Source organism: Paenibacillus sp. EKM206P (assembly GCF_011066155.1).
GTDB classification, from domain to species: domain Bacteria; phylum Bacillota; class Bacilli; order Paenibacillales; family Paenibacillaceae; genus Paenibacillus; species Paenibacillus polymyxa_D.
Genome location: NZ_JAAMNQ010000015.1, coordinates 54352 through 111391 on the forward strand (window position 1 = coordinate 54352; position 57040 = coordinate 111391).

Genomic DNA, 57040 nt, shown 5'->3' on the forward strand with positions numbered 1-57040 from the left:
TATGATGACGGCAAACCGATACCAGATAGACGTAAGTGATATACTTCAGCGTTTTGAAACGGATGTTAATTCACTTTTGCAATTTCCGCAATCTAATGACATATATACGAAACAAGTTATACCAGAACAGTATGCACGTTTGAGTTATGAATTAGCTTATTATCATTTATATCGAGGTACATACGACGATGGCTTCAAATACTTGATGTATTCAATGGTAAGTTATCATACACTAAATAATGAGACATATTTTATAAAATGTATGGTGTTGTTTGAGCGTTATCGAGCTTATGCAGTATCCGAAACCAAGGCAGCATATTTAGAATTTATTGAAAGGGTGTGGATAGCTGATGTTAAGAAAAATGGCGCTATTGATCGTCGTAGCTAGTTTTTTGTTTATCGTGACTGTACCTGTTCAGACTCATAGCCAACACCAAAGTATCGGACTTAACGATCAACAAGGAGGAGCTTAAACGTAAGTAAAGCAAATCCCCGCTAACCTTAACTGGTCGGCGGGGATTTTTTGTGTTTATCTATTAGTGGTTTATGGTACCTTTCTTCTAATTGCTTTCTTTTCTCTATCGCAGCCTCCAGTGTTACAGCGGAAGCATACATTCTCTTGCCTTTTACCGTTATATTTATTTCGTAATATTCGCGGCCTTTCCTAAACCGTTTATAGATCCCTTTATGTCCTGTCTGACTATCAGACCGAACTTTTTTAGTTAATAGGGGAAGGGGAACTCCATCGACCGTTTTTTCCGTTCGTAAAATCTCCCGTGCATTACGGGCTTGGTCGATCCGTTGGCAACCACAGGAAACCGCTTGGCCCCGGCGGAGGGTTGTGCCGTTTACTGGTATCTCTTTGCCGCAGTCGCAGCGGCATAACCACATAGCATTGTCGCGTCCGGTGCGTCCGGCACGTTCGATAACCGTGAGCATTCCGTATCTATTACCAGTGATGTGTACCAAATTAGGCGGGGATTTTTGACGCAAGCACCCGCATGATTTTTTGGTCTTGTAATTAAGTTGGGTAGTGGAAGCAACGGAAGGATTACCACAGTCACAAATACAGTCCCACATGCCTCCATCCCGCTTGCCCCTCACCGTTAACATTTCGAATCTGTCGCCTATTTGTATCATGACTCAATTCCGAATCGACTTTTGAGCCAAAGTGGGCGCCCCTCGACTAACGCATCTGGACGGGGGAAGGAACCTCTGTACCCGTCTTTCAATGCGCTCCTTGCGGATTTGCCGACGCTCTGCTTGGTAGTTTCCCGGTGACGAGATAACCAAGCAGCATTAACATACTCAAGGGGCGGCGTTACTTTTTTTCGACGTAGATTGTGTTTCCGTTGCCATCATCCCAGCCGTTCACATCCTCGCCAGAATCAAGGTCAGTGATAATCTGTGCTTGGTTTTCTAAGTCTGCTGGTGTGATGGTGAACAGTGTTTCTCCGTCTTGCACAACCTCAAATTGGTGGAGATCGTGATCAAAATCAACTTCTACAACTTCGTAACCTTCGCGCGTCCATGTCTTCATTGTATAATCTATCCTTTCAACCGCATCCGGTTTATCCCGGATTATTGGATATGTACGTTCTTCCCTTGATGTGATTTAAGTATAACACGTAAGGTTTACTAAGTAAACCGAACAAAATACGAACAAAAAGTGAGCAAAAATAGTATGGGAGTAGATTAAGAGTATAAAAAAGCCCCGTCGACCATGAAGGTAACGGAGCGCTCTTGCTATACGATAAACTCAGTGAACACCGGACTCCTTAAAAGACCATTCTTAGTCCAGTTACGCATCTTTACGCGAGCTCTTATACGTGGCTCCACATAAACATACTCGCGATCCTCCCCGGTTATCAGCGCTTTAGACACACCATAAAACGCCTTCTTGTGTGTCGGCGTTGCTCCCAGCTCAATGATACCGGATGGACGAATTTTACCACTCGCATTCGGTACGCCTGCAAGCCATCCGAATTCCCCTTTGCGATAACCTGTTATAAATACGTCTGCATAGGACCAGTTAATGACCTTCTGCCATGCGCTATGTCGACGGTTATAGTACTTGCTGTCCTTCCTTTTTCCCACCATACCTTCTAGTTTTAGATCCTGCATTTGTTTAAACAGAGCATCTCCTGCGCCTTCTACAAACGGGATCATACCGAAGCGATCACTCGGCAAGGTGAGACTAGCCAAAATTTCTTTGCGTTGCATTAAGGGCAAATCCTGAAGATCTTGTCCTTTATAGTGGAGCATGTCGAAAATAACAAAAGTAACGGGGAGTGTGTTGGTTAACTGCTGGATTTTTTCTGATTTCTTGGCCTTAAAACGTGTCATGATTGATTCAAAATCAACTAACCCTGTGGCTGGATCGTAACAGGCTACCTCGCCATCCAGGATAATGTCGTCATCAAAGGGAAGTAACAGTTCCGGGTATTGGTGTGTGCAGTCGTTGTTATGGCGCGTGAATAAGCGTACATTGCCGTTCTGTTGCGAATATATTAAGCGGTGGCCGTCTATTTTCGGTTCGAAGATATAGCGTGAATCCGAAAAGGGGGCAGCCGCTGTTTCAAGTAACATTGGAGAAATAAACAAATAGACCACCTCAAATTAATTATAACGCTCATTTGTGTAGTAGTGAGGCGGTAAGTATTGGAGAGTACAAAGGTGTTGCAACACGCGTTGAAGGAAAGACTAGGTGTTAAAGATTACCCTACTGCAAAGTAAGTAAACTCAAAATATTTTGTAACCTAACCGTAAAGCTGCACTCTATGTGAGTGTTTGAATTGAACTTGATTTCCGCATTGTAAATGCGGATTGAGATGTAGTGGCACTCTGTAGGAGTGTTTATTTTAAGCCCGTAAGTGCCAAAGAAAGTACTAGCTCCACTGGCAATTAGACTGCCAGCGGAGCATTTTTTTATGTTGAATGACGAACGCTTGTTTGCATATAATAGTTGCAGAGGAGTGATCGACATGTTACCTGATATCGAGCGCAAGCTGCTACGGATACTCTACAATTATTCAGCAGGTCGCCGCCGACTACCAACCATGAAGGAACTGGAGATAAAGACAGGAAGGCGCACAGAGGACATAAAGGCGGGGCTGCTGGCTCTTGAAAAGGATAATTATATCTTGTGGGAAAACAAATTGGACACACGGCATATCGTCATTATTGAAGGATGGGACAGGGACCCGAAGATTTCCACACCGACAACGCCACCTGGAGCTGTAAACAGATACTATACGGAATACTAAAACCCCGGATTTCTCCGGGGTTCATTCATTTCATGAAATTAATTTTATTTTTATTTTTGTTCAGATAAAACTGGACTGCCCTATTTTCATCAGGGAAACCCTCAGTAACTTTTTCGAGTTGGACAGAAAAAACTTTTCCGTTCTTAATCTCTACCGTTAGCTCAGGATCAGTATAATCAGTACCATAAGAATAATAAATAGATTCGGATGCGTTCATTTTAGTTAATGGATTTCCTAGTTTTTCGATGACTCTTTTTGCTGTATCGCCCACCACAAATTTGTTTTTGATACCTTTTCCCTTTTGATAAACACTTACATATTCAAGAATTCCGTTGTGGAAGTGGAGATATTGATTGTCGTCAAAGAAAGCAACATCCCCACTGTATGCGATTTGATAATACTCTGTCTCAATTTTCATGTTCTTGAGCTGTGGCTGTAAGTCCGAAAAGGCAGAGCCCAGTGTCCAATTACCTACAGTATTAAAATTCTCGTAAGGTTTCTGCGCGGATGCGTGGGGGATTATAATCGAGCAAACGAAGAAGACTGTAAATATTGAAAGGCATATTTTTTTAAACAAAACTGACATCGGTTGGTTCACCTCGTGTTTTTTTTATAGTCTATCAGTATTAGGGATATTTTTCTATATTTCGTTCTATTGTCGGGAACGTTTGTTCTCTTTATAATGAATACATATCTTAAACAGGAGGCGGTTATGTTGGGTAAAAAGTTGGAAGAAAATGGTTTATGGGAAAGTAGTCGGATCATCCTACCTGAGCATAAAGAGGGTTATTTGCGTCTAATGAGAGAACAGCAGCGCCGCAATAAGCCGGAGCTGGACGAGCAGGAAATACGCTTAATTGAGAAGGCGCTAATTGACTCCTACAATCGTCGTACTGAGGTCACCATATCTATTTTCGACCCGTTTGATGATTCAGCTATGACAGGCGCGGTCACTTCCGTAAACACTGCTAGACGCGAGATAAAGCTATCTCGTAGCGAAGACGATTATAGTTGGATTAAGCTGGAGGATATTATTTCGGTAAATGCATAAAATACCTTGATTACCCAATACACCGCTATATAATTAAGGTAACTTAACTATAGGGTGGTGTATGGTGTTAACTAATTTTTTCTATTTAATTATGGGTGTCTTTGATGCACTGGCTATTCTTGTGTTCCCTTTAGCTTTGTACATGCTCCCCATAAAAGACTACAAGTATAAGATTATCCTTTTTGCTGTGGTTATTTCTCTTGTATCCTTTTTGATGAGGATTGTACTGAACATACCTAAATTTGACTTACCTTTGCAGTATGGTCTGTTTGTAATATTTTATAGACTTTCTCTAAAAATAAAATTACATTGGTCTGCTTTTATATTGGGGTCTGCCATAAGTGCCTATGCCACTTTACAAATGTTAATTTTTTATGTATATAGCTTCCTTAATATAATGCAGATAACTGTATTAAAGGAAAACGCCTCTCTGCAAGTGTTTTTGTTGCAAGGAACTTCTATACTCACTACTTACCTTATTGCCGCAATTTTCAAGCTATACAAAACGGGATTTTCTTTCATATCAGCGCCTCCCCATGATTTCATCTGGAGAGAAGACTACAATACAACAGAAAATAAAATGGTCTTAACAAGTACCCTGTTTTCGACAATAACGATAAGTTTGGGAGTAATACTGTTGTATTATTTAAATCCGCTTGCAATATTGCTGGTGTCTATATTCACTTTTGGACTTTCGTACTACTTTTCAAAGAGGAGCGATTACGAGGATGCTCGAAAAGCTATCGAGGCATATCGCATCAGAAATAAAGAAAGCTGATCCTGATGGCCCCGGCAGTGTTGCGGTCTTAGCATACGTAATAGGGATTAAGCTTAATTGGTTTACGGGGTTAATGCTTACAGTGCTATTTGGATGGGTACTGGGTGATATTTTAAATGCCCTTTTGGCTTTTTTCAGTTTTGTAGCACTTAGAAAGTTCTCGGGCGGGTTTCATTTCCGATCATTGACATTCTGTGCTGTATTTTCTGCAACGCTTTTCGCTAGTATACCTCTAATACATCTTGGACACGATGGCACAATCTTGTTTACATCCATAACAGCTTTAGTGGTCTTATGGGTGGCTCCGCGCAAATCTGAGGACCTTAATCCTTCGGGATTAGACCCATATTTAAAATGGATTTCGTTAGCTGTCGTAATCACTAATTTTATATTCCAATCCCCTGTAATTGCTCTATCTTTCACGGCTCAAGCTATTCTACTTCTACCAAGGAAGGGAGGTGAGCAACCATGAAAAAGAGTATCGCGCGTCTTGTATCTAAATTGTTAGTTAACGATGCAGAAAAATCTTCTAGATCAGAAAAAACATTAGTAGGCGCAATGCCTGTACCACAAGAACTAAAAAAGAACTAAAAAAGAAATGAACATACTCATATGGAAAACAGAGAAATTTTTGCACCCGAGATACTTCCAAGTGGGGACTTTGGAAATAGGTATTCATTTTTCGAAAGCGACCTAATAGCTGTTGAAAGATGGATACCTAAATCAAATTATGAAATACCGCTTTTTATCACAAATTGCGGTAATTATACAGCACCTACAACACACGGGGAATTCGCTGTTGGATTCCCCGATTTCCTTAGTCTGGATACAGGGAATTTGGTTAATCTTAAAAATGTCTCCAGAGGGGAAACTGGTGATTATGGCGGTAAGGTTTTTTTTAGGGGAACTGATATGTATACCAGTGTTAATAAACTCAACTCAGTTATATTGACCGAACTAATAGAAGCTGCACAGAAGCGGCCAACTGATCAACGGTTTATCATGGGCGTGTGTAATTCTAAAGCAGGCCTTTTTCCTGCTAGGGACGTTTGCTATATGGACATGTGGGACCCCAAAAAAAATTATCACGTACCGCGTTTCTATCATTCAAGTGGATTTTACGTGGTTGCTCTTACCATACGCCAGTGTCAGGGGGCATTTCCCTACCTATACCCAGCCACGCCGGGTCACCTCATTAATGTATCCAGGGTAGCCGGATTTGAAGAACATAGTTTTGGCATCATAGTGACTTTTAAAGACACGAATTATACGTGTCCTATCTCCAAACCAAAGCACAGAGCTTTGAAAAAAATACTTAAAAAATAAATAAACCCGGCCAATGGTCGGGTTTATTTATCATACTTTATCTCTATTGTCAATATCAATCTACCCTAGGATGGCGCAAATCGATTCGACATGAGACGACACCATTCCCCTTTACGTCATAATGCGATGTTGGTATAAAAAGGATAAGAGATTCAAGAATTTAGAATAACAGGGGCTTTCGTTCTTGGTACGGGGAGTGAATGAAAAAAACGCCTCCCAAAAGAGAGGCGTTTAATGTGGGTTGGCATCCCTGCCAGGATAGCCAAAATTGTCCCACAAGAAATTGATTCAACGTGAGTATACATTTTATTGTACAAGCAGTAAAGATAATTGAAGGGGTTGAAGTCATTGTCAGACAGCCAAGATTACCTAATAAAACTAAGAGCTTGCAAAGGGGTATCCCGAGAGTCAGCGGCCATGGATATAGGCATCTCGCCGCGCGAACTTGAGTTCTATGAAGGGAACCCCGACCTTGTCCCGTTATCCATAGCTGTACTAATCGCTTCCTATTATAATGTAGATTTAAAAATGATGTTATAGAACGGAAAAAGACGCCTTCAAATTCAGGTGTCTTTTTTAATGTCTCCCCACAATGTACCCACAGTAGAAATATTATTCGTACTTACTCTGGCTTTTTATTCTGATACGATTGGGAAAAAGCCCGATGTATGGGTATTTATTTTGATTTGCGTTTTTGATACGATTGAGCTAAGATTGCAATAATATATTTTCAGAGAGCCTTGATTTGTCCATGTCGGACAGACAACAAGACCAATACAGACTAAACAATTTGAAGGAGGATCATCTTGGTGTGGGAAGATAAATTCGGTAAGGAAGGCCTTACCTTTGACGATGTTTTGCTGGTACCTCGCAAGTCGGTGGTTCTGCCCAAAGAAGTAAGCGTGGCGACACGTTTGAGTGATAACGTAAAGCTGAATATTCCTTTAATGAGTGCTGGTATGGATACTGTTACTGAGGCAGTGTTGGCAATCGCGATGGCTCGTGAGGGCGGTATCGGTATTATTCATAAAAATATGTCGATTGAACAGCAAGCGGTAGAGGTGGATCGGGTTAAACGTTCTGAGAGCGGTGTTATCACCAATCCATTCTCATTGACTCCGGATCATTTGGTATCTGATGCTGAAGCAGTTATGGGTAAATACCGTATTTCTGGTGTACCTGTTGTAAACGAAGAAAACAAACTGGTGGGTATTATTACTAACCGTGATCTTCGCTTTATTCACGATTTTAACCTTAAAATCAGTGAAGTCATGACGAAGGAAGAACTGGTAACTGCACCTGTAGGTACGACTTTACAGGAAGCGGAAGTCATTTTGCAAAAGCATAAGATTGAAAAGCTCCCTTTGGTCGATGATGAAAATTATCTCAAAGGTCTTATCACCATTAAAGATATTGAGAAAGCTATTCAATTTCCGAACGCAGCGAAAGATGCACAAGGTCGTCTTCTGGTCGGTGCGGCTGTTGGTATTTCCAAGGATACATTTGATCGGACTGAAGCACTTGTAAAAGCGGGTGTGGATATGATTGTTGTGGACTCTGCTCACGGCCATCATATTAACATCATTGAAGCGGTCCGCAAGCTGCGTGAAGCTTATCCTGATCTGACGATTGTAGCAGGTAATGTAGCTACTGGAGACGGAACGCGCGAATTGATTGAAGCAGGAGCATCGGTCGTAAAAGTCGGTATTGGTCCAGGCTCCATCTGTACAACACGCGTAATCGCAGGGATAGGTGTTCCACAAGTAACAGCAATTTATGATTGTGCAACAGTAGCACGTGAATATAATATTCCGATTATTGCAGACGGCGGTATTAAATACTCCGGTGAAATTACAAAGGCCATTGCGGCAGGCGCTTCTGCGGTAATGCTGGGAAGTCTTTTTGCAGGTACGGAAGAAAGCCCGGGCGAATCTGAAATTTACCAAGGACGCCGCTTCAAAGTATATCGCGGTATGGGCTCTATGGCTGCGATGAAGCAAGGTAGTAAAGATCGTTATTTTCAAGATGACGACAAGAAATTGGTACCGGAAGGCATCGAAGGACGCGTTGCTTATAAAGGACCACTTTCCGACACTGTTCATCAGCTATTGGGCGGTCTCCGTTCCGGTATGGGTTATTGTGGTACAGCTAATATTGAGGAGCTTCGTAACGATACAAGCTTTATCCGTATTACAGGCGCTGGTCTGCGTGAGAGCCATCCGCATGATGTGCAAATTACGAAAGAAGCACCAAACTACTCTCTATAAAGTTCGGCTGTAGTAGACTTGACGACAGGCAGAGCGTATTTCGCTCTGCCTGTCTTTTTTTAGAGATACCCCTGTGATAGAATAGACAAGTGTCCGCCTTTATAACGAAATTATTGATGAATTAGGACACGTAGGTCTTTTGGATGATTCCTACCAGTGAAGAAGATTTGAGCAGAAAATGCTCATGACAGGATACAACTAAGAAAGCAAAATAAAACGAAATGAAACTGGATTTTAACACTAAAACATTAATTACATTGGCCAAGTAGAGGCTGTAACCACCGTCTCGTTGTACATAACGGATCGGGTTGAGGTACGAGAGGAGTTTGTATTCATTTGAAAGCGAACAATTTAAAGCAAAATACAAAACGCAGCATGATTAAAAAGAGCGTGACTGCAGTCATGGTGCTCAATATGATGTATATGTCGGCATTGCCTGTTGTAGGCAATTTCGATCCGAGCGTGGCTACTTTTGCAGCTGGAGCGGCAACACAGGCAACCAATATTACGGGGACAGGTTCTATTAACCCCCCTAGTCTGGCACTACGTTCTGCCATTTTGATCGAGCCTTCCACGGGGCAAGTATTGCTGTCTATGAATCCAGATGAGCCACTTCCACCAGCAAGTATGACTAAAATGATGACAGAATACATCGTGGCTGAACAGGTTAAGCAAGGTAAACTCAAGTGGACGGATAAGGTTACGGTTAACGAGAATGCTTCTAAGAGCATTGGATCACGTATTTTTTTGGCTCAAGGGGATCAACATACGGTAGAAGAGCTTTATATTGCCATGGCGGTAGGTTCTGCTAATGATGCAACAGTAGCCCTTGCTGAACGCGTATCCGGAACTGAGCAGGATTTTGTAAAACTAATGAATGAAACAGCTCAGAAAATGGGCATGAAAAATACGTATTTTATCAACTCGACTGGTTTGGACCGTGGTGATATGCCGAAAGGCTTCCAGCCGGATACAGACCGGGAAACGGTGATGACAGCGAGAGATGCAGCTACTCTGGCTGGTTACATCATTAAAGATCATCCGGATTACACACGATTCACGACAATTCAATCTTACAAATTCCGTCCTACTGACAAGGCGCCGATTATTAACTATAACTGGATGCTGGAAGCAAACAAAAATATTACTAACTTTAGAAAGTTTGCTTACCCAGGTTTAGACGGGATGAAAACAGGCCATACGGCCAATGCTGGCAACTGTTTTACAGGAACCGCTGAACGCAATGGAATGCGTCTCATCAGTGTAGTTATGGGAGCTGATTCAGATGCACACCGTTTTACAGAGACAGCTAAAGTGCTGAACTATGGTTTTGATAATTTTGAAGTGAAGCAGGTTATTGCCCCAAAGACGGTGGTTAAGGGTGTTGAGAATGTGCCAGTGACCAAAGGTACGGAAACAGAAGTGCCGATCGTTACAAAAGATGCAGTAAGTTTTATCGTACCCAAGGGTGCGAGCAATCCCAAGGTAACCTTTACAACGAACATTACACCAGCAAGCTCTCTTGTAGCACCTTTGAAGCAAGGGGCCAAAGTCGGAACCATTACGTACACGTACAAGACAGACGGTGTGGATAAAGGGCAGACGAAAACCGTTGATCTGGTTACTACGACAGCAGTAGAAGAGGGCGGCTGGTTCCGAATGCTTTTCCGGGCAATCGGTGATTTCTTCGGAGATATGTTCCAAGGAATTAAGAATCTCTTCTAAATAAGCAAAGCTAAGCGACCTACCTTGTTTTTCATTACTTATTTTGCAGCTTGAAATGATTGTGTATTTGGCATTGGTGCGGTAAAATATTTAGTTAGAATCTAAACGTAACCCTTACAGGAGGCAACGACATGGAAACGGGAACTTCGCGTGTAAAAAGAGGTATGGCAGAGATGCAAAAAGGTGGCGTAATCATGGATGTCATGAACGCTGAGCAGGCTAAAATTGCAGAGGCAGCAGGAGCTACAGCTGTAATGGCTCTTGAACGGGTACCTTCGGATATCCGTGCAGCTGGTGGGGTTGCTCGTATGGCTGACCCAACGATTGTGGAAGAAGTTATGAAGGTTGTTTCTATTCCTGTTATGGCTAAGGCTCGCATCGGTCACTTTGTAGAGGCAAAGGTACTGGAATCTCTCGGTGTTGACTATCTCGATGAGAGCGAAGTATTGACACCTGCGGATGAAGTTTTCCATATTGATAAGCGGGAGTTCACCGTTCCATTTGTTTGTGGAGCCAAGGATCTGGGAGAAGCGCTGCGTCGCATTGGTGAGGGTGCATCTATGATCCGTACGAAGGGTGAACCGGGAACTGGGAATATTGTTGAGGCCGTTCGTCATATGCGTTTTATCAATGGTCAAATTCGCAAGGTGCAAAACTTGTCGAAGGACGAGCTGTATGCAGAAGCGAAAAACCTCGGTGTTGCATATGAACTGCTGTTAGAAGTGCATGAGCTTGGCAAGCTGCCAGTGGTTAACTTTGCAGCGGGTGGTGTAGCAACACCTGCTGATGCCGCGTTAATGATGCATTTAGGCGCTGATGGCGTCTTTGTAGGTTCTGGTATTTTCAAGTCGGATAGCCCTGAGAAGTTTGCACGGGCAATCGTGGAAGCGACCACTCATTATACGGATTACAAGCTGATCGCAGAAGTTTCCAAGAATTTGGGAACTCCTATGAAAGGCATTGAAATTTCCAAACTGGCACCGCATGAGCGCATGCAGGATCGTGGTTGGTAAGAAAGAAGGGACCGGCATGAAAATAGGTGTATTGTCGCTGCAAGGCGCTGTAGCTGAACATATACGAAGCGTTGAACGTGCGGGTGCGGAAGGTATAGCGGTGAAGAAGATCGAACAGCTCGATGAGCTGTCCGGTCTTATCATTCCCGGTGGTGAAAGCACCACTATTGGTAAGCTAATGCGCAAGTATGATTTTATAGAGGCTATACGTCAGTTTTCCAATCAAGGCAAACCTGTATTTGGCACTTGCGCGGGATTGATTGTACTGGCTAAAACGATTCAAGGACAGGAAGAAGCACATTTGGGACTCATGGATATTACAGTATCGCGTAATGCATTTGGTCGCCAAAGAGAAAGCTTTGAAACAGACTTGAACATTAAAGGGATTGAGGAACCGGTTCGTGCTGTATTTATACGTGCACCATTAATACAGTCTGTTGGAACGGGAGTAGATGTGCTGTCTGAGTATAACGGCGAGATCGTGGCAGCCCGTCAGGGTCATTTGCTGGCTTCATCCTTCCATCCGGAGTTAACAGACGATTACCGGTTACATCAATATTTTGTGGATATGGTCCGCGAATAGTGAAAGTCAGGTTTGTAGTGTAGGAGGGATTACCTGTGTTAGATATAAAGATTTTACGTAATGAGCTTGGTAGGGTTGAGAAAGCTTTGCAGAACAGGGGAAAATCTCTGGATCTGATTAATGGTTTTACAGATCTGGATGTAAGCCGTCGTGAGTTACTTCAGGAAAGTGAAGGGCTCAAAAATCGTCGGAACGTGGTATCCGGTGAAGTAGCCAAGTTGAAGAAGAACAAGGAAAATGCGGATGATCTTATTGCAGAAATGCGTCAAGTCTCCGATCGTATCAAAGAATTAGATGAGCAAGTACGCGAACTGGAAGTTCAGATCGACGAATTGGTGATGTCTATTCCGAATATTCCTAATGAAACAGTACCTGTAGGTGCATCGGAAGAGGATAATGTAGAAATCCGTCGCTGGTCGGAGCCGCGCGAGTTTTCTTTTACACCCAAAGCGCATTGGGAATTGGCTCAGGATCTAGACATTCTTGATTTTGAGGCAGCAGCCAAGGTAACAGGTTCTCGTTTTACGTTCTACAAAGGACTGGGAGCAAGATTAGAGCGCGCGCTGATTAACTTTATGATGGATCTGCACAGCAGTGAGCATGGTTATGAAGAAATGCTTCCTCCATACATTGTAAATCGGGACAGCTTGTATGGAACGGGTCAACTTCCGAAGTTTGAAGAAGATTTGTTCAAGCTGCGTGATACGGAGTATTATCTTATTCCTACGGCCGAAGTTCCGGTAACGAACTACCACCGTGAAGAGATTATGAATGCGGAACAGCTTCCGAAATATTATGTGGCATACAGCTCTTGCTTTCGCTCGGAGGCAGGATCAGCAGGACGTGATACACGTGGCCTGATCCGCCAGCATCAGTTCAATAAGGTAGAGATGCTTAAGCTGGTTCACCCGGATACCTCTTATGAAGAATTGGAGAAAATGACGAATAACGCTGAGCGTGTTCTACAACTGCTCGGACTTCCATATCGCGTGCTGGCACTTTGCACTGGAGATATGGGCTTTACGTCTGCCAAAACGTACGATCTGGAAGTATGGTTGCCTGAGAGTGGCATGTACCGCGAGATTTCTTCTTGTTCAAATACGGAAGACTTCCAAGCGCGTCGTGCGAACATCCGGTTTCGTCCAGATTCGAAGGCAAAGCCTGAATTTGTACATACGCTGAACGGTTCAGGTTTGGCTGTAGGGCGGACGGTGGCTGCTATTTTGGAGAACTATCAGCAAGAGGACGGAAGCATCGTGATCCCAGAAGTGCTACGTTCATACATGCGAGGCATTGAGGTTATCGCTCCTAAACAGTAAGTGTTGCATTCTTAGAAGTTCTGTGGTAAAATAATTTTGTTGCGCCTGAGTATGTTTAAAGGGGAAGCAGCTTTATCCATTTACCACCTGGAGAGGTACCGAAGCGGTCATAACGGGGCGGTCTTGAAAACCGTTAGGGGGCAACTCCACATGGGTTCGAATCCCATCCTCTCCGCCATATTCTAAATAAACCAAGCCATTCGAATACGATAGCTGGTACATTGGCCTTTATACGCCAATGATCAGGAATCGTGGGGAATGGCTTTTTTGTTGTATAAAAAGCTCGTTTTTTTCACACGTTATCAGATGTGGAGGTGCTGGCATGAATCGAGAAATGACAGTAGATCAGCAAAAGCTGGTAGAGGCCTGGCAGGAACAACTGCCGATTCTTTTGAATTCAGGGGACAAATCACAAGTACAAGCAGATGAAGCCGACAACCGGGCTATACGAATCCATATCGAGGTAGAAGGCCGGCAAATGTACTCCTTTGATTTTGCATGTACTTATGTAGACTCTCGGGAAGTACAGGTTAGCTTAGTCGATGTAGAACGGGACGGACAGTCTGTGGATGAACGAACAGATATCATTCAGCAGTTAGTGTCCGATTATACTCGGCATATTCACCAATGTGCCCAAACATTACAGTCATTGACGCACTCGTAGGTCATGAAGGAATGAGGAGGAAGACTACATGACAAAAGCCAAAAACGGACTGGATAAAAACCTGTCTAACATTGTTGATGATTTGGAGCAACGTCCAGTTAATAGTCATCAGGCACAGCAAGTGCAGCAGGATCGTAATGATCGCCGTCATCAGGATTCACTAAATCACGATAAAACGGAAGATCTACACCATCTATAGTCCTATTTTAAATGGTAATAAACGGATTTGTTGATGTACCACAAATATAGACTGAGAATGGAGGATGCATAAATGGGCAAGCCTAAAGCCATTCCTGTCCCCGAAGCACAGGATTCTGGTGGAAGTAACGAAAAGCGTGAGCGTAGTCATCAGCAGGAGCCGTTATCCGGTTCCAAGAAGGTGAAACAGCGGAATCACGTGGATCATCATAACAGAGAAGGTTCATAAGCAGGAAGACCTTTCTCCTAAAAATATATTGCATCGATAGTACACCCTGGTTAGGAGAACCAGGGTGTCTTTGTGCTTATTGTAAGAAAATTTTCCAATAAGTGTTTCGCTGTTTGAGAATATGAGTTAAAATAGGAGGTGTGTATTTTTTTGTTAGCATAAAAAAAGGGGTTAATTACGAGAGGAGAGAATCTACACAATGAGTAAAAAGTTATCCGTCTTGGTACTCACTATGGTGTTGCTTTTGACGGTAGCCCTGGTAGGTTGTAGCAAGAAGTTAGAACCGAAGGAAGCAGTTACGACCGGTACTGCAAATGCAATGAAGTTGAATTCTTATGAATCCAAAAGTCAATTTACCGTTAAGGATCTGACAATTTCATCTGCTACTTTACCAAGTGAACAAAGTGCAATGATAACCAGTATGCTGAAAAATGCTGATATTACGCTGGATGGTGTATATCAAAAAGAACCTTTCCAATCTGAAATGACGCTCGGCATTCATTTGAAAGGTGATCTTTCCACCAGCTTCACGATTCCAATGGTGATGACTAAAGATAAACTGTACGTTAAAATTCCTAATATTCCATTTTACCCGCTTCCACAGGATGTTGTAGGTAAATTCCTGATCATTGATCCACAAGAACTGGCTAAACAATCGGGACAAGAATTTAACCCTGCAGCTATGGATCAAGAAAAATCGCAGAAATTTGCGAATGAAGTGATCGCTGCTATTATGAACGAGTATGATCAAGCTACGTACTTCTTTGATATTGATCCTAAAGACGCTAAGTTGCCACAAGGCGTTGAAGCTAAACAAGTAGTTCAGTTTAAAATAACGAACGACAACGTGAAGCAAGCAACCAATACATTTATCACTAAGGCGCTTCCTAAAGTCCTTGATATAATGTCTAAGGACGAATATGCTAGCATGCTTCAAGTGAAGAAGGAAGAGCTGGCTGAAGCGAAGAAAGAACTGCAATCTAACACCAGTGAAGTTAGCAAAAAGCTGGATGAGTTGAAAAACTACTTGACAGTGAAGCAGTTTGACATTAACACAGCTTTGAACAAGGATAACATTCCTGTGTATCAAGACCTGAATGCGAATGTAGAGATGAATGATCCGGCTACAAAAGACAATGTAAAATTGTCTGTAACAGGCTACACGCAATACAACAAAATCAATGCTAAAGCAGCATTTAAAGTAGGTATTCCAACAGCTGATCAAGTCCTGACGATGGAACAACTGCAACAAAAAATGCAAACTGTTGCTCCTTAAGTATGGGATAACATGATTGTAAGAAAACCGCCCGGCTTATGCCGAGCGGTTTTTTGTTTACTTTTAATGTTGTCCCTGTACAGTCATTTAGCTCTGCCACACGTCATCCTCGGCTAAAAGTCCAAACATCTGGTGATCCTGCCATGTGCCCTGAATCTGTACAAGCTTGCGAGCAATGCCTTCTGGTCGAAAGCCACATTTTTCTAATACACGTTGTGAGCGATCATTATGCAAAAGAGTACCCGCTTGGAGACGATGTAGAGATAAGGCACGAAAGGCATATTGTATGATTAACTTTAAGGCAGCGGTCATATGCCCTTTACCCTGTTCATGATGATCCATCATGTAGCCGATATCAGCGAATTGTCCAACTCCACGTACTAGATTGGAAATGGAGATATAACCGATGAGCCGTTCTTCCTTTAAGAGAAAGATACCGAATACGTAACCTCGATCTTCTTCGGCTTGCCGCAATTTCTGACGGATGTAGTCCTGTTGTTTCTCTAATGTGAAAAATGAATCCTCGTAAAGCGGCTCATAAGGCGCATGGGAATCCCTATTTCGGTGCCTAAGGGCGAGAAGGGCTTCGCTATCCGCCAAGCTAAATGGCCGTAAAAAGATACCTTGAGGCGTATTATACAAGCTCATAGGCATGGGGTGATCTCCTTCCATGGGGAATTAGCAATGAGATGAGGTATTTTGGACTGTGTCTCCTCAGAATGAAGACGAGGGAGGAGACAATTTGGCTGCCGCTCTTTTTTGCCGGAGATGCCGAAAGAAGCTCGTTAGCAGCGATGCACATTCCTCCTGCAGTACACCACTAGTTACTTCTGTACAATGATTGAACCGAGGCTCCTGTAATAAATTCATCAGCGTGCCTGCGCAGCCTGCCTTGGGATCTGTAGTGCCGTATATCAAATGGGGAACCCGTGATTGCACAATGGCTCCGGCGCACATTGGACACGGCTCCAGAGTGACATACAGCCTACAATCCAGCAGGCGCCAGGCACCTAAGTGCTCACTGGCCTGACGAATGGCGACCATCTCTGCATGTGCAGTTGGGTCAGCATCCGTCTCGCGCAAATTGTAGCCGCGACCGATGATTTCATTATCTTTTACGATGACAGCCCCGATAGGGACTTCACCTAACGTTTCTGCCTTATACGCTTCCTGAATGGCTTCTTTCATCCAATAGGCGTGATCCATGGTGGTCACTAGGAAAATGCTCCTTTCAAAACGCGGAATTATCCAACGAACAAATATTCCGTTGTTAACATGATGTGAATAAAATTGTGGATAACACGGCACTTGTCCACAGGTTTATCCACAGTTTATAATAAAATCTGTGTATTTGTGGACTACCTGTGGATGATTATCTTCTTATATTGTAGGCAAACCCTCGTCTATTGACAATACTGTACACAAGGTGTGTATTTATGTATATCCGGTACATGTAAATGCTGGTATCACAGGCGCTATTACGGTATCATTGAGTTAGCAATTCCCAGTAATCGCCAGCATACGGCAAGAGGTGAGAAATCAGTGTGTCGATAAAAATCAGAATAACGATCATTTTGTCGGGGTCCGTCCTGTTTATCCTTTTATTAAACATCGCACTCAATTATTACACGACCCACGAAAACCTAAGAAGTGACAGTGAAACTAAAATGGTTCTGACGGCTAAAATTATCGGAGGAGCTATCGAACAAACCCAACATAGCTGGGAGGCCGTTGACAAACAGCTCGGATATAATCTGTGGCTTTCTGCCACGTTAGCTGCCAATCAGCTCGATCCTGACATTCGAAATATTCAGCAGGAACAGCTTCAAAAGGTGGCCTCACTCCACAGAGATACTAATATTTCTTTGATGATTCGAGACGGGCAGGGGTATAAGGTTGTTAAATCCTCGGATCCTAAAGAAGTAACGCCATCCGATCCATTGACAGGATATTGGAAAAATGCAGTTGACCAATTATATGAGCACGGACAGGCTGCAATGGTGCAAGGTCAGAAACTGGATCATTTTTGGACCGGGTCATTTGACTACACCGGTTCAGACTCCTCAAATATTAACAAATGGGGATTTTATTATGATCAAAAACGTAACTACTTAATTCGAATTTCCTTTCAGGATACTTCAGTACAAAATTTCATAACCATCCTGAGCCCCGATGAGATCGTAAAGCAAACCCAACAAGTGGATTATCGCATCATGGAGATTACAGGAATTAACCCCGCAACCTTTGGTGGCGCTTCGATGGACAAGAACGGGAACGATTCGAAATACTATTACATGTACAATAAACCGATCCAATTCGGCACGTATCAACTAACAAGAGTGCAGGAAGATCGTTTGGCCGTGTCCAGAGCTATCCTCTCGGGGGAGAGTATTGTACAAGACTGCTATATTAAAGGTGAGCGGGTTCTCGTCAGTTACATACCTTTTTATCCGGCTAACCGTGATGCCTATGTTATCCGTATTGTTATGAATTATGATACGATCACTTCTGTTATTTCCAAACAATTGATAAGCTTAATTGCCATTTCCATTGTCCTTTTGGAGGTTGTGATCATTGGAAGCTATGTGCTGGCAAGTCTGTTTGTCCGCCCAATTCAGTCGATTCTGGGGAAAGTGAACGAGATGGCTGACGGTCATTTTGATACACGGCTAGAAATAAAAGGTGGTCATGAGCTTGCACAGTTGGGTGAGCGCATCAATGCGATGGCCTACAATTTGGGGATGTATACGAGAAGACTCGAACAGATGTATGAAGAGAACCGTTCTGTAAAGGAGCATCTAGAATCGGTTATTAATCAGACAGCAGATGCGATTCATGTAACCGACGAGGAGGATCGTGTCGTTCGGGTCAATCATGCCTTCGAAGCTTTGTACGGCTGGACCAAGAAGGAATTGGTTGGTCGTAAGCTGGAATTTGTACCTCCGCAGCAACAGGAGGAGTATGAATTTCAGAAGAAGAGCTTGCTTCAGGGAGAGAGCATCGTATCAAGTGAGTCCCTTAGAATGCGGAAGGATGGAAGTACAGTAGAGATTAGTATGAGCACATCGCCTATTCTGGATGAAGAAGGCCAGATTTTGGGGTTTATCTGCGTGTCGCGTGATATCACGGGTCGCAACCGGATGGAGGAGTTGTTGCGCAGATCAGAGAAACTGACAACTGTTGGGCAACTGGCGGCAGGCGTAGCGCATGAGATTCGTAATCCGCTAACCACGCTACGTGGCTTTCTCCAACTACAGCAGCAAAATCAAGTGTTGAATATGAAACACAATGATATTATGATGTCTGAGCTGGATCGCATTAATTTGATCGTTAGCGAGTTTTTAATACTGGCGAAGCCACAGGCAGTGCATTTTCAGAAAAAAGATGTTCGCTATATTGTGAGCGACGTGGTTTCTTTACTAGATAGTCAGGCGCATCTGCTGGGCATTGTATTCAATCTTCAGGTCACGGACGAGCCTGCCTTGGTATACGCCGAAGAAAATCAGTTAAAACAGGTATTCATTAATTTACTTAAAAATAGCATGGAGGCTATGAGTAAAGGTGGCATCATCACGATTCATTTGTTCTTGGAGGGAGAAAACGTTAAAATCTTCATACGGGACCAGGGAGCGGGTATTCCCGCAGAAATGCTGTCCAAGTTGGGAGAACCTTTTTTCACAAACAAAGAAACAGGTACAGGACTAGGACTTATGGTCAGCCAGCGTATTATACAGAGTCATAAAGGCACACTGGATATTGAAAGCACAGAGGGAGAGGGAACGACAGCCCTGGTGCAGCTTCCGATTGCCAAGCCGGAGTAACGGGCTGGGGCGCAGGAGGAAGTGTGTTAGTAGAAATGGAGGGTACACAGGTTGCGCATTAACAAGTTTATCAGCGAAACCGGTTTTTGCTCGCGCCGGGAGGCAGACAAGCTGGTAGAGAGCGGTCGCGTGACGATTAACGGCGAAGTGGCTGTGCTGGGTAGTCAAGCGGAAGAAGGCGATGATGTTCGCGTGAACGGCAAGCCACTGCGCGATAAGTCTGATCACGTCTATATTGCATTGAACAAACCGGTGGGCATTACAAGTACAACGGAGAGCCACATTAGGGGCAATGTTGTTGATTTTGTGGGGCACCCGCAGCGGATATTCCCGATTGGACGCCTGGATAAGGATTCGGAAGGTCTCATTTTACTTACCAACGATGGAGACATTGTGAATAAGATTCTACGGGCAGAGGGCAAGCATGAGAAAGAATATATTGTAACAGTGGACCGCCCTGTCGTACCTTCTTTTGTGCAGGGCATGTCTAGCGGGGTGAAAATACTCGGTCAGCGGACGCTACCTTGTGAGGTGACGCGTGTATCTGAGTATGTATTCCGTATTATCCTGACTGAAGGGAAAAATCGTCAGATCCGGCGTATGTGTGCAGCCTTCGGTTATGAAGTTAAAAAACTGCAAAGGCTGCGAATCATGAATATTCGGTTGGGGTCACTTCAGAAAGGTGCCTGGCGTGATCTGACAGAGGCTGAGAAGCTGGAGCTTGGTCAGATGCTCGATTATACGCTTAGCTAATGCCAGAGGGGCTCGTATAGCCTAGAGCGTATGATCGTCGTATCTGAAAGGGCAAAGTACAGGAAGCACTAAACAAAGAGGCACCAGCTGCATAAAAATGCGGCGGTGCCTTTGTTCATATAACATATGCATAATCAACCTTCACTCGAGCTTGAGGTAGGACTGATGACTTGTGTCCCGTTCTGATATTTGCGGAGAACAGATATTTCAACACGACGGTTTTTAGAGCGTCCTTGACCATCTTGATTGCTTGCCAATGGACGATACTGGCCATAACCGATGGATACAAACTTGGTTGGGTCGAGATCTGGATTGAGCAACAAGATACGCAAGAAATTCAGAGAGCGCTTGGCGCTCAAATCAAAATTGGACGGGAACTGGCTGTTGGAGATCGGTACATTATCCGTGTGACCCGATACGATAACATCATAGCCAGGGAACTGCTGGAGCATACTAGAAATGGACTTGGCCAGCTTTCTTGCTTCCGGCTTTACTTCGGCCTGCCCGGATGAAAACAAGGCATTATCACTAATGGTGATCATTAGTTGCGATTGGTTTAGCTTGGTATTCAGCAACGGGGTCAGGCCGTTATTTTGAATGTATTGATCCATCTGTTTTTTAAGCTTTTTTAAATCTTCTTCTTCCCGTTGGGCCAGCTGTTTTTGCAGTTCAGAGGTAGAAGTAGCTTTCGATTTTACGGGTTGTGACACTTGTTCTTTATTTTTGCCCATATCCATGGATTGTGACGACGGATTCGCGGCTGAGTGATCCAGCACGCCAGTGCCGCCATTAAAAGCTGCACTCAGGGATTGAGCCATAGTTTCAAATTTTTTGGCGTCGAGCGAGCTCATACCGAATAAGACAATGAAAAGAGCCAACAGAAGGGTCATTAAGTCGGAATATGGCAACAGCCAGCTTTCGTCAGCATGCTCTTCATGCGGTTCATGTCTCTTTTTACTCACTGGAATCGCCATCCTTCTGGGTCATCGTAGCCCGTTCGGTCGGAGTCAGGAAGATCGTCAGTTTCTGACTGATGGCGATCGTCGATATCCCCGATTGAATGGAAAGCAGACCTTCGACCATCATTAATTTAAGCTCGACTTCTTTTTTGGATAACCGTTTCAGCTTGTTGGACATCGGATGCCACAGGACATAACCTGTAAAAATACCGAGCAACGTCGCAATGAAGGCTGCTGCAATGGCATGAGAGAGCTTTTCCATGTCACTAAGGTCGGCCAGAGCGGCGATCAGACCTACAACCGCACCGAGTACCCCGAGCGTTGGAGCGTACATACCGGCTTGGGAGAAGATCAGCGCGCCAGAGCGATGTCGATCCTCGGTGGCATTGATATCCTCCATTAGAACGTCCCGTACGAATTCCTGATCATTGCCGTCAATAATCATTCGCATGCCGCCACGCATAAAGGGATCGTCGATTTCCTCTACCTTGGATTCCAAGGCGAGCAGACCTTCACGACGGGTAATGGATGCCCACTCGGTAAACGTACCGATGAGCTCTTTGCGGTCTAACAGTTTTTGTTCGGTGAAAATAACCTTGAACAGCTTCGGAATCCGTTTGATTTCTGCCATCGGGAAGGCCATAAATATACTCGCTGCCGTTCCGACGAAAATAATCATGTAAGCAGCGGGATTATTGACCAGATTGACGACCGGAGCGCCTTTTAAGATCATCCCGACGACCAGTGACAAAATCCCGAGCACAAGTCCAATAATGGTTGAAATTTGCATGATACACCTCATCCATGAGAATAGATTTTGAATCCTTTCATGCCGCCGGGGTCGTCCTTGCCCCAAGCGCGTCATTACAAGACGGATTATAGTATTTATCGACAAAACTCTCTTTTTTGTTAAGTGCGAATTTCCGGTATAATAAGGTGATTATGTATTGAATGGCGGAACCATTGGAGGAAATGGCATGGGAGTAAAGCATGGACGTGAGTATGAACAAATTTTGAACGATTTGACAGAGGCTGTGGGGCGCATCCCAGATAGCTATGAATTTTTTGAGATGGAAGCAGAAGATTGGGACAGGCTGGACCCGGCGGGACGTCAGGAAGTCAATGAAGCTTTGGCAGAAGACTTATTTTATGCACTGGGTACAGAGCCCACAATCACTGTAGGGAGTGGCGTTGTGATCTATGAGCCGGAGCAGCATCGTATCTATGTACTGATTGGGGACGAGGAGCTGACGTCAGTCCCTTTGATTTGAGGTCCGTCTTATGGATTTATCAACGGGGCCGTGGTAATATGTACACCAATATATCGTAGTTTTGGCCGTATTTAAGCGGTCGAAAGGCTTCCGTATAAACGGGGAGGAGTTCGTAACATGCCTTTTACACAAGAAGAGATTGAAGCACATCTGGAGAAACTGGAGGGCTGGGAGCTGGAGGAAGGACGTTGGATCGTTCGGAAATATAATTTTTCCAGTTTTATGAAAGGGATTGCATTCGTGGATGAAGTTGCCGCTATATCTGAAGCATTCAATCATCATCCATTTATTACGATTGATTACAAGACCGTGACTCTGCGTTTGACCTCTTGGGACGATGGCGGTATTATGGCCGTGGATATTAAGGAAGCCCAACAATATAATGAAGCTTTTGAAAAAATGCGTAGCAGTCATTGAGCTTGTAATGATCTGTCGTATGATGATAAAAGCGCCTTCGCTATACAACATCGTGGTTGTATGCCGAAGGCGCTTTTATCATAGAACCTGGGTTGGGTGCTCGGGACGATATACCATACAATAAAATGGTTTCTTCCCGTCGGGGGTCTGGCGTTCATAGGTATCTGTAAGCTCAAATCCAGCCGCCTTGTAGGCCCGGATAGCGCGCCCATTCCAAGTAAGCACCTCTAGATCAATTTCATTCTTCGGGTTGCGTCGTTGGGCTTCCTCTGCAATGGCACGGACAAAATCAGAGCCTTTGCCATGTCCGCATCTTTCAGGATGCATGCCAAGACCTAGCCGGGTCACACCGATCATAGGAAAATATTGAGCAAATCCCATCAGCTTGTTCTCTTCATCCAGTACGGCAACATATTGCTCTTGGCGAAGCGTGGGACTTCCAAATTCGACCTCAAGCGCCTTCATTTGTTCCCAGGGGAGCCAACCGTATATGTTATAAGGTGGATCATAGCGCCACTCACAGATTGCAGCCGCTTGATGCTCGTCCATCGGTACGATCCGATAGTTGGATATTGAGGCCGGCATGTGTTCCATCCTCCTTTTACAGGTGCTTCAATCATTAACAACAGATTGTAGACAAGTTGCAGGGGAATAGCAAGCGTGTTTATTTTATACCCAAGACGGGTATACATTCAATAAGAAGGAATTACTGCTCATATGCTCCCCCAGCGGTGACGGTAAAACCGACGATGTTCGCTAAAATTGAAACCTTTTGAGGTGTCAGTTCGTCAGTAAAGATAATCATTGCTGATGTTGTGGACATAAAAAGCCGCAATTCGATTCCGGCAGAATCAAATTGCGGCTAGAGTTAGCTTGCTGTGCGTTAGTTATTCTACGTTGTCGTCATCAGGAATATCTGAAGCTACAGAATGGTAAGCGTCTGTGCTCATAATTCTTTTTGCACCGACATAGCGGTTAGCGTAATAATTTTCGTTCAGTGAGCTAACTACTACACCACGTGAAGTCGAGGAGTGGGCAAATTTCCCTTCACCTACGAAGATACCTACATGGGAAATGCCTCTTCCTGTGGTGTTGAAGAACACCAGGTCCCCAGGCCTCATTTCATCGCGGGATACAGAAGATCCCATTTTGAATTGTGATCCAGATTGATGCGGAAGTTTAATTCCCAGTTTGTTGAATACATACATTGTGAAGCCGGAGCAATCGAATCCCTCGAGTGTAGTGCCTCCGCTTCTGTAGTTCGTTCCTTTGGCATCTTGGATGACCTGGTCCATCTTGGAGTCTGCAAATGCACTGCCGCCACCGAATGTAAAAGATGTAAAGGCAATGGCAAGACTCATAGCTGCGATCGTTAGCTTCTTCTTCAAAAAAAATATACCCCTTCCAATGCCTGCGAGGTTAGCTTAAGGATTCGGTAGAAGGTTCCCCTATGACCACTCTGTTGCGAGATCAATTCACCCAAACTGGTTCCCCCGCTTCCTAGGTGCCAGGAATTAGGCTTTACTTAAGATGTGCACCTTGGAGAGCAGTATTCACAATAACGATATTTTTGAGATAAAGGTTACAATAAAGATTACAAAGTTGTTACTATCAGTTCACTGCGATTATTGTAACAAAGTCGGCTGGCTTTGGCAAATGTTTCATTGCAAAAAGTTACAAAAAAAATCTGCTCCTAATGTCCCAGGAACAGATCTTGTTAACAGTATTCAGTTATGTGCCGTTTGCGCGGTTATGCATAAAGTTTTTTCGACAGACGGAAATGAAGTGATTAACATAAAGGAAGGGCTTAGCTTCTACTGGAGATATCGGTATGCCATAGTCTGTACTGCGAACTGATATGCCACAGCCTGACCAGACTAGTAACAAAATGATACGATTGTTGGAGAATGAGCGCGAGCATGCCAGTCCAAATCATTGCCACGGTGCCAAATAGACCGAAGACCAGCAGCACACAAGCACCGAGCAAAAGGGATATACCGACAGCTGGGAGAAGCTGGCGAAAGAAGGCGAGCAGGGACGATAGTATGGCGTGACCACCGACAGTGCCTAGTTGCATATACAGGATGCACTGCCGAATGAACCATCCGTATGCCATCCATCCCATGGCATAGGGCAACAAGTGCAGCAGGTAAGAGGGAGATTGAAGCGTACCTGCTACAATAGGGTAGAGTCTCGGTACTACCCAAAAGGCGGGAATCAGCAGCAGTCCCAACTCGATGATGTAATACAACAGCGACGACATGCCATGGCGTTTCATACCTTTGAAAAAGGACAGGCTTTGCGGCTCAGTCGCATCGGTATGCAGGCTTTGATATATTCCGGCTCTAATGAAGGGAGTGATTAGTATGCGTAGTACAGTCGCCCCTAGTAGTATCCACAAATACACATGTACTTCCCGGCTGTCCATCAGAGCAATCTGGCTCTCCATCCAAAACAAGGTCTGTCCCAGCTCGTTTTGACCCTGATCAGGATAACGGAGCAATAGCGGGATAACGGCAGACTGCACCAGTCGATAGAGAAACACCCCCCACAGTAGTCGATACAGAAATAAAATGATAACGATATAGAATCGTATGCGCACCAGCGCCCAGCCCTCTTTTATAACAGTCCGCATCTATAGACACCTCACCATGACAGACTTCCAAGCAGTGTCTCCAACAGCTTGGTTACACTTATACTCCAACGGGTTTGTTGCTTTTCGTCCAATTCGGCTTTTAGGGTATTGTTAATATGCTTGTTCTCCAGTGCAATGGTATATAGGGGATCAAGGGTTACATAGGAAACGGGAGAAGTACTTTTGATCCGAAAAGTTGTGCTTTTGCCCGCACCGTCCCAAGCCTTGAATTTCGTGGTTCCATCCTTGAAGGTAAATTGGACAGGGATCTTGGGATAATCCGCCCCTTTTTTGCTGACCGTCACGACTGCTTCATATCCATTCTCCAGCTTGTGGTTTGTGATGTGATCCACTGAAAAGTCCGCCATCTGGCCGTCATATACATACTGTTCAAAATAGTGGCTCCATGAGCGTCCGGTGACTCTCTCCACGATACGTTGAAAATCCTGTGAGGACGGATGCTTAAATCGGTACGTCTGGACGTAGGTCCGCATAATGCGATCCATTTTTTTTATACCCACCTGACGTTCAATGCCCCGTAGTACCAGCTTGCCTCGAGAGTAGGCATTTTGCGCGTACTCAGCAGCCGAGCCGTACTTCCATGACTCACGGTTTAGCGGCTGTGGGGAGGATACCTGTCCCGATTGTAATGGCAAGTTGGGGGTAAGCCCATATTCTTGCTCCATAAGTCGCTCCTCTGCATAGGAGGTGAAGCCTTCATCCAGCCACGGCTCCTCAAATTCATTATTGGCTACCATTCCATAGAAATATTGATGTCCAATCTCATGAACTAATGTCCGTTCCAGACTATAGCCAGGATTGAGATTACCCGCAGCAGCGGCCGTGATGAGTGTCGGATACTCCATGCCGCCAGCTCCATTGCCTGATTTAGGTGGAACCACGATGGACAGGGTGGAATATGGATAAGGCCCGTACCATTTGCTGTAGTACAAAAGAGCGGCCTTCGCTGCGCTCATATAGCGTCCTTTGAGCTCCTTGTGCGATGGGTCAAGGTAGAGCTTGATTTTGACACCAGGGACTTCAGCAGAAGAAAAGGGTTCTTCTACGGCTACAAAGTTGGGTGAAGCGGACCAGGCAAAATCGTGTACATCATCGGCATAAAATTGATATATTTTTTGTCCGTTCTGTCGGACGGCACCACGGGTGGGAAATCCGGTCGCTGCTACGATATGAGTTTCAGGCACCCGAATCCGTACGCTGTAAATTCCAAAATCGGCATAAAACTCGGAGTTACCATGATACTGGTGGAGGTTCCAGCCCTCCTCGGCGCGTCCACGCTGTCCTGCAGTCTCGTAGACACTGAGCTTCGGGAACCACTGTCCTGCCATTACAAAATCATCTGTCCCACCCATACGAGCAAAGATGGCAGGCAGTTTTACCTCAAACTTCATATATAATGTGATTTCTTCGCCACCTCGTACTGGCTTGGGTAGACGCACCTTCATGAGCGAACGGTCGCCTGCGTTACCGTCATCTGGCTGCACATATTGGATGCGATGCATGAGGGATAAACCGTCTTCTGTTTTTAGTTCAGTCAGCGTCATAGAGCCAAAGCCGTCTTTGGGCATGGTGTCTCCGCGCAGCTTTCCACCGGATTCCTTCATAAAGGTGGTTTCCATGGAAGAGAAGGCGTTCGGGTATAGATGAAGATACAGATCATTCACGGTTTTCTTGCCCGGATGTTTCCAGGTCAGTGTCTCAGTGCCTCGCAAAACCTGTCCCTTTTCCAGAGATACATCAATGTGGTACTCTACCACCCGTTTGCTGAGGATTTCTGTAGCGGGTTGTGGAGGGTTCTTGGGCAGGTCAGGCAGGATGTTTGCCCCTAGAGGCTTGCCCACATTTGGGGCAAGCGCAGACTCAGACAGGGAGCCGTATAGTGGTTGGCCTATGGACTGCGGGTCGGATTGCGATTGGGGCTGCCAGGCAAACCATAACGTCCCTGCGAGGAGACCGAGGGCTAGTGTAGACAATAAAACGATTTTAGTGCGTGCTGGGGTCATACAATGGATACCTCCCGTTGACAAGCATCTACAGCATGTATATGTTTGCTTTCAGGAGATTATTAGTTAAAATATTTATAGTGTAGAATGAGTGTGAAGACGGAAAATGGAGGTCTAGTGACGCATGAGTGAAAATCAGCCGGACGGCAAAAAACAGATTGCACTGAACATTGTCAGTGGCAAGAGTAAACATAAGGGTTTCGGCGCAGGCTCAATTGACCTGAACAGCATGTCACCGGTCATCATTGACCGAGGAGAGGCGAAAATTGATATCGGTGCCATGCATGCCAAAAGTAAAGTAGAACGTGGTATCAAGTTCTCTACGAATAAAGAGGACGTACCGAACGGACGCCAGGTATGGCTCGTATGGGTAGCTGTGGACCGTACAGCCGAAGGACGTATGTACGGCGGCGCCACCGCCTGCGAGATGCTGATTGACGACGAGGCCAAACGCGGCTGGAAAATCCTCGCCGATCACGTCAACCGTATGGATTACGCGCTCAAGCGTCGTTTCATGCTGGAGGATCTCGGCAGCGAAGATAAGGCAGCGCTCAAAAGCCTGCTCATTTCGCATAACGAGGAATGGTGGGACGCTTCGCCTGAGGAATTGAAGCAAGCGCTGGAAGGGTAGGCCAAGCGTTAACACGATTCCAGTGTACACAACTGCTTAAAGAGCAGTCGGCAGTAAGGTTCAGAAGTAGACCGATACCTTGGTTGGGGGCGGTCTACTTCTTTTTCATGTAGGTAAGCAATGCTGAATGAACATGCCAAACATGATCATCAAAGAAATTGCTGGAAAAGTATACTATAAAAAATCTGTTTTTAAGAGATAAACACTTAAATCCGCAATTTGTTAGAGCACCTCCAAGTTACATGAAAATTATTGTAACAGATATGTAGTTATGAACTGATAGCTCCTTGACATCCTGGAAAGGCATTCACTATAATTCAGATAGAAATCGCTTCCACTCTTCTTTCTATTCATTTTGTGGAACCGGTTCCTTGAAAGATGTAGTTAAGTCCTATTTACTGTTTATGAATGTAATCTCTAAATAAGGTGGCATCGTTATGTTTAAATGGTTGAAAAAGAAGGCGGCTCCTCGTATTGAAGAATTCGAAATGATAGCACCAATCAAAGGAAAAGTGGTTTCCCTGGAGGAGGTTCCAGATCCTGCGTTCTCTACGAAAGCTATGGGGGATGGCATCGCTATTCATCCGTCTGAGGGTAGGGTCACCGCTCCTTTCGCGGGAAAAGTTGCCCATGTCATGGAGAAAAGTAAGCATGCTCTGATTATTGAACATGAATCCGGCGTACAAGTTTTGATACATGTCGGGATTAATACCGTCTCTCTCAAAGGACAAGGGTTTAATCCTCATGTCCAAGTAGGAGATAGCATTAAAGCTGGGCAATTATTGATGGAGTTTGACCTGGATGCGATTCAACAGGGTGGATTGCCTGTAATTACGCCGGTAATCGTTCCAGATGGGCAAGAGATGATTAGCCATGTGGAAATCCTGGAAGGTACATCTGCCTCTCCAGAAGTACCTGTATTAAGAGTTCACTTAAAAGCCTAGTTCTCATTCAAAAAAGACTAACCAGGAATTCCTGGTTAGTCTTTTCTTTAGATGATTCACTGACCAGTCAAGGGGTGGGTACGACCATGTAAATCAAAGGTTAGGATTCATATATTTCAGATATCCGCTGATTACAATTGCCTTCGTACAGCCCTCCATGAAAGCAGACCACTTTTTTAATATCATATGGCAGCAGGTTTTTAAGAGATTCTTTGGCCATATTGAAATCACAGCAATATTGCGGGTCTGGAGCCAGTAATTTGCCGCTTACCACGCGTAGAGCATCTCCTGCAATCAGGGTTTGACTGGATTTATGATAGAAACTTAGGTGTCCTGGTGTATGTCCAGCAGTATCTATAACTACGATCCCCCCACAGAAGGGCAGTTCCTCTCCGGCAACGATGGTGGAGTTTACAATAGCCTTTGGGGGATTTTCAAGTGTACGCCGGAATGCGTGTCTCCACTCTACCGGAACGGATTCGGGCATGGAGCTTACAGCTTGATCTATTGCTTCTGGAGTCAGCTTTATAAGCTGTTTTTCTCCCTGTATATAGGGCTTTTCGATAGAACTGGCTAATACTTGAACTGGGGATGAAGAGGCTCGGACTATATCTGCTAAACTGCCGATATGGTCAAGGTCCTGGTGTGTTATTAATATAGAGGTAAGTTTATGGATTGCTAATCCGGTGTCTAGAATAGCCTCATGTAAAAGTGAGAGTTGCCCGGGGTAAGCCGTATCAACTAAAATCATGTTATCTTCGTCCCACACTAAAGTCGGGTGAATACTCTCTATACTTCCCATAATGTTAGCAGAAACCTGGAGCATGTGTATTCCCTTGTCTAATTGCATCGAATCCCTCCCATAAGAGTTGATGTAATACAAAGGAATCGTATCATTAAACATAAATATGTAAACCTATACTATATCATAAAAATAATTATTTGTAAATATGTAGAATTTTAAATTTGTGTGACAGTTAGGAGTGATGACGTGAAGAGAATTTATTTTGTCAGACATGCCCAAGCAACAGGACAGGAACCAGATGCCCGACTTACCGATGAGGGTACCCGACAAGCTGAGCAGTTGGTTGATTTTATGGAGAATGTAGGTGTGGAATATATTGTGTCCAGCCCGTGGAAACGGGCCGTGCGAACCATTCAGCCCTTGGCTGAACGGAAACAGTTGCAGGTGTATACTGATGTACGTCTTCAAGAACGGGTACTTAGCCATGAGCATTTGGATCATTGGCTGGATGTGCTGGAACAGACCTATTTGGACGAGGACTTGAAGCTGGAGGGAGGGGAATCATCCCGTGAAGCAGTAGATCGAGGAATCCAGCTTGTTCAGGAGCTTATAGAGCGGGCGGAAAAAACGGTTATCATTGTAACTCATGGAGCTTTACTATCTCTTCTCATTCGACATTACGATCCGCAGTTTGGGTTTGAGGACTGGAAAAAGCTTTCGAATCCTGACGTGTATTTGCTAGAACTGAAAGAAGCAGAAGCCAAGATTCACAGAGTGTGGGGTTGAAATAAATAAAGCACGTTCACATAAGTGCAGAATGGAATCGAAAGGGGAGGCGCATGTTGAAGGCAAACCGTTTTTTAGAATTAGAAAAGGCGTTGTTTCGAGCTTGGTCTTTGGAGTCTAGCTCTAAATGGACAGCAAATAACCCCGCGTCTGGGCAATGTGGTGTCACAGCACTCGTCGTTCAGGACAGGCTTGGCGGCGATATTTTGAAAACATGGCTGGATAGTGGTTGGCACTATTACAACCGTATTGGTGAGGACATTGTAGATTTTACGAGGTCTCAATTTTCAATCCCTCCACAGTATCAGGATGTATACTCCAACCGGGAGGAGGCTTTTTCGGACACCAATGCAGAGCAGTATGCAGCCTTAAGTCAGAGATTAAAGGAATTTCTAAACGAAGAAGAATCGGAGGCCTAAATCTGGATGCAGTCATAAAGACGTGATTTTTGAACTGATCCAATGGAAGGTACTTTCTTGTTGCCAAATATACATTAAAGAGCTGAGTAATTAGTAAAATTTTTGAAGATAAAAGCTGTATTTACGTTATAAAATGAGCTATACTGAGGTAAGAATAGTAAAGGAGCGTGCGCTAACACGACTCCAGTATACAACCACTGCTTAAAGAGCAGTCGGCAGTAGGGTCCAACAATAGACCGTTACCTTGGATCGGGGCGGTCTATTTCTTTTTCATGTAGGTAAGTAATGCCAGAATGAACATGCCGAACATGATCATCAAGGAAATCGCGTCTTTAACCTCCATGGGCATCACCTCCCTTCGGGGAGACTAGCCGACCGCCCTTTTAGCCGTATGTTGTACTAGCAAAGTATACCATAAATCGAACGTTTTTGAGTTTTTTAATTACTTAATTACGTATTTTCTTGAAGACTACTATAAAATAAACTCTAATGCAGCCAATGGTTTGGAATGCTTAGAGAAGGGGGCAGTTTGGTTTTACAATTGCCCTTAGCCGAATTTAATTGCGCCTGTGTAAGAAAGATACTTCCTTCCAGATTAGCCCCACTTAAATCAGCATCTCTAAAATCCGTACCGATCAAGTCTGTCATTCTCAGGTCAGCCTCTCGCAAATCAGCAGCAATCAGTAAAACTCCTCTCAGGTTGGTACCTCTAAGATTAGCGCCTCTTAAATTAGCCCCGATAAGGTCTCTACTTCTGATTTTTTTACTATATTTGTTGTGCTCTATGTTTTTCTTAACTTTTTCTCGTACTAACTCACTTGTTTGTAAAAGTAAATCATTGACTAACGCCCTATGGGTGGGTACATGAAGATTTATGAGAGATTTTGGATCTTGATTCGTAAGCTGCTCGGTTTTCGCCATAGCCTTTTGTAAGTCTGTATAGATGGGATGAGTTTCTTTTAAGTTAAGGGCTTCATTTAGGTAATAAAGCATTTCATGAAGCTGTTGCATGATGGGAAATATATTGAACATTTCCTCAGCTATTGCCGGATCGTCTCGCCAGCTTTTTCCGTTGTATGTAACTTGGGAAACTTTTTGGCCAGCTCCAAAGCAATCATATACTGTACAGCCTCGCAAGCCGTTATTTCTTAGGTTCTTATGAATATTACAACGATAATCCGCATTTAGGTTTTGACAAGGGGTTCCTCCGTCCTTATTAAAAGCAAAATCGGCTGATTTAGCATAAGGCAAGGCTACACAGCATAAACCAAAACATTGTTCACAATTTGCACTATACAATAAACACACATCCTTTTATTGGCACCTATTAAATATAATATTACCAAAAAAAGATGGAGCATGGTCTATTGTTTTTCTATAGACTTCTAGAGTCTGCTGGATCGTTTAGAGAAGAAATTTAGTCTTTTGCCAAATTTAATTGCCATGAAACACCGTATTTGTCTTCAACCCAGCCAAATTGTTGGCTTACGGGCGAGGCTTCAAGGGGCATTAGAACTCGGCCTTCCTGAGATAGCTGACTAAACACACGATGAATTTCTTCTTCCGAATCACAAGTGACGAATAGCGATAGAGCTGGGGTAAAAGGGTGTTTGTCCTGATGGTTATAGTCTATAGCCATAAAGGTTTGCCCTTTGAGGTTGAATACGGCATGTAACACGGTCCCATCTTCCTGATGGAAAATGCTCATGATACCAGACGGCTTAAAGACAGAGGTATAATATTGCATGGCTTCTTCTGCTTGACCAGAGAACATGAAAAATGTTGTAATTTTTGGATTGGAATCATGCATGAGATCAACTCCCTAGACTGGATCGTAGATGGTAACATCTTTCCTCTTTTTTAATAGAAATATTCAGCATTAGAGAATTGCTTTATGAAGACGTACACACGTGAAAGGAGAAAACAGGATGATGGACGCGACAGCAAGACTTATGGATATGTTCGGCTCAGGCAAGAAGCTGGACGCCAGCATCATTTCCGCCTATACAGATGTGGTTGCCCAATATGGGACAGTGGAGGATGCGTGGGAGTTATATAGGCTTTTTGTAGAAGATCCCCACCATTATATCAGGGGGGTGCTCCTCCAGCCGATCATGAGATGCGGGGATGTTACTTTGGCGCAGGATATGTACGAGCGTTATGTTCGAAATCAGGCATCCCCAGAACATATACCTGACGGTGTGCTGTATGTGCTAGGTTATTTGGGTTATGTGGAGGCTGCTGCTGATCTTGTCGCTTTGGTGAACGGACCGTATGGAGCTGTGTCTGTGGATGCCTGTTTGGGACTGGTACATCTTCCATGCGAACCGTACCGTGAGAAACTGGCGGGTGAATTGGAAAAAGTGTTGGATCAGCATTTGTTTAATGAATTCTTACCTCTGCTAAGCTTCAAATGCACTACTGAAGATATGGTTCCACGATTGGTGCATTGGGGAAAACGACATGCCTCGGTAGACTGTAATGCGGGAATTATTGCTGGAATTGCCTTGTTTGGAGAGGAGCAAAGGGATACGATTCGGTCTATTTTGTGGAATCCGCTTTGGGAGGCTCATGGAACAGCTACGGGAAGCTGTGTGTGGTCTTATATTGCTATGCAGCATGTAGGGTTGACCTTTAGAGAGCTTATTCAGGATATAAAAAGCTGTGATGTGTCCAAAGCAGGTGTACAGGACTTGGAGTACCGTTTGGAAGTGTTGTATGAGATGCTGGAACTAAAACTAAGTTATACAGCCCGACCGATCCGGTTCGCTCGCTGTAACGAGGAATCATTTGGTCAGCTCTATAGCGATTTATTTAGCTGGTCCACAGAGCATAAGGATGACTCTATGATAGGCTGGATGAACGACAATTTAGGGTATAAGCATCGGCTGCTGGAACAGTATGATGAGCTCAGGAAACGAGTCGAGATTAAAATGATACATGAAATTGAGCTGGAGCATGTTCAAAAAAGGAAGTTAATCGTATCAGGAAATAAGAATTTTTGATGTAAAAGGACGAAATAACGGAGTTCGGCGGAGATATGGGGATTCGCCCAGTCCGCGGGCTGATGTCCCGCATAGGATACATCAGCCTAGAACACAAGGAGTGAAACACATGTCTTTACTGCCACAAGTTCCTTTCGGAACGCAACCGGGTATTCCGGGTCCATTCACGCCGTCAAGTCCTTCGATTCCACAATTTCCTGATATGCAGGATTCGTTCCCGTCTCCGATAGGTCCGCCACCAGGCCCAGGATCATTTTCGCCACAGCCGTTCTCACCGCCGCCGCAAGGGCCGTTCGGTCCGCAAGGTGGGCAGCAAGCTCAAGCACCCACTTCTCCACCACCGCAATTTACGCCACCGAAGCCGCTGGTTTCGGCCTATGCTGTTGACCCTGGAGCCATCTTCGGTTGTTTGTTCCGCAACACGTTTGTATGGCTGACGAACGGAGAGCGTTTTTGGCTGTACCCTGTCTTTGTAGGCAGAACATCGGTAGCGGGTTTTCGGTGGAGTGGACGTTTTTGGTTTTATTATGGTGTAGACCTCAACCGTATTGAGTCGTTTAGCTGTTATTGGTAATAGCGCAGCTTTAGGGAAGAGCGGGGTTTAACGGGATGATGGCTGATGGCACTGGCAAGAGAGGTAAATGGGCATATGAGGTAAGTGATGCGAAAATAAAAAGACTGAGAGAGCGCTCATCGCGTTCCCCCAGTCTTTTTTTGCTATTAATCCATCCACCAACGCTTAAAATTGCCCCACCACGATTTCTTTTCAGCTTGTCGCTCCGCTTGGTCAGTTGGTGTGGATGCCGGTTGGTTATCTTGCCCCGATAGCGTCTCCTTCGGCTCCGTGCCGCTGACGAATACCTCCAGCCGCTTGTCCGGGCTGTCCGGTGCAGCCAGCTTGCCGCTGGCCGGGTCAATATAAGCGCTGACTACGCCGTCAGGGATAGGAAAGATTTTGGGTGGCACATTCTCCAGCGCTTTCTCCGTATATTGCGCAAAAATCGGAGCCGCCCGTCGGGCATCCTGTGTGCTGATGTCCTTGCCCTTGTCATAGCCGACCCAGACAGCGGTGGACAGCTCGGGGGTAAAGCCGACCATCCACGCATCGGTGTTGGTCGTGCCGCTCTTGCCGGCAACCGGGCGCTTGATCAGCTTCGCGACCCGGTTGCCAGTGCCGCCTTCCTCGAACACGCCTTCCATAAGGCGTGTGAGGACGTAGGCGGAGGCGGGCTTCACCACCTGCACGGGCGCGGCTTGGGGCGCTTCGTACAGCGACCGCCCGGCAGCATCGGTGATGCGCAGCACTGCCACCGGAGCCACCTTTTGCCCGCCGCTACCGATGACCGAGAAGGCCGAGGCCATCTCGAACGGGCTGACGGGCGACACACCCAGCGCTAGCGAAGGTACGGGCTTGAGCTCGCTTGTAATGCCCATTTTGCTGGCGAGGTCCATGACCTTATCCGTCCCCACCTTCAAAATGGTGCTAACGGCATAAATATTATCGGACGCCGCAATTGCGCGCCGAAGATCTATTTCGCCCAAGTATTTGTCTCCAAAATTTTTGGGCTTATAGGTCTTGCGGTTGTTATCGTAGTGAAACAACGTCGGCCGGCTTTCGAACTTGGATGTACTGGTCAATTCGCCTGAATCCAGTGCGCTCAGATACATAATCGGTTTGAAGGCTGAGCCGGGTTGCCGGGTTGTAGCTAGCGCATGGTTATATTGATTCCCGACATAGTTCGTTCCGCCGACCATGGCCTTGACATGTCCGTTGCGCGGGTCCATGGAGATTAACGCGGTTTCCAGTCCGTTGCTGTTCTTCATGCCTTCGTTTACAGCCGCCTCGGCTGCCTGCTGCATGTGCATGTCCAGCGTGGTATAAATACTCAGTCCGCCATGCTCAAGCACCCCTTCGCTAATCCCAAGTTGATGAGTCGCCAGCTGGCGGACGTAATCGCGGAACCAGGGAGCGGTTTCCACTGTCCGGCGCTGGCTCTCGGGCCGCAGGGCCAGCATTTCTTCATAGGCCTTGGTGGCTTCAGCCGAAGTAATCTTGCCAGTGAGCGCCATGGAGTCCAGTACAATTTTCTGCCGATCCTTTGCATTTTTCATATGATTATACGGTGAATAGTAGGTCGGTCCTTTCGGAATACCTGCTAACAGGGCGCTTTCGGCCAAATCCAGATCCTTTGCGGATTTACCGAAATACAATTGCGAAGCTGCTTCAATGCCATAGGCGCCGTGACCATAGTAAATTTCGTTCAAATACATTTGCAGCAGCTCATTTTTGGTGTACTTCATTTCAAGCTGTGCGGTATAAATGGCCTCCTTGGCTTTGCGCGTCCACGTTTTTTCATGAGATAAGTACAGATTGCGTGCAAGCTGCTGAGTCAGCGTGCTGGCCCCTTGCGACATATCCCAGCGGGTCAGATTAACGATTACCGCCCGGCCCAGACCTTTGAAATCAAAGCCAAAATGATCGTAAAACTTCCGATCTTCCACAGCCAGGGTAGCTGCAATCAAATTGGGTGAAATGTGATCAAGTTGGACCGGAATGGATTCCTTGCCTCCAGCAGAGAAAGTGGCGATGACTTGCCCCTGACTATCGAGCAGACGTGAATTCCGATCCGTATCCGCGAGCGGAAGGCTGGTCGTGTACAAATAGGCGAGCAGGATGCAGGCGGCGATGACCGTCAGGATAGTGAGAGACATCATTCCTTGAAAGCATCGAAGCCAAAGCGGTTTACGCTTGGGGGATCGCCCGGTCGTATCGGTCATCATGCCACCTCCTTCCATAGTTGATGTTCTCAGTATAGTCAATCCGAAAGCGTCTATTCATCAGATGCACATACGTATCTATTTTAAAAACAAGATTAAATCTTCAAATTGCTTTTGCAGCCCATTCAGGTATCGCTTATAATGCAAAAAGTGTGAAAATCCAATGTGTTTGGTACAATAAATATAGCAAACTTGGCGTTTGCGTGTTGCTGATATAAGGAAAGTCAACGTTTATGCTACCGGATTGCCGGACACATACTTTGATCAGAAAGAAGGTTGGAATGATGGACTTGTGGTTTACGGAGAAGCAGACTCCCTCTTTCGGCATTACAGCAAAAATCAAACAAACCTACGTCTCTGAGAAAACTGATTTTCAGGATCTGGCTATGATCGAGACAGAGGAATTCGGCAATATGCTTGTTCTGGATGGCATGGTGATGACAACGGTTAAGGATGAATTTGTATATCACGAAATGGTAGCACATCCGGCCTTGAATACACATCCGAATCCGAAAAAAGTTTTGGTTGTGGGTGGTGGCGATGGCGGCGTTATTCGTGAGGTCATCAAGCACCCTGAAGTGGAAAAGGCTGTATTGGTTGAGATCGACGGTAAGGTGATTGAATATTCCAAAAAATATTTGCCTGAAATCGCAGGAAAGCTGGACGAGCCTAATGTAGAAGTGCTGGTCAATGACGGATACATGCACATTATTGAACACAAAAATGAATACGACGTCATTATGGTCGATTCGACGGAGCCGGTAGGTCCGGCAGCGCCGCTGTTCGAGCGAGGGTTTTATCAAGGTATTTTTGAAGCTTTGAAGGAAGACGGCATTTTCGTTGCGCAAACGGATAATCCTTGGTTCAAGGCAGACCTGATTCAGAAGGTCAACAAAGATGTGAAGGAAATTTTCCCGATTGTGCGTGTGTATGGTGCGAACATTCCGACCTATCCGAGCGGTCTTTGGACATTCACGTTGGGTAGTAAGAAGTATGATCCGCTTGAAGTAGACGAGACCCGAATTCCAGAGATGGACACCCGATATTACAGTCCGCGTCTACACAAAGCGGCGTTTGTACTACCTAAATTTGTGGAAGATTTAACGAAGTAAACAATTTAGAAAGCGTCTTAGTGGTCTTTATTGCCTGTTTTTGGGTGTAAAAGAGCGCTATAGGCGCTTTTTTTGTGTTGGATAAGATTTGAAAAAGGCTACGAAGGCATACTGGACATCGAATTTCCTTTTAAGATAAAAGAAGGAAATTTAAGGGTGTGTGTAGAATATACAAAAAACCAGACATTTAACAGATTTGTAATGTCAACAGGGACGGTTTGGTTATGGAAATACATAAATCGGCGATGTACCAAAGAGGGGGAAACTTTTTTGATCAAACGCTCTTTTTATTACCTGTGGGGGTCTCAGACGATCTCCAATGTAGCAGATATCATCTACATGTTGAGTGTAGTGGTATTGGTGTTCAGCTCAAGTAATTCCTTAATGACGACTATTTTAATCCCGCTGTTCCGATTGTCTGCCCAAGTACTTAGTGGGCTCGTTGCACCGATCGTCCTCGGTCGATTTCGGCTGACGCGCGTGTTGCTATTTTCCCAGTTTGGTCAGTTTGTCATTTTTACACTGCTGCTGCTTTATTTGTGGATTGTACCTGAGCAGAGGTCATTTCTATTTATTTTTGTGATGGTGTTCGGTATGTCTTTTCTGGATGGCTGGACAAATCCTGCGCGTAATGCGCTTGTACCCCGTTTGGCCACGGGTGAAGGACTAATGCGGGCCAACGGCATGGTAGCGGTCAGTGATCAGGTGGTCAGGTGTGCAGGCTGGGCGTTGAGCGGAATTATTGTGGCTTGGCTGGGTTCCCTGAATACGCTTGTAATCGCATCCTGTTGTTATCTGGTGGCTGTAACTGTCACGTCCTTCATTCGTGATCCGCTGGATCAGAAGGAATTAAGTTTTGAAGCTTCGGATTCCTCAACAAATCTAGTAGAACCTGCAAAGGGAAAGGAAAAAGGCTCCCATTGGAAAGAGCTTGGGGAAGGCTGGAAAATCATTTGGCATAACCGTCGTATTCGTTCTCTGATGATCGTCGATAGTGTGGATAGTATTGGGGGGGTCTCCTGGCTCGGCGTATTTATTTTGGCGTACGTCAGCCAAGTGCTGCATCGGGATGCGAGCTGGTGGGGCTTTATGAATGCGTCCTTTTTTTCGGGCACGATTTTGGGTGGATTGATTGTCGTTGGCTTGGTCAAGCGATTGCAAAAGAACAGCTTTTTGTACATGCTCGGAGCATTGCTGGTGTATGTACTGATTACCATTGTATTTGCGCTGAATACCATCCCCGCTGCTGCGCTTATTCTTTTTGCTGTATCAGGCTTACCTGTTCAGATGGCTGGTATCATTCGCCGCACCTTGCTGCAAACCAGTGCACCGGCAGCCCAGCTGCCCAAAGTGATGGCGGGAATTGATGTGCTTACAAATCTCGCTTTCGGTCTGTCTTTGTTATTCATGGGCTGGTATGCAGACCGTTTCGGTATGGTGCAGGTGTATTTGTTGGCTGCGGCCATGACTACCGTTGCTGTTCTGATCGGCTGGTTCTACCGCAGGGATTTTCAGGAAAGTGAGCAAATGGACCAACCAACCGCTACGGGCGCTGGGATTTAAAATTGGGGTTCCCGTTAGGCGTGACAGCATTCATTGGATGAGTTCAATTTTACAGGAACACCACTGGAATAACGTTGACGGTGGTGTTCCTTTCATATCATATTAAATTAAATGGTATGTCTGTTGAGCAATACGTGCCATTCCTAATGTCAGGTCCGTTTGCTCGTGAGATATGTTTTGACGGCAGGAGGAGTGTAATTTGTAAATTGCTGTAGGATTCCTTGCGAAGTAGTATCCGTAATTACCAACGCACGATATTTTTCCTGCATAAATTGTTCCTCAACCATACGATTAAACAAGGAAATAAGAGGATCGTAATAATGGTTAATATTTAAAAGACCGCATGGCTTTTCATGCAAGCCTAATTGCGCCCATGTGAAAATTTCAAAGTATTCTTCCATTGTACCTGGGCCACCTGGTAAAACAATGAATCCGTCCGCAATCTCTGCCATTTTGGATTTTCGTTCGTGCATGGAATCAACAATGATTAATTCGCTCAGGCCATTATGTGCAATTTCACGGCTTTGCAAAAAGTGAGGGAGTACACCGATGACGTGACCTCCTGCATGAAGTGCCGCGTCAGCCACTGCACCCATTAAACCAACACTTGCTCCTCCATAAATCAGGCTTATTTCCTGTTCGGCAAGTGCCTTGCCCAGAGCAACAGCATGCTCTCGATAAATCTCAGACGCTCCATTACTGGAACCGCAAAAAACAGCAATGCTTTTCATATGAGATTCTCCTTTATGTATATCTTTTTGCAAGTTTTTGCTGGTGTGTTCGAAATATATCCTCCAAGGTGATGTCATACTTGTTGGCGATCACGATGAGATTACCCAGTACGTCTCCAAGTTCTTCAGTTAAATGCTCCCTGTTCTCCTCGAATGAACCATCGATCTCATCAGGCCGGTCTCTGCCGATCTCCAGGGCGCGAATAGCTCTCGCAACCTCCCCGGTTTCCTCTGCCAAGAAACCAATTCGGACGAAGATATCTAAATCAGACCAGTTCCTCTCCTGATAATATTGCTTGACCCACTTTTGAAATTCATTAATATCCATATTCAGCCTCCCAACTGAAACCCATGCATGATGTTGGCTATACAAACCATAAGGTTTAGATGAAACGGAAACGTTTGTTCTCGTTTTATTATATAATATAGGGGGGGATTTATCAAAGAAAAATAAAAAAGCCAATTGCTTAAAAAGCAACCGACTTTTTTTAAGAACGTTGACCTTACTGATGCGACCGTATCCGGTCAGCCTTTTAAGCCGTAGTAAACTGGCTGTTATAGAGCGAGGCATAATGGCCGCCGCTGGCAAGCAGCCCCTCATGGGTACCACTTTCGACGACATCGCCGTTTTTCATGTATAGAATCAAATCCGCTTCGCGGATGGTCGATAGTCTGTGGGCGATCACAAAGCTGGTGCGTCCGGCAATCATTTTCATAAATGCTTTTTGGATACGCGCTTCTGTCAGAGTGTCTATGCTACTGGTCGCTTCATCCAGGATCAGCATAGGTGGATCGACGAGGATTACCCTCGCGATGGTAAGCAGCTGTTTTTGGCCTTGCGACAGGCTGTCACCTGACCCGCTGATGACCGTATCGTAGCCATGAGGCAGTCGCTTGATGAAGCTATGCGCATTGGTAGCTGTTGCAGCCGCGATGACTTCTTCGTCCGTGGCTTCCGGCTTCCCGTAAGCGATATTGTCCCGAATGGTTCCGCTGAACAGCCATGTATCTTGAAGCACCATACCAAAGTTAGTCCGCAGGCTGTCCCGGCTCATGTCGTTGATATTCACCCCGTCGATGGATATCGAGCCGCTGTCCACATCGTAAAACCGCATGAGCAGATTGACGAGTGTGGTTTTGCCAGCTCCGGTCTGCCCGACAATGGCCACACGAGTGCCTGGCTTAACTTCTAAACTAAAGTTCGTAATGAGCGTACGTTCCGGGTTATAGGAGAATTTGACATGATCAAAAAGAATCGTGCCTTTGCTGCGCTCCAGCTGTACGGCGTTCGATTTTTCCGGCTGCTCTGGCGGTGAGTCCAAAATCGCAAATATGCGCTGAGCAGAAGCTGTGGCTGCCTGGAACTGGGTGAGAACACCCGTAATTTCATTAAAGGGCTTGGCGAACAAATTGGTATAAATCAGAAAGCTCGACAATCCACCTACCGAGATCCCACCCAAAATGATGGAGATACAACCAATCATGGCGGTGACTGAAAAAGTCATGTTGTTCACCAATCGGGTGGAGGGGTTGGACAATGATCCGTAAAACTGTGATTTCACCCCGGCTTGATACAATTGTTCGTTTCTGGCGGAAAATTCCTCAAGCGAGCGGTTTTCATAATGAAAAGCAGTAACTACCCGTTGTCCGTCAATCATTTCTTCTACGTAACCGTTCAGGCTTCCTAAAATTTTGGCCTGTTCGCGGAACATACGCTGTGACCTTGTCGTAATGAACCGTGCCACACCGTATGTGATCGGGGCAGACACCAATACGACCAACGTCATGATCGGACTGATATACAGCATGAGTACAATGGAGCCTATAATCGTAATAATCCCGGTAATCAAGGTGGAAAAACCTTGCAGCAATCCATCCGACACAGCATCCATATCGTTCACAAAACGGCTAATGCTGTCTCCTTGTGGATGAGTGTCATGAAAGCTTAACGGAAGGATATTAAAATGATCAAATAACTCCCGCCGCATATCATTTACGGTCTGAAAAGCAATACGGTTCGTCAAATACGTGAGCAGCCAGCTAAATAGACTGCCTACAACATATACAATGCCTAATCCAGCTAGAATCTGTACAATACCTTTAAAATCCACTGCTCCCTTATTCACCATGTGGTCGATAGCTTGACCAATCATGTAGGGTCCGATCAGACTAGCAAGCACGCTGAGAATCGCACTGACGATGACCCAAAATGTTGTTGTTTTATATTGACCGACATAGGTTAACAATCTTCTCCAGGTTTCCTTGCCACTCATTGGTCCACCTCCTGCGTTGAGAGCTGGGAGCGATTAATTTCCTGATATACTTCTGAGCTGCTCATCAACTGTTCATGTGTGCCGATTCCGACAATCCGGCCTTCATCAAATACAATGATTTTATCGGCATGCTGTACACTGCTTACTCGTTGCGAGACCAGTAGGACAGTCATGCGGGTGCTATTTTCCCGTAGCGATTTACGGAGAGCGGCATCGGTTGCAAAATCAAGTGCGCTTGAGGAATCGTCCAAAATCAGAATTTCCGGATTGCCTACAATAGCTCTGGCAATGGTAAGTCGCTGTTTTTGTCCTCCCGATAGATTAAGTCCTCCTCGGGTGATCGGGGCATCGAATTTTTCCGGCAAGTTAGAAATAAATTCATCCGCTTGCGCGATTGCTGCGGCTTGAGCGACTTCCTCGTCGGTGGCGTGTTCATGTCCCCAACGGATATTATCCGCTATCGTCCCAGTGAACAGCAGCGCCTTCTGAGGAACAATACCGATTTTCTGCCGCAATTGCTCAAGCTTATACTGCCGTACGTCGATGCCGTCAACCTGTACACAACCCTCTACCGCATCATAGAAGCGGGGAATGAGATTCACAAAGGTGGATTTCCCCGAACCTGTTCCTCCGATGATTCCAACCGTTTCACCAGGATAGATGTTTACCACTACATCGTTAAGTGCCAGTTGCCCTGTCGTATTGTATCCAAAGGAAACATGATCAAAAGAGATGGCTGGTACAGCGCCATGCCCACTTGTTCCCTCCCTATCTATAGATGTAGAAGTAGCAGCAGTGTCGGAAATCGAAGCTTGCGTGTCTAGGACCTCCTGAATCCGTGCTGCTGAAGTGGCAGCCTTGGTGAACAAAATAATTAAATTGGTCACCACAATCAGAGCTAATAAAATTTGCGTAATGTAGTTAATAAAGGCAATAATCTCCCCTTGTGTAAGTGATCCATATTGGATATGGATGGCGCCGATCCACAGGATTGCAATAATAGCTCCGTTTACCACCAGCAAGGTGGCAGGGCTTAGCAAAGCAGAAATACGTCCGACACGAATAGCGGTCTGAGTCAGGTCATCCGAAGCGGCGTTGAATTTAACTCGCTCAGCGCCTCTTTTGGCAAATGCGCGTATGACCCGTACGCCTGTAAGATTTTCGCTAAGTACCAGAGCGATTTTATCGAGTTTTTTTTGATACCGACGATACAGTGGTGAAGCCTTCGTAATGACCACATACAGGATCAAAGCTAGAACCGGTGTAGCCGCCAACAGCACCAAAGCCAGGCGGAAATCCAGGATCATGGACATGATAATAGCCCCGATACAAATAAAAGGAGCACGAATGACCAGACGAATCAGCATCGCTACAGCCGTTTGGAGTTGATTGACATCATTCGTAATCCGGTTGATGAGCGAGGGCGTACCGAACTTATCGAGATCAGCATAAGAAAACGATGAAATATGTTTAAACATCGTATTGCGCAGCGTAGTTCCGAATCCTTGGGAGGCACGGGCTGCGTAAAACTGACATACTAATGAACTGCCAAAGCCCAGTATAGTCATGAGTAACATCAAAAGACCCATCTGCCAAACATAATGGGTGTCTCCTTTACCTACACCATGATTGATCATTAAGGCAACCATAGTGGGCAGCAATAGTTCCAAGATGGCCTCAATCAGTTTAAATAGAGGCCCAAGAATCGTTTCCTTTTTATAGGGTTTCAAAAAAACAGCAAATTTCAGCAAATAAACCATCACCTAACCTAAATAATGTATATAGCCTCATGCCGCAATAGCATATCTGAATTTGATTATGTCATATCCCCAACCATATGAATAATATTTAATATATATTAGAGGTATAGGTTTTACATATATCAGTACCGGAGGGCCATAATGATGGAATTGAGACATCTCAAGTATTTTTTGGCGATCGCAGAGGCCGGACAGATTACAGCGGCAGCCAAAAAGCTGCAAATCGCACAGCCTCCCTTAAGTCAGCAGCTCATGCAACTGGAGGAAGAGCTTGGTGTAAAGCTCGTGCATCGAGGCTCGCGAAGCATCCAGTTGACGGAGGCCGGCATCATTTTACAGAATAGGGCCAAGCAGATTCTGGAGCTGACAGATGCCACAACGAGAGAAATTAATGATTTTGCCTTGGGGATGAAGGGTACGCTTACCATTGGAACGGTCTCCTCTTCCGGCGCAGCCCTAATGAAAGACAGGCTTTCCGAATTTCATAAAACCTATGCGGGTGTAAAATTTGAAATTCATGAGGGAAATACCTTTAGGATTCTCGATCTTTTGAACAAAGGAATTGTCGAGGTCGGTATCGTCAGAACCCCTTTTAATACCACTGATTTAGGGTGCAGATATGCGTCCTCCGAACCGATGATCGCAGTGATGACAGAAGAACATGACTGGAACCCCGAACAGAAGACCATCCCGTTGTCTGGCTTGAAAAACAGGCCGCTCATCGTATATCGCCGCTTTGAACAATTGATCCACGATACCTGTATAAAGCATGGCTTTGAGCCGAATATCTTCTGCAAAAACGATGATGCTCGCACCACGCTTCATTGGGCTAATGAAGGGCTGGGGATCGGTATGATTTCGCGGTCTGCGTTGTCACTCGGAAGCAATAACCAGTTAATCGTTAAGGAAATTATGTGTGAAGAATTGCATACACGTGTGGCGGCTGTCTGGATGAAGGATAAATACATGTCTTCTCTAGCCTCTCGATTCATTGAAAGTTTTAGCCAAGCATCTGATGGAGCTGACTTAAGGTAGCTAAATTTTTTGGATGAAAGCATCTTTTTGTAAAAACTCATTTGAATTGCAATCGGGAACTGGATATAGTAGTACAGTAGGATAGCAATAGAATGGAGTTTGAATACATGCCACATAATGCAAAGGTCCGAATCCGTCTTCATAGTCATCATGACGGAGAAGATGTGGTACAGGAACTTCCCGGAGAAGCGATCGTGCGTGGGAAGCATCTATATATAAGGTACGATGAGCCGCAAGAAAGTCCTGAGGGCGGTACGACACGGAACACAGTCAAAATCGGATCGGATGAGCTAAAGCTGATTCGTCACGGTGAGGTACAATCAGAGCAGTCGTTTGCGCTGGGACGCAGGTTGCCTGGATTTTACCGCTCGCCTTATTTAAACCTGAACATGTCTGCGCATACGCAGAAGCTCGATATTCGGATGGATGGTTTCACCGGACATGTGAGCTGGACCTATGATCTGTACGTATTTGAGGATTTCTCGGGGCATTTTGCCATCAGTTTGCATATACAGGAGGAGCAATAATCATGACAAGCAATCCACTGGAACTTATTAATCAAAAGGTGACTTTAGCAATCGAGGCGGCGGTGCTGGCTACTGGAATCGTGAGCCGCGAAGAGCTACCGACCATTACGCTGGAGGTACCAAAGGACAAGTCACACGGTGATTTGGCTACCAACGCTGCGATGCAGCTCACCCGCATTGCGAAGAAGAACCCACGGCAAATCGCTGAAGATTTGATCGCGAATATGGATTTAGCTTCCGCTTCTATTGAAAGTGCGGAAATCGCTGGACCGGGCTTTATTAACTTTCGCCTGAACAAGAGCTACCTGTATGCGGTCATTGGACAAGTGCAGGAGCAGGGGGCAGATTACGGGCGTATACAGGAAGGTGAAGGCAAAAAAGTACAAATCGAGTTTGTCAGCGCCAATCCGACAGGTAGCCTTCACTTAGGTCATGCACGTGGTGCAGCCGTAGGGGATGCTCTCTGCAACGTGCTTGATTTTGCCGGATACAAAGTAACTCGTGAATACTACATTAATGATGCGGGCAACCAGATTTACAACATGAGTCGCTCTATTGAGGCGCGTTATTTGCAGGAGCTGGGACAGCCTGCGGAGATGCCGGAAGATGGTTACCATGGTGAGGATATCATCGGGTTTGCCAAGGAACTGGTGGCCGAAAAGGGCGATTCTCTGTTGTCCATGGAACCGGGAGATCGCGCAGCTTATTTCCGTGACTACGGTCTGGAAAAGGAACTGAACAAGATCAAGCGCGATCTGGAGCTGTTCCGTGTGCCTTTTGACTCCTGGTTCAGCGAAACGTCGCTGTATGAAAACGGTGAAGTGCTTAAAGCGCTGAATGAGCTGCGTGACCGTGAGGAGATTTACGAGAAGGACGGAGCTACATGGCTGAATACGACCAAGTACGGCGACGATAAAGACCGTGTCTTGATCAAAAATGACGGTACATATACGTACCTAACCCCAGATATCGCTTACCATCGCGATAAATATGCTCGTGGGTATGACACGATCATCAACATTTGGGGAGCGGATCACCATGGCTATATTCCACGGATGAAGGCAGCAATGGAAGCACTGGGTAATGACCCGGATAAGCTTAAAGTGTTGATTGCCCAAATGGTCAGCTTGTTCCAAAATGGGGAAAAAGTAAAAATGTCCAAACGTACTGGCAAGGCCGTGACGATGGAAGATCTGATGGAAGAAGTGGGTGTAGACGCGATCCGTTACTTCTTCACTATGCGCAGCATGGATTCGCACCTGGATTTTGACATGGATTTGGCGATTTCCACTTCCAATGAGAATCCAGTATTCTACGTACAATATGCGCACGCACGTGCATGCAGCGTATATCGTCAAGCTGAAGAGCAGGGGATTGCTGTGCTGCCGTTGGCAGAAGTTGACTTGTCCAAGCTGACGGCTGAGCATGAATACGATTTGCTCCGCAAAATCGGCGAGCTGCCGGAGGAAGTATCGGTGGCGGCTGCAAACTTTGCACCACACCGTATGATTCGCTATGTCTACGAGCTGGCTTCATTGTTCCACAGCTACTATAAGGCAGAGCGCGTCATTACAGAGGATGCCGCTCAAACGCAGGCACGCTTGGCGTTGTTTGGTGCGGTGCGCACGACCATTGCCAACGTACTGAAGCTAGTGGGCGTGTCTGCACCGGAACGTATGTAAGCAAGCAACTTTAACATCATGACCTTGTAGTCATATAAATAATAATAAAAGGAACCGAGGCGCCACTCTCAACAGGTTGGCGCCTCGGTTCCTTTTTATGTTGGATTAGCTTAGTAGCGTTCCAGTACTAAATTCGTTTTCAGGGAATCGGCGGGAACCAGCCATCCTTTGGATTGCAACAGGTTCATCAGCTTGGTGCGGTTGCTGGCGGCAACACTGTAATCCGAGGTTTTGAAGGAGATTTCGATAATATTTTCTGTACCTGATCCGTTTGCGCTGCGAATAGGCCATATTTCAACGTCGGTATCCAGTCCCTGAAAGCTACCTTCATATTTGCTGACCTGTACCGGACCGCGTACTCTGGAGTCTGCCAGAGTTTTCTTGCCCCAGTTGCTGGATTTCCAGTTTTGCAGCTTGCCCGGAAGATTATCCTGTAGTTGCTTTAATGCTTGATCTGGGGAAGGCAGAGCCAATCCTTTGGAGGCGTTTGTTTTTTTATCATTGGAAAAACTTAGTGTTTGCTTGCTGTATCCCCAATCCACCTCAGCCTCATAATTATCATCAGACGCGCTGAACCCTTCTTTATTCGCTTGGGTGAGCGCCGCGTCGATATTTCCATTTGTGACCGTATAGCGCTTTTTGTAGGTTAATTCATAATTTTTTTTGTCCTCTTTTTTGCGAAACCTCACGTTCCAGCCCTCGTCATTTAATTGCAATGAATTTGTATCAAAATACTCGACGCTCAATCGTTGTGCATCGTCGCTAATTTGAAACTCGTTCACGATGCCACTTTTTAATGAGCCATCCGCATTGAGCACCTGAGCCGTATCCAGTAGTAGCTTCACCTCATAGCTTGGTGTGGCATTGGCGGCAGCTTGTACCGGTTCTGCTCCTTTCCATCCTGTTACGAGCAGTACTGCACTCAGAGTTACTACCGACATCAATTGGGTGATACGAAGGCCTGTTTTCATTTCATCCTCTCCTGTTCGTCCGAATAGGTTACACGCTACACTTTACGGGTGTATTGTCAGTCGTATGTCAAAGCACGAGGGTACTCCGGTAAAAAAAAGACATAATTTCTATATGACAGGTAAGATTTAATCTTGGTTCCATGATAAATATTCGGTGAATCTGTGAATGAGCGCCGAGCGATGACGGTCTTTGTTGCTGACCATATAAATATACCGCTCAACAGACTGCCCCGGAATAGGTCTTACAACCAGTAAGCCCCGCTCAACCTCTGACTGAACGGCAATGCGAGAGACAAAGGAGATGTGTTCTCCCAGCATAACCGCCTGTTTGATGGCTTCCAGTGAATCCAACTCCAGATAGGAGGGAAGTCGCCGACTCCCACGCTCCAGCCATTTGTCGGTCACGTGGCGTGTGCTGGAATCCTTGCCATGTAATACGAAGGAGGAAGAAGCGATAAGCTCGGGTGTCAAATCGGTTTCGTTGGCGAGCGGATGAGTGGGTGAGCAGATGAGCATCAGTTCATCTTCGCCCAAGGATTCTGAGAGTAGCGTTGGGGATTGAAACGGCTCTGCCGAAATGATGCCAAGATCAATTTCGTGACGAGCGAGCATGTCCTTGATCACGGGCGCAGTTTTCACAGACAAGGCGATGTGAATGCCTGGATGCTCACGGGCAAAGCGGTGCAACACAGCAGGAAGCAAGTAGGTAGCGGGTACATAGCTTGCGCCAATACGTATGCTTCCCCGCTGGAGCGTATCGAACTCGCGGACGACTCGCTCAGCTTCGGCAGCCAGTGCATTAATTTTGCTGGCATAGTGCAGTAGCGCATTTCCAGCATCCGTCAGGATGATTTTGCCCATGCGTGTGTCAAACAGCTTTACGCCGAATTCACGCTCCAGATTTTTCATATGAAAAGTAACAGTGGGTTGCTTTAGGCCAAGAAGCTCGGCGACCGTGGTAATTTTATGGTGCTTATTCAGCAGTTCTACAATATGTAACTTTAGAAGACTTAAATTCACTTAGAATGCCTCGCTTTCAGGTTAATTGAACAATCATGCCTATTTGTATGGGTAGCAGCATCAATCCCCTCTATATAGATTAAATCTATGAGTGTTAACACAATTCATTGAAATAATTAATTTTGTTTTAACTTTCCAATAACACAGCTTGCGAATTCAAGTTTTACACTGGGGTCAGTCAGAAGAACAGGCAGGTAATGCGATGAATCAGGATCTATATATTCACGGATTAAGTAAAACCTTCAGCCAAATAACAGCGCTGCATGAGACGAATCTGGTCGTACGACGGGGTAAATTCACAACACTGCTCGGACCGTCCGGATGTGGGAAAACAACGCTCTTGCGCTTGATTGCTGGTCTGGAGACACCGGATACCGGCACAATCACGATGGGAGAGGAAATTCTTTTTTCGGCTGAACGCAAAAAGGATATTCCCGCGCATCTCCGCCACTTTGGTATGGTCTTTCAGGATTTCGCGTTGTGGCCGCATATGACGGTGTTTGAAAATGTGGCCTTCGGCCTGCGTGCGGGCAAGCGGGGGAAAGGGTTTGCCAGCGCCCGAGACAAGGAACTGCGGACAGTGGTGCTGGAGGCGCTCGACATGGTCAGATTGTCAGGGATGGAGGATCGGTATCCTCATCAGCTATCCGGTGGTCAGCAGCAGCGGGTTGCCTTCGCAAGAGCGGTTGCTATCCGGCCTCGACTGGTGTTGTTCGACGAGCCTCTCAGTGCGCTGGATGCGGTGCTACGGGAGGAGATGCGCATTGAGATGCTGTCGCTTGTGCGCGATCTGGGGCTGACCGCCCTATATGTCACCCATGATCAGATCGAGGCCATGTCCATGTCTGATGAAGTGGTTGTTATGAAAAATGGACATATTTTGCAGACCGGAACACCAGAGGTGATCTACGGTTGCCCAGCTCATCCAGAGGTGGCGAGGTTTATCGGCAAATCCAACTGGCTGGAGTTGGAACGGACACTGTTTCGTCCTGAACATGTCCGTTGGGAACAGGAGCAAGCGGATCAGCACGCTTTTACAGTAGAGATCATGCATGTCAGCTATGTCGGCGATCGTTATGAAATTCGTATACTAGCCGAGAACGGTGAGCAATGGACTGCATATCACTCCACCCGCTTGCCGATTGGCGAAAAAATGCACATTTGGGTATCAACGCAACACATCCACCAACTTGAAGCATAAGGAAAAGGGGTATATATAAGATGATGAATAGGCATGTTTTTCGTACAGGATGGAAAAAAGGGACGATGCTCGCATTAACCTTGACTTTTGGACTCGCTGTGGCGGGTTGCGGAACAGCAACGCCAACCAAGGATGGGGCGCCAGCTAATGGATCAGCAGGACAAGCGGAGGCGGCATCCACCGATCAGAAGTTGGTGGTCTACAGCGCAGGCCCGGATGGACTGGCGAAAAAGCTGATAGCAGGATATGAGGCGCAGAGCGGAGTGAAGGTAGAGTTGTTTCAGGGAACGACAGGAAAAATTTTGGCCCGTATGGAAGCCGAGAAGACGAATCCGGTAGCGGACGTGGTTGTGCTGGCATCGCTTCCGTCTGTACAAGGCTTGAAAAAGGAAGGACTAACACTGCCTTACCCGGATGCCAAAAACGCGGACAAGCTAAATCCAGACTGGTCCGATAAGGAGGGCAACTACTTCAGTACCAGTGCTTCTGCTCTGGGCATTGCGTATAACACAAAGCTGGTGAAAACACCACCAACTTCATGGGCCGATTTAGCGAAGCCTGAGTACAAGGATCAGGTTAACATCCCCGACCCATCACTGTCCGGCTCAGCATTGGACTTTATGACAGGCTATCTGAGCGCCAAGGGCGATGGAGGCTGGACGTTGTTTGAGCAGTACAAGGCAAACGGTGTGGCCATGGCTGGTGCCAATCAGGAAGCGCTGGACCCCGTGATTACCGGAGCTAAAGGTATAGTCGTTGCTGCGGTCGATTACATGACCTACAAGGCTAAAGCCAAAGGCGAGCCGATTGACATCGTCTATCCAACAGAGGGAACCGTCATCAGCCCACGTCCTGCTGCAATTCTCAAGTCAACGCAGCATGAGCAGAATGCCAAGGCATTTATTGACTATCTGTTGTCGGACGACGCACAGAAACTAGTAGCGGATGCCTCCTTACTCCCGGGCCGCACGGATATCAAAGCTGACAAGCGTGCCAATCTGGACGAGATCCCATTGCTGAAGACCAATTGGGAATGGATGGGCGAACATGGATCAGACGTGACAGAGAAGTTCACGCAAATGTTCAAATAAGCCGATGGGAGGCTTATCCGTTAAACACATCAGAGCGTGGTGTCTGACGCTGGCTCTGATCGCGCTTCTTTTCTTGATTGTGATGCCGTTGCTGCAAATCTTTATCCAAAGTGTGTATGTTGATGAAGAATTTCAGTGGGATGCACCTTTTCGAACGTTAGCTGCTTCACCATTTGCGGGAGTGCTATTCAGCTCGATTTGGCTAGGTATCTGTGTGATTGCAGGAACAACGGTACTTGCACTTCCGCTAGCCTGGATCATGTCCAACACTCGTCTTGCGCACTGGCGCTGGTTGGATGTCGTGCTGCTAATTCCGTTTATGACCCCGCCCTATATCGGGTCCATGGGCTGGATTCTGTTTATGCAAAAAAACGGATATCTGGAGCAGTTGTTCCCGGACCTGTATTTCTTAACGCCATCCTTCTTTAGCCTTGGTGGCATGGTGATGATCATGAGCCTACATCTATTTCCATTCCTGTACCTGCTGCTGCGCGGGGCGCTGGTGAGGATTGGCGGGAGTCTGGAGGAGGCGGGTGCCGTAATGGGCGGCGGCTTTCTGTACAGATTCCGTCGAATCATTTTACCGCTGCTGCTTTCGGCTTACGGAATGGGCGCGCTGCTCATTTTCGTTAAAACGATTGCCGAGTTTGGCACCCCCGCTACCTTTGGGCGACGTATCGGGTATGAGGTCATGACTTCAGAAATCCACAAATACATTTCTAGCTGGCCCATAGATTTTAGCAAAGCGACGTCGATGGCCTCGGTGCTGTTAACCGCCTGCCTGCTCATGTGGTATGCGCAGTCGGTGATCAACCGGAAGTTTACGTATAGGCTGGTAGGTGGTAAAGGTTCGCGTCCGTCCCGTCTTCGTATATCCGGTTGGACTACGGGGCTGAGTGTTGCATTCATTCTATTGTTGCTCATTGCGTCCATTGGCATTCCTTATTTTTCAATTCTTTCAGCCTCGACGATGAAGCTGAGGGGAATGGGACTTGCCTGGGATAATTTGACGCTCGACTCTTACAAGGAACTGCTGTCTTGGGGATCAGAGAGTATGGAGGCGCTCCTGAACAGCGTATTTCTCTCTTTGGGCGCATCGACGCTTGCTGTGGTGCTGGGCACTTGGTTTGCACTTGTCATTGGCGGCTCACGCACAAGAATCCAACGGACGGTTGATGCATTTAGTTTGCTTCCGAATACGGTGCCGGGAATTGTTATGGTGGTGGGCCTGATTTTGTGGTGGAACTCACCATGGATGCCGATTCCATTGTATAACACATACGGCATGGTCATTCTGACGTATGTTATCTTGTTTGTTCCTTATACTGTGCAGTATGTCAAAAGCGCCTTTACACAGGTGGACGCTGGGCTTTTTCAGGCGGGGCAGGTATTTGGCGGGCGACCGTCTTATATATTCCGCCGGATTGTACTGCCGCTGATTGTACCGGGAATGCTCGCTGGTTGGATGATGACATTTAGCATTGCTTCACGCGAATTGGTAGGATCATTACTGATTTTGCCACCATCCGTTCAGACGTCAGCAACCTACATATTTGCACAATTTGAACAGGGACAGGTGTCGCTTGGGATGGCGATGGCTGTCATATCGGTCGGAATGACCACGTTGTTACTGATCTTAATGGAAAGCTTAAACTCGCGAAGAAAGTGGAAATAATCATGACCAAGCTTAGGATTTGGGGAGGGGCGGGCGAACATGGCCGTTCCTGCTATGTTTTTGAAGGAAAACAGCATCGCGTCATGCTGGATTGTGGCGTGAAAAAGGAAGGAACCGGACAATACCCGGTTTTCCCACCGCAGGAGGCGGAGAGACTGACCACTGTATTGCTGTCTCATGCACATGAGGATCATTCCATGGCACTCCCCCTACTGTACAAGTATGGATACCAGGGGGAGGTCTGGACGACCAAGGCCACTGCTGAGCAGTTAGGCTCCTATTTTCGCTCCTGGCATACTTATGTTGAATCAAGAGGAGCAGAACTGCCATACGACGAACAGAACATCCAATCCATTGCTTATCGCTATCTCGAAGATGAGGCGCCACCAGGAGAGTGGGTTGAGGCTTGTCCGTGTATGAGAATCATGTGGGGACGCAGTGGACATTTGGCTGGTGCAGTATGGTATGTGGTAGAAATGGAAGGGAAGCGGTTGTTTTTTTCTGGAGATTACAGCCGCGAATCTGAGCTTCTTGCAGCCGATGCGCCAGACTTGGGTATTGGGGAGGGGCCGCATGACCTGTCTGAATGGAAGTCAGAGCCCAATCTAGCGGACATATCCATTATGGACAATGCGTATGGCATGGATATAGACCCGCAGCCTGTTAAGCTGGAGCGGCTGAGGGTCGAGATGGAGCGGATATTATGGTCTGGTGGCCATGTGTTGTTGCCGGTGCCTGCCTTTGGCAGAGGACAGGACATGATCGTATGGGCTAGCGAGCAATTCCCTGAACAGGCAATGATTGTAGAGCACGACATATGGCAGGGATTGAAACAGTTAAACCGCTGGAAAGAATGGCTGCGTCCGGAAGCCCCAGCGCGAATAAAACATGTGCTAAACAGTGACAGGGTCTTCGTGCCTCGTGATGCTGCGGAACGAGTGAGTCTGCTGGAACAGAACCCAACGGCTATTATCATGACAAGAGACGGCATGATGGATTCCCCACAGGCGCGCTGGTACTATCAGTATCTATCGGATAACCGCAACATGGGGGAGGGTAATGATAGCGGAGAAAGAATCAGCAACAGTGTTATATTGACCGGGCATGCTCCACATGGTTCTTTTGGCAAACATCTGTTGGAACGTGTGGATCAAAATAACAGCTGTGTAGCTCGGCATTTGATTTACAAGGTGCATCAGGGATTATCAGATGTGCGGCAAATGCTGAAGGAGCTGCCTAGCAAACAGGTTGTACTCGTTCATGCGCCGAAGCTGCAGACCGACCTGGTACGAGATGAGTTGATAAGAGAAGGGAATAGTGGGTGTGAAGGTCCTGCTAGAAAAGTCTATTCTCTGGAACCGGGTGCTACACTAGAGGTTTAGCATCACATCATCATTCACTTTGTGCCCTCCTGCATCAACCGGAAGGCATCGACTTCGCCAAGTTTGGTCGAGATAGAGCTACGTCCAGCGCTTTTGCGCAGGCGTAGTGGTGTGGCGGTACGCTTAAGCAACGCCTTGATTTCTCCAGGCCCCAGTTCCGGCCTCAGTGAAAGGAGAAGTGCGATGCTTCCGGTCACATGGGAAGTAGCCATAGAGGTACCACTCATTTCGTGATGCTTGCCATGGATCCAGGAGGATGTGATCTTTTCGCCAGGTGCGTATACATCTACAAATTGCCCTCGGTTGCTGAAAGGTGCAATGCGTCTGTATTTGTCCGTAGCCCCCACTGAGATCGTCTGGGAATAGCGGGCTGGGTAGTCAATACTTCGGCGCTTGCCCTCGTTTCCCGAGGACGCTACAACGACGATGCCGTTATGATATGCCTTATTCACCATATCAAGTAATGCCTTGCTGCGCGACTTCATACCAAAACTCATATTGATGATATCGACACGATTTAATACACACCAGTCGATACCAAGAATGATATCGGAGACGTAGGCGGCTCCATTATGATCAAATGCTTTTACGGGATGAATTAAAGCTCGTGGTGCTACGCCCACCATACCTTCATCATAGTTGGACGCCGCGATAGTTCCAGCAATATGAGTACCATGGCCATTATCGTCATAGGGTAGCATGGTTCGGTTAAGCAAATTAATACCTCTGGCGAGAGAGTGGCGAAGATCAGGATGTTGAAAATCCGCTCCTGTGTCGATCACACCGATTCTGACCCGATTCCCTGTCGAGGAAGGCCAAGCCTTGTATGCACGTACCTGTTTGACTCCCCATGGCATGGAAAGGTTCTTCTCTGCTTTTGGTATATGAGCAGTTTCAGCGTGAACCTTCATGCGGGTATCTTCTTCAACGGTAACACCGTTGTGATATTTGCCCAGCCTGTCTCCCCCTGAAAGCGGAGCGATTAAAGCACGGATTAGTCTGGCCGGTTGTACTTGCCGTAATCCCGCAAGCTCGGGTTTCAGCTTCCTGAGATAGGACAGGCATTCCCGGTATTGGTGAGGCTTATCGAACGTGATAATCTGTTTGTTCCGTCCACTGCCGGACGGCTCCGAAATACCCTCATGCAAACGCTGCAAAAAATCCGGATAGTCCATTTGAGACGGTCCCCCTCCGATGAGCCATGCTGAGGTATAGTATGAGCAAGCGTCAGCTGCGGCATGGGAAACCTGCCCCTTTTTTAAGTAAATAGGCCTGCTTGTCGTGTCAAAGTGGATGTGGACACATACGATACATGGAGGGCATAAGCTCTTGTGCAACAACTTTGGGGGTTCTCCCGAAGCGGGTACAGTCGAAGACGGGGGGGACCCCGTCTTTTTACGTGTGCCGTCTTGTTTAGGGGGATATTCCTGGAAATTATGACGATACCCATCTTTAACTTGCAATTTGCTTCCAAATAGGTTTTACTTAGTTTTGATAATGGATATGTTAGTATTGCATGTATCGTGTATGCTCTGAAACATGTTCTTGTGAATTACGTGTGAGAGGAAGTGTCCCTAGGTGAGTACCCCACTCAACTTGAAGATTGACCCGGAGAAAGTCCACGAGACTCCAATGGTGGACTTGGCATTTATGGTATTGAAAGCAGCCAATACTCCATATTATTACCGTGACCTGATGAAGGAAGTCGCCAAATTGCGCGGCTTGTCTGACGAAGAAATTAATGACGTTATTGCTCAGCTATATACTGAAATCAACATTGACGGGCGTTTTGCCTGTGTCGGTACGAATCTGTGGGGCTTGAAACGTTGGTATCCGGTAGATAAATCCGAAGATGCCCTGACAGGCGCCAAGCGTCCTCGTATTATTAACGACGAAGACGATGACGACGAAGATGACTATCATGAAGAAGAAACATACAACTCTGATGACGACTTCGATGCAGATAGCGAAGACGAGGACGGCGAAGACGAGCTGTTCGACGGAGAAGATGATGATGATAGTGATGAAGACGTGGTTATAGACGACGAGGACCTCAGTGATGAGGAAGATTCAGAAGATGAAAATGACGATGAGTCGACGGAAGACGACGATTCACTTCGTTAGGAACAGGCTG

General features: G+C 46.0%; 60 protein-coding genes, 1 tRNA gene and 1 riboswitch (1 of these 62 cut by a window edge). Of the genes, 37 read left to right on the forward strand and 24 right to left on the reverse strand.

Features of this window, described 5'->3' with window-relative positions:
- Positions 1-388, forward strand: the end of a protein-coding gene (locus tag G9G53_RS22875; protein ID WP_165150512.1) for a helix-turn-helix transcriptional regulator. The gene continues 1028 nt to the left of window position 1, outside the view; the window shows 388 of its 1416 coding nt (coding positions 1029-1416); its start codon lies off the left edge, out of view; its stop codon occupies positions 386-388.
- A gap of 113 nt (positions 389-501) precedes the next feature.
- Here G9G53_RS22875 and G9G53_RS22880 read toward each other — a convergent pair whose 3' ends face one another.
- The 3 genes from G9G53_RS22880 to G9G53_RS22890 form a co-directional block, all read right to left on the reverse strand.
- Complete coding sequence (locus G9G53_RS22880) at positions 502-1113, reverse strand: hypothetical protein (protein WP_165150514.1); 612 nt, start codon at positions 1111-1113, stop codon at positions 502-504.
- A gap of 208 nt (positions 1114-1321) precedes the next feature.
- On the reverse strand, positions 1322-1540 hold the full coding sequence (locus G9G53_RS22885; RefSeq protein ID WP_149032588.1) for a hypothetical protein: 219 nt from the start codon (positions 1538-1540) through the stop codon (positions 1322-1324).
- A 206-nt stretch (positions 1541-1746) separates the two neighbouring features.
- Positions 1747-2604 (reverse strand): ATP-dependent DNA ligase, encoded by an 858-nt coding sequence (locus G9G53_RS22890; protein WP_165150516.1) that lies wholly within the window; start codon positions 2602-2604, stop codon positions 1747-1749.
- A gap of 380 nt (positions 2605-2984) precedes the next feature.
- Here G9G53_RS22890 and G9G53_RS22895 point away from each other — a divergent pair, with 380 nt between their 5' ends.
- Complete coding sequence (locus tag G9G53_RS22895; RefSeq protein WP_165150518.1) at positions 2985-3266, forward strand: hypothetical protein; 282 nt, start codon at positions 2985-2987, stop codon at positions 3264-3266.
- 25 nt (positions 3267-3291) lie between these two features.
- Here the strand turns inward: G9G53_RS22895 and G9G53_RS22900 are convergent, their stop codons facing one another.
- Positions 3292-3852, reverse strand: a complete 561-nt coding sequence (locus G9G53_RS22900; RefSeq protein ID WP_165150520.1) for a hypothetical protein — start codon at positions 3850-3852, stop codon at positions 3292-3294.
- Between the two features lie 129 nt (positions 3853-3981).
- Between G9G53_RS22900 and G9G53_RS22905 the strand changes: the two genes are divergently transcribed.
- The 15 genes from G9G53_RS22905 to G9G53_RS22970 all read left to right on the forward strand — a co-directional run bounded on the left by G9G53_RS22905 (position 3982) and on the right by G9G53_RS22970 (position 15695).
- Positions 3982-4317: a YolD-like family protein gene (locus G9G53_RS22905; protein WP_165150568.1), complete on the forward strand. Its 336-nt coding sequence runs from the start codon at positions 3982-3984 to the stop codon at positions 4315-4317.
- 61 nt (positions 4318-4378) lie between these two features.
- Complete coding sequence (locus G9G53_RS22910; RefSeq protein WP_238796289.1) at positions 4379-5095, forward strand: hypothetical protein; 717 nt, start codon at positions 4379-4381, stop codon at positions 5093-5095.
- The gene (locus tag G9G53_RS26955) at positions 5046-5567 is read left to right on the forward strand and encodes an accessory gene regulator ArgB-like protein (RefSeq protein WP_165150524.1); all 522 of its coding nucleotides are present in this window, start codon (positions 5046-5048) and stop codon (positions 5565-5567) included. Before G9G53_RS22910 ends, G9G53_RS26955 begins: the two co-directional genes overlap by 50 nt.
- Positions 5564-5686 carry a hypothetical protein gene (locus G9G53_RS26770; protein ID WP_274597676.1) on the forward strand — a complete coding sequence of 41 codons (123 nt, stop codon included), beginning with the start codon at positions 5564-5566 and terminating at the stop codon, positions 5684-5686. The genes G9G53_RS26955 and G9G53_RS26770 overlap by 4 nt, the downstream gene beginning before the upstream one ends.
- Before the next feature lie 21 nt (positions 5687-5707).
- Positions 5708-6421, forward strand: a complete 714-nt coding sequence (locus G9G53_RS22920; RefSeq protein ID WP_165150526.1) for a hypothetical protein — start codon at positions 5708-5710, stop codon at positions 6419-6421.
- 809 nt (positions 6422-7230) lie between these two features.
- Positions 7231-8688, forward strand: coding sequence for an IMP dehydrogenase (gene guaB / locus G9G53_RS22925; RefSeq protein WP_013308172.1), 1458 nt, complete (start codon positions 7231-7233; stop codon positions 8686-8688).
- 336 nt (positions 8689-9024) lie between these two features.
- The gene (locus tag G9G53_RS22930) at positions 9025-10413 is read left to right on the forward strand and encodes a D-alanyl-D-alanine carboxypeptidase family protein (protein WP_165150528.1); all 1389 of its coding nucleotides are present in this window, start codon (positions 9025-9027) and stop codon (positions 10411-10413) included.
- 131 nt (positions 10414-10544) lie between these two features.
- On the forward strand, positions 10545-11426 hold the full coding sequence (pdxS, locus tag G9G53_RS22935) for a pyridoxal 5'-phosphate synthase lyase subunit PdxS (protein WP_025720037.1): 882 nt from the start codon (positions 10545-10547) through the stop codon (positions 11424-11426).
- A gap of 16 nt (positions 11427-11442) precedes the next feature.
- The gene (gene pdxT, locus G9G53_RS22940) at positions 11443-12009 is read left to right on the forward strand and encodes a pyridoxal 5'-phosphate synthase glutaminase subunit PdxT (RefSeq protein ID WP_029514961.1); all 567 of its coding nucleotides are present in this window, start codon (positions 11443-11445) and stop codon (positions 12007-12009) included.
- 35 nt (positions 12010-12044) lie between these two features.
- Positions 12045-13328, forward strand: a complete 1284-nt coding sequence (gene serS, locus G9G53_RS22945; RefSeq protein ID WP_025720034.1) for a serine--tRNA ligase — start codon at positions 12045-12047, stop codon at positions 13326-13328.
- 89 nt (positions 13329-13417) lie between these two features.
- Positions 13418-13506, forward strand: a tRNA-Ser gene (locus tag G9G53_RS22950).
- 144 nt (positions 13507-13650) lie between these two features.
- Positions 13651-13992, forward strand: coding sequence for a hypothetical protein (locus G9G53_RS22955; protein ID WP_029514958.1), 342 nt, complete (start codon positions 13651-13653; stop codon positions 13990-13992).
- Positions 13993-14020: 28 nt separating this feature from the next.
- Positions 14021-14191 (forward strand): hypothetical protein, encoded by a 171-nt coding sequence (locus G9G53_RS22960; protein ID WP_007428073.1) that lies wholly within the window; start codon positions 14021-14023, stop codon positions 14189-14191.
- Positions 14192-14263: 72 nt separating this feature from the next.
- Entirely contained in the window at positions 14264-14419 is a 156-nt protein-coding gene (locus tag G9G53_RS22965) for a small acid-soluble spore protein P (protein ID WP_029514956.1), read from the forward strand.
- Positions 14420-14618: 199 nt separating this feature from the next.
- Positions 14619-15695, forward strand: coding sequence for a hypothetical protein (locus tag G9G53_RS22970; RefSeq protein ID WP_165150530.1), 1077 nt, complete (start codon positions 14619-14621; stop codon positions 15693-15695).
- Between the two features lie 87 nt (positions 15696-15782).
- Here the strand turns inward: G9G53_RS22970 and G9G53_RS22975 are convergent, their stop codons facing one another.
- Together G9G53_RS22975 and tadA are read right to left on the reverse strand one after the other, a co-directional pair.
- Complete coding sequence (locus tag G9G53_RS22975) at positions 15783-16349, reverse strand: GNAT family N-acetyltransferase (protein WP_069011492.1); 567 nt, start codon at positions 16347-16349, stop codon at positions 15783-15785.
- 60 nt (positions 16350-16409) lie between these two features.
- Positions 16410-16910: a tRNA adenosine(34) deaminase TadA gene (tadA, locus tag G9G53_RS22980; RefSeq protein WP_029514951.1), complete on the reverse strand. Its 501-nt coding sequence runs from the start codon at positions 16908-16910 to the stop codon at positions 16410-16412.
- Positions 16911-17239: 329 nt separating this feature from the next.
- Here tadA and G9G53_RS22985 point away from each other — a divergent pair, with 329 nt between their 5' ends.
- Positions 17240-19516 carry a PAS domain S-box protein gene (locus G9G53_RS22985; protein ID WP_165150532.1) on the forward strand — a complete coding sequence of 759 codons (2277 nt, stop codon included), beginning with the start codon at positions 17240-17242 and terminating at the stop codon, positions 19514-19516.
- A gap of 51 nt (positions 19517-19567) precedes the next feature.
- Positions 19568-20269 carry a 23S rRNA pseudouridine(2604) synthase RluF gene (gene rluF, locus G9G53_RS22990; protein ID WP_029514947.1) on the forward strand — a complete coding sequence of 234 codons (702 nt, stop codon included), beginning with the start codon at positions 19568-19570 and terminating at the stop codon, positions 20267-20269.
- Between the two features lie 134 nt (positions 20270-20403).
- Here rluF and G9G53_RS22995 read toward each other — a convergent pair whose 3' ends face one another.
- Together G9G53_RS22995 and motA are read right to left on the reverse strand one after the other, a co-directional pair.
- Complete coding sequence (locus G9G53_RS22995) at positions 20404-21231, reverse strand: flagellar motor protein MotB (RefSeq protein WP_029514945.1); 828 nt, start codon at positions 21229-21231, stop codon at positions 20404-20406.
- Positions 21224-22018, reverse strand: coding sequence for a flagellar motor stator protein MotA (gene motA, locus G9G53_RS23000; RefSeq protein ID WP_029514943.1), 795 nt, complete (start codon positions 22016-22018; stop codon positions 21224-21226). The genes G9G53_RS22995 and motA overlap by 8 nt, the downstream gene beginning before the upstream one ends.
- A gap of 187 nt (positions 22019-22205) precedes the next feature.
- On the opposite strand from motA, the gene G9G53_RS23005 reads away from it, so the two are divergent.
- Both G9G53_RS23005 and G9G53_RS23010 read left to right on the forward strand, forming a co-directional pair.
- Entirely contained in the window at positions 22206-22499 is a 294-nt protein-coding gene (locus G9G53_RS23005) for a hypothetical protein (RefSeq protein ID WP_013308186.1), read from the forward strand.
- A gap of 117 nt (positions 22500-22616) precedes the next feature.
- On the forward strand, positions 22617-22916 hold the full coding sequence (locus tag G9G53_RS23010; RefSeq protein WP_007428083.1) for a 4a-hydroxytetrahydrobiopterin dehydratase: 300 nt from the start codon (positions 22617-22619) through the stop codon (positions 22914-22916).
- 78 nt (positions 22917-22994) lie between these two features.
- Here the strand turns inward: G9G53_RS23010 and G9G53_RS23015 are convergent, their stop codons facing one another.
- The 4 genes from G9G53_RS23015 to G9G53_RS23030 form a co-directional block, all read right to left on the reverse strand.
- Positions 22995-23501 carry a GNAT family N-acetyltransferase gene (locus G9G53_RS23015; RefSeq protein WP_029514941.1) on the reverse strand — a complete coding sequence of 169 codons (507 nt, stop codon included), beginning with the start codon at positions 23499-23501 and terminating at the stop codon, positions 22995-22997.
- Positions 23502-23803: 302 nt separating this feature from the next.
- A complete protein-coding gene (locus G9G53_RS23020; protein ID WP_029514939.1) occupies positions 23804-24304 on the reverse strand; it encodes a C40 family peptidase in 501 nt (166 codons plus the stop codon).
- Positions 24305-24309: 5 nt separating this feature from the next.
- Positions 24310-24447, reverse strand: a riboswitch (cyclic di-AMP (ydaO/yuaA leader).
- 276 nt (positions 24448-24723) lie between these two features.
- A complete protein-coding gene (locus G9G53_RS23025; RefSeq protein WP_029514937.1) occupies positions 24724-25551 on the reverse strand; it encodes a hypothetical protein in 828 nt (275 codons plus the stop codon).
- An 11-nt stretch (positions 25552-25562) separates the two neighbouring features.
- Complete coding sequence (locus G9G53_RS23030; protein WP_165150534.1) at positions 25563-27575, reverse strand: M1 family metallopeptidase; 2013 nt, start codon at positions 27573-27575, stop codon at positions 25563-25565.
- 124 nt (positions 27576-27699) lie between these two features.
- Here G9G53_RS23030 and G9G53_RS23035 point away from each other — a divergent pair, with 124 nt between their 5' ends.
- Positions 27700-28206 carry a YwhD family protein gene (locus tag G9G53_RS23035; RefSeq protein WP_029514934.1) on the forward strand — a complete coding sequence of 169 codons (507 nt, stop codon included), beginning with the start codon at positions 27700-27702 and terminating at the stop codon, positions 28204-28206.
- 437 nt (positions 28207-28643) lie between these two features.
- Positions 28644-29150 (forward strand): PTS sugar transporter subunit IIA, encoded by a 507-nt coding sequence (locus G9G53_RS23040; protein ID WP_029514933.1) that lies wholly within the window; start codon positions 28644-28646, stop codon positions 29148-29150.
- 100 nt (positions 29151-29250) lie between these two features.
- On the opposite strand, the gene G9G53_RS23045 is transcribed toward G9G53_RS23040, so the two are convergent.
- A complete protein-coding gene (locus G9G53_RS23045; RefSeq protein ID WP_165150536.1) occupies positions 29251-30000 on the reverse strand; it encodes an MBL fold metallo-hydrolase in 750 nt (249 codons plus the stop codon).
- 141 nt (positions 30001-30141) lie between these two features.
- On the opposite strand from G9G53_RS23045, the gene G9G53_RS23050 reads away from it, so the two are divergent.
- Entirely contained in the window at positions 30142-30681 is a 540-nt protein-coding gene (locus tag G9G53_RS23050; protein ID WP_029514930.1) for a histidine phosphatase family protein, read from the forward strand.
- A gap of 56 nt (positions 30682-30737) precedes the next feature.
- Positions 30738-31100, forward strand: coding sequence for a YunG family protein (locus tag G9G53_RS23055; RefSeq protein WP_165150570.1), 363 nt, complete (start codon positions 30738-30740; stop codon positions 31098-31100).
- A gap of 259 nt (positions 31101-31359) precedes the next feature.
- On the opposite strand, the gene G9G53_RS26845 is transcribed toward G9G53_RS23055, so the two are convergent.
- From G9G53_RS26845 to G9G53_RS23065, 3 genes are all read right to left on the reverse strand, one after another.
- Positions 31360-31449 (reverse strand): putative holin-like toxin, encoded by a 90-nt coding sequence (locus G9G53_RS26845; protein WP_305954445.1) that lies wholly within the window; start codon positions 31447-31449, stop codon positions 31360-31362.
- 137 nt (positions 31450-31586) lie between these two features.
- On the reverse strand, positions 31587-32399 hold the full coding sequence (locus G9G53_RS23060) for a pentapeptide repeat-containing protein (protein WP_165150538.1): 813 nt from the start codon (positions 32397-32399) through the stop codon (positions 31587-31589).
- Positions 32400-32517: 118 nt separating this feature from the next.
- A complete protein-coding gene (locus G9G53_RS23065) occupies positions 32518-32910 on the reverse strand; it encodes a VOC family protein (RefSeq protein ID WP_165150540.1) in 393 nt (130 codons plus the stop codon).
- Positions 32911-33028: 118 nt separating this feature from the next.
- Here G9G53_RS23065 and G9G53_RS23070 point away from each other — a divergent pair, with 118 nt between their 5' ends.
- On the forward strand, positions 33029-34105 hold the full coding sequence (locus G9G53_RS23070; RefSeq protein ID WP_165150542.1) for a hypothetical protein: 1077 nt from the start codon (positions 33029-33031) through the stop codon (positions 34103-34105).
- Between the two features lie 109 nt (positions 34106-34214).
- On the forward strand, positions 34215-34679 hold the full coding sequence (locus G9G53_RS23075; RefSeq protein ID WP_069011486.1) for a transporter: 465 nt from the start codon (positions 34215-34217) through the stop codon (positions 34677-34679).
- A 146-nt stretch (positions 34680-34825) separates the two neighbouring features.
- Here the strand turns inward: G9G53_RS23075 and G9G53_RS23080 are convergent, their stop codons facing one another.
- Positions 34826-36883: a transglycosylase domain-containing protein gene (locus G9G53_RS23080; RefSeq protein WP_165150544.1), complete on the reverse strand. Its 2058-nt coding sequence runs from the start codon at positions 36881-36883 to the stop codon at positions 34826-34828.
- Between the two features lie 284 nt (positions 36884-37167).
- Here G9G53_RS23080 and speE point away from each other — a divergent pair, with 284 nt between their 5' ends.
- Both speE and G9G53_RS23090 read left to right on the forward strand, forming a co-directional pair.
- On the forward strand, positions 37168-37995 hold the full coding sequence (gene speE, locus G9G53_RS23085) for a polyamine aminopropyltransferase (RefSeq protein ID WP_053324352.1): 828 nt from the start codon (positions 37168-37170) through the stop codon (positions 37993-37995).
- 270 nt (positions 37996-38265) lie between these two features.
- Positions 38266-39558 carry an MFS transporter gene (locus G9G53_RS23090; RefSeq protein ID WP_165150546.1) on the forward strand — a complete coding sequence of 431 codons (1293 nt, stop codon included), beginning with the start codon at positions 38266-38268 and terminating at the stop codon, positions 39556-39558.
- Between the two features lie 149 nt (positions 39559-39707).
- Here the strand turns inward: G9G53_RS23090 and G9G53_RS23095 are convergent, their stop codons facing one another.
- The 4 genes from G9G53_RS23095 to G9G53_RS23110 all read right to left on the reverse strand — a co-directional run bounded on the left by G9G53_RS23095 (position 39708) and on the right by G9G53_RS23110 (position 44313).
- Positions 39708-40289: an LOG family protein gene (locus G9G53_RS23095; protein WP_029514915.1), complete on the reverse strand. Its 582-nt coding sequence runs from the start codon at positions 40287-40289 to the stop codon at positions 39708-39710.
- 13 nt (positions 40290-40302) lie between these two features.
- Positions 40303-40617: a MazG nucleotide pyrophosphohydrolase domain-containing protein gene (locus G9G53_RS23100; protein WP_029514913.1), complete on the reverse strand. Its 315-nt coding sequence runs from the start codon at positions 40615-40617 to the stop codon at positions 40303-40305.
- 205 nt (positions 40618-40822) lie between these two features.
- Positions 40823-42562 carry an ABC transporter ATP-binding protein gene (locus G9G53_RS23105; protein WP_165150548.1) on the reverse strand — a complete coding sequence of 580 codons (1740 nt, stop codon included), beginning with the start codon at positions 42560-42562 and terminating at the stop codon, positions 40823-40825.
- Positions 42559-44313: an ABC transporter ATP-binding protein gene (locus tag G9G53_RS23110; protein WP_165150550.1), complete on the reverse strand. Its 1755-nt coding sequence runs from the start codon at positions 44311-44313 to the stop codon at positions 42559-42561. Before G9G53_RS23110 ends, G9G53_RS23105 begins: the two co-directional genes overlap by 4 nt.
- Positions 44314-44466: 153 nt before the next feature.
- Here G9G53_RS23110 and G9G53_RS23115 point away from each other — a divergent pair, with 153 nt between their 5' ends.
- The 3 genes from G9G53_RS23115 to argS all read left to right on the forward strand — a co-directional run bounded on the left by G9G53_RS23115 (position 44467) and on the right by argS (position 47566).
- Positions 44467-45357: a LysR family transcriptional regulator gene (locus G9G53_RS23115; RefSeq protein WP_165150572.1), complete on the forward strand. Its 891-nt coding sequence runs from the start codon at positions 44467-44469 to the stop codon at positions 45355-45357.
- Between the two features lie 92 nt (positions 45358-45449).
- Positions 45450-45884, forward strand: a complete 435-nt coding sequence (locus G9G53_RS23120) for a DUF1934 domain-containing protein (RefSeq protein ID WP_081112515.1) — start codon at positions 45450-45452, stop codon at positions 45882-45884.
- A gap of 2 nt (positions 45885-45886) precedes the next feature.
- A complete protein-coding gene (argS, locus tag G9G53_RS23125; RefSeq protein WP_165150552.1) occupies positions 45887-47566 on the forward strand; it encodes an arginine--tRNA ligase in 1680 nt (559 codons plus the stop codon).
- Between the two features lie 110 nt (positions 47567-47676).
- On the opposite strand, the gene G9G53_RS23130 is transcribed toward argS, so the two are convergent.
- Both G9G53_RS23130 and G9G53_RS23135 read right to left on the reverse strand, forming a co-directional pair.
- The gene (locus G9G53_RS23130) at positions 47677-48537 is read right to left on the reverse strand and encodes a hypothetical protein (RefSeq protein ID WP_069011481.1); all 861 of its coding nucleotides are present in this window, start codon (positions 48535-48537) and stop codon (positions 47677-47679) included.
- A 126-nt stretch (positions 48538-48663) separates the two neighbouring features.
- Complete coding sequence (locus G9G53_RS23135) at positions 48664-49557, reverse strand: LysR family transcriptional regulator (protein WP_029514902.1); 894 nt, start codon at positions 49555-49557, stop codon at positions 48664-48666.
- A 202-nt stretch (positions 49558-49759) separates the two neighbouring features.
- Between G9G53_RS23135 and G9G53_RS23140 the strand changes: the two genes are divergently transcribed.
- From G9G53_RS23140 to G9G53_RS23155, 4 genes are read left to right on the forward strand one after another with little or no spacing between them, the layout of a single operon-like run.
- Positions 49760-50758 carry an ABC transporter ATP-binding protein gene (locus G9G53_RS23140; RefSeq protein ID WP_165150554.1) on the forward strand — a complete coding sequence of 333 codons (999 nt, stop codon included), beginning with the start codon at positions 49760-49762 and terminating at the stop codon, positions 50756-50758.
- A 20-nt stretch (positions 50759-50778) separates the two neighbouring features.
- Complete coding sequence (locus G9G53_RS23145) at positions 50779-51849, forward strand: ABC transporter substrate-binding protein (protein WP_029514900.1); 1071 nt, start codon at positions 50779-50781, stop codon at positions 51847-51849.
- A gap of 4 nt (positions 51850-51853) precedes the next feature.
- Complete coding sequence (locus G9G53_RS23150; RefSeq protein WP_165150556.1) at positions 51854-53524, forward strand: ABC transporter permease; 1671 nt, start codon at positions 51854-51856, stop codon at positions 53522-53524.
- On the forward strand, positions 53521-54906 hold the full coding sequence (locus G9G53_RS23155) for an MBL fold metallo-hydrolase (RefSeq protein WP_165150574.1): 1386 nt from the start codon (positions 53521-53523) through the stop codon (positions 54904-54906). Before G9G53_RS23150 ends, G9G53_RS23155 begins: the two co-directional genes overlap by 4 nt.
- Before the next feature lie 14 nt (positions 54907-54920).
- Here G9G53_RS23155 and G9G53_RS23160 read toward each other — a convergent pair whose 3' ends face one another.
- Positions 54921-56081, reverse strand: a complete 1161-nt coding sequence (locus G9G53_RS23160; protein ID WP_029514895.1) for a S8 family peptidase — start codon at positions 56079-56081, stop codon at positions 54921-54923.
- 403 nt (positions 56082-56484) lie between these two features.
- Between G9G53_RS23160 and rpoE the strand changes: the two genes are divergently transcribed.
- Entirely contained in the window at positions 56485-57030 is a 546-nt protein-coding gene (gene rpoE / locus G9G53_RS23165) for a DNA-directed RNA polymerase subunit delta (RefSeq protein ID WP_029514893.1), read from the forward strand.
- The last annotated feature ends 10 nt before the right edge of the window (positions 57031-57040 follow it).

What these genes read in the sequence shown, in the direction of transcription:
- G9G53_RS23010 (WP_007428083.1), top strand. Translation starts at nt 22,617, where the DNA reads ATGCCTTTTACACAAGAAGAGATTGAAGCACATCTGGAGAAACTGGAG.
- G9G53_RS23095 (WP_029514915.1), bottom strand. Translation starts at nt 40,289, where the DNA reads ATGAAAAGCATTGCTGTTTTTTGCGGTTCCAGTAATGGAGCGTCTGAG.
- G9G53_RS23015 (WP_029514941.1), bottom strand. Translation starts at nt 23,501, where the DNA reads ATGCCGGCCTCAATATCCAACTATCGGATCGTACCGATGGACGAGCAT.
- G9G53_RS23120 (WP_081112515.1), top strand. Translation starts at nt 45,450, where the DNA reads ATGGAGTTTGAATACATGCCACATAATGCAAAGGTCCGAATCCGTCTT.
- G9G53_RS22880 (WP_165150514.1), bottom strand. Translation starts at nt 1,113, where the DNA reads ATGTTAACGGTGAGGGGCAAGCGGGATGGAGGCATGTGGGACTGTATT.
- G9G53_RS23130 (WP_069011481.1), bottom strand. Translation starts at nt 48,537, where the DNA reads ATGAAAACAGGCCTTCGTATCACCCAATTGATGTCGGTAGTAACTCTG.
- pdxS (WP_025720037.1), top strand. Translation starts at nt 10,545, where the DNA reads ATGGAAACGGGAACTTCGCGTGTAAAAAGAGGTATGGCAGAGATGCAA.
- argS (WP_165150552.1), top strand. Translation starts at nt 45,887, where the DNA reads ATGACAAGCAATCCACTGGAACTTATTAATCAAAAGGTGACTTTAGCA.
- G9G53_RS23045 (WP_165150536.1), bottom strand. Translation starts at nt 30,000, where the DNA reads ATGCAATTAGACAAGGGAATACACATGCTCCAGGTTTCTGCTAACATT.
- G9G53_RS23115 (WP_165150572.1), top strand. Translation starts at nt 44,467, where the DNA reads ATGGAATTGAGACATCTCAAGTATTTTTTGGCGATCGCAGAGGCCGGA.
- G9G53_RS23070 (WP_165150542.1), top strand. Translation starts at nt 33,029, where the DNA reads ATGATGGACGCGACAGCAAGACTTATGGATATGTTCGGCTCAGGCAAG.
- G9G53_RS23150 (WP_165150556.1), top strand. Translation starts at nt 51,854, where the DNA reads ATGGGAGGCTTATCCGTTAAACACATCAGAGCGTGGTGTCTGACGCTG.
- G9G53_RS26845 (WP_305954445.1), bottom strand. Translation starts at nt 31,449, where the DNA reads ATGCCCATGGAGGTTAAAGACGCGATTTCCTTGATGATCATGTTCGGC.
- G9G53_RS22885 (WP_149032588.1), bottom strand. Translation starts at nt 1,540, where the DNA reads ATGAAGACATGGACGCGCGAAGGTTACGAAGTTGTAGAAGTTGATTTT.
- G9G53_RS23100 (WP_029514913.1), bottom strand. Translation starts at nt 40,617, where the DNA reads ATGGATATTAATGAATTTCAAAAGTGGGTCAAGCAATATTATCAGGAG.
- G9G53_RS23040 (WP_029514933.1), top strand. Translation starts at nt 28,644, where the DNA reads ATGTTTAAATGGTTGAAAAAGAAGGCGGCTCCTCGTATTGAAGAATTC.
- pdxT (WP_029514961.1), top strand. Translation starts at nt 11,443, where the DNA reads ATGAAAATAGGTGTATTGTCGCTGCAAGGCGCTGTAGCTGAACATATA.
- G9G53_RS23065 (WP_165150540.1), bottom strand. Translation starts at nt 32,910, where the DNA reads ATGCATGATTCCAATCCAAAAATTACAACATTTTTCATGTTCTCTGGT.
- G9G53_RS22895 (WP_165150518.1), top strand. Translation starts at nt 2,985, where the DNA reads ATGTTACCTGATATCGAGCGCAAGCTGCTACGGATACTCTACAATTAT.
- G9G53_RS23105 (WP_165150548.1), bottom strand. Translation starts at nt 42,562, where the DNA reads ATGAGTGGCAAGGAAACCTGGAGAAGATTGTTAACCTATGTCGGTCAA.
- G9G53_RS26770 (WP_274597676.1), top strand. Translation starts at nt 5,564, where the DNA reads ATGAAAAAGAGTATCGCGCGTCTTGTATCTAAATTGTTAGTTAACGAT.
- G9G53_RS22975 (WP_069011492.1), bottom strand. Translation starts at nt 16,349, where the DNA reads ATGCCTATGAGCTTGTATAATACGCCTCAAGGTATCTTTTTACGGCCA.
- G9G53_RS22910 (WP_238796289.1), top strand. Translation starts at nt 4,379, where the DNA reads ATGGTGTTAACTAATTTTTTCTATTTAATTATGGGTGTCTTTGATGCA.
- G9G53_RS22920 (WP_165150526.1), top strand. Translation starts at nt 5,708, where the DNA reads ATGGAAAACAGAGAAATTTTTGCACCCGAGATACTTCCAAGTGGGGAC.
- G9G53_RS23035 (WP_029514934.1), top strand. Translation starts at nt 27,700, where the DNA reads ATGAGTGAAAATCAGCCGGACGGCAAAAAACAGATTGCACTGAACATT.
- G9G53_RS23160 (WP_029514895.1), bottom strand. Translation starts at nt 56,081, where the DNA reads ATGGACTATCCGGATTTTTTGCAGCGTTTGCATGAGGGTATTTCGGAG.
- motA (WP_029514943.1), bottom strand. Translation starts at nt 22,018, where the DNA reads ATGCAAATTTCAACCATTATTGGACTTGTGCTCGGGATTTTGTCACTG.
- G9G53_RS22900 (WP_165150520.1), bottom strand. Translation starts at nt 3,852, where the DNA reads ATGTCAGTTTTGTTTAAAAAAATATGCCTTTCAATATTTACAGTCTTC.
- G9G53_RS23030 (WP_165150534.1), bottom strand. Translation starts at nt 27,575, where the DNA reads ATGACCCCAGCACGCACTAAAATCGTTTTATTGTCTACACTAGCCCTC.
- G9G53_RS23145 (WP_029514900.1), top strand. Translation starts at nt 50,779, where the DNA reads ATGATGAATAGGCATGTTTTTCGTACAGGATGGAAAAAAGGGACGATG.
- G9G53_RS23025 (WP_029514937.1), bottom strand. Translation starts at nt 25,551, where the DNA reads ATGCGGACTGTTATAAAAGAGGGCTGGGCGCTGGTGCGCATACGATTC.
- G9G53_RS26955 (WP_165150524.1), top strand. Translation starts at nt 5,046, where the DNA reads ATGCTCGAAAAGCTATCGAGGCATATCGCATCAGAAATAAAGAAAGCT.
- G9G53_RS22960 (WP_007428073.1), top strand. Translation starts at nt 14,021, where the DNA reads ATGACAAAAGCCAAAAACGGACTGGATAAAAACCTGTCTAACATTGTT.
- G9G53_RS23075 (WP_069011486.1), top strand. Translation starts at nt 34,215, where the DNA reads ATGTCTTTACTGCCACAAGTTCCTTTCGGAACGCAACCGGGTATTCCG.
- G9G53_RS23140 (WP_165150554.1), top strand. Translation starts at nt 49,760, where the DNA reads ATGAATCAGGATCTATATATTCACGGATTAAGTAAAACCTTCAGCCAA.
- G9G53_RS23080 (WP_165150544.1), bottom strand. Translation starts at nt 36,883, where the DNA reads ATGACCGATACGACCGGGCGATCCCCCAAGCGTAAACCGCTTTGGCTT.
- G9G53_RS22970 (WP_165150530.1), top strand. Translation starts at nt 14,619, where the DNA reads ATGAGTAAAAAGTTATCCGTCTTGGTACTCACTATGGTGTTGCTTTTG.
- speE (WP_053324352.1), top strand. Translation starts at nt 37,168, where the DNA reads ATGGACTTGTGGTTTACGGAGAAGCAGACTCCCTCTTTCGGCATTACA.
- G9G53_RS23005 (WP_013308186.1), top strand. Translation starts at nt 22,206, where the DNA reads ATGGGAGTAAAGCATGGACGTGAGTATGAACAAATTTTGAACGATTTG.
- G9G53_RS22965 (WP_029514956.1), top strand. Translation starts at nt 14,264, where the DNA reads ATGGGCAAGCCTAAAGCCATTCCTGTCCCCGAAGCACAGGATTCTGGT.
- G9G53_RS22955 (WP_029514958.1), top strand. Translation starts at nt 13,651, where the DNA reads ATGAATCGAGAAATGACAGTAGATCAGCAAAAGCTGGTAGAGGCCTGG.